The organism is Streptosporangium sp. NPDC006930 (assembly GCF_040635605.1).
GTDB lineage: Bacteria > Actinomycetota > Actinomycetes > Streptosporangiales > Streptosporangiaceae > Streptosporangium.
This window is the reverse complement of the sequence record NZ_JBEYID010000001.1, coordinates 321484-378371: the sequence shown is the minus strand read 5'-3', so window position 1 is coordinate 378371 and position 56888 is coordinate 321484. Positions and strand designations below refer to the sequence as shown.

General features: G+C 69.9%; 51 protein-coding genes, 2 tRNA genes, 1 pseudogene and 1 riboswitch (1 of these 55 running past the window's edge). Of the genes and pseudogenes, 22 read left to right on the top strand and 32 right to left on the bottom strand.

Annotated elements, in window-relative coordinates; genetic code table 11:
• Both ABZ664_RS01770 and ABZ664_RS01765 read right to left on the bottom strand, forming a co-directional pair.
• Positions 1–583 carry the 5' portion of a class II glutamine amidotransferase gene (locus tag ABZ664_RS01770; protein WP_362501623.1) on the bottom strand. The gene continues 284 nt to the left of window position 1, outside the view, so only the first 583 of its 867 coding nucleotides appear in the window; its start codon is at positions 581–583; the stop codon falls past the left edge of the window.
• A 75-nt stretch (positions 584–658) separates the two neighbouring features.
• Entirely contained in the window at positions 659–2077 is a 1419-nt protein-coding gene (locus ABZ664_RS01765) for a glutamate decarboxylase (RefSeq protein ID WP_362501621.1), read from the bottom strand.
• A gap of 309 nt (positions 2078–2386) precedes the next feature.
• Between ABZ664_RS01765 and ABZ664_RS01760 the strand changes: the two genes are divergently transcribed.
• From ABZ664_RS01760 to ABZ664_RS01745, 4 genes are all read left to right on the top strand, one after another.
• Positions 2387–2980, top strand: a complete 594-nt coding sequence (locus ABZ664_RS01760; protein WP_362501619.1) for an RNA polymerase sigma factor — start codon at positions 2387–2389, stop codon at positions 2978–2980.
• Positions 2973–4016 carry a CU044_5270 family protein gene (locus ABZ664_RS01755; RefSeq protein WP_362501617.1) on the top strand — a complete coding sequence of 348 codons (1044 nt, stop codon included), beginning with the start codon at positions 2973–2975 and terminating at the stop codon, positions 4014–4016. The genes ABZ664_RS01760 and ABZ664_RS01755 overlap by 8 nt, the downstream gene beginning before the upstream one ends.
• Positions 4017–4276: 260 nt before the next feature.
• Positions 4277–5905 carry a heparinase II/III family protein gene (locus ABZ664_RS01750; protein ID WP_362501615.1) on the top strand — a complete coding sequence of 543 codons (1629 nt, stop codon included), beginning with the start codon at positions 4277–4279 and terminating at the stop codon, positions 5903–5905.
• 771 nt (positions 5906–6676) lie between these two features.
• Positions 6677–7648, top strand: coding sequence for an NADP-dependent oxidoreductase (locus ABZ664_RS01745; RefSeq protein WP_362501613.1), 972 nt, complete (start codon positions 6677–6679; stop codon positions 7646–7648).
• 168 nt (positions 7649–7816) lie between these two features.
• On the opposite strand, the gene ABZ664_RS01740 is transcribed toward ABZ664_RS01745, so the two are convergent.
• Both ABZ664_RS01740 and ABZ664_RS01735 read right to left on the bottom strand, forming a co-directional pair.
• Complete coding sequence (locus ABZ664_RS01740) at positions 7817–9184, bottom strand: ricin-type beta-trefoil lectin domain protein (protein ID WP_350944404.1); 1368 nt, start codon at positions 9182–9184, stop codon at positions 7817–7819.
• 539 nt (positions 9185–9723) lie between these two features.
• Positions 9724–9797: transfer RNA gene (locus ABZ664_RS01735), tRNA-Ile, on the bottom strand.
• Between the two features lie 161 nt (positions 9798–9958).
• Here ABZ664_RS01735 and galK point away from each other — a divergent pair.
• Entirely contained in the window at positions 9959–11101 is a 1143-nt protein-coding gene (gene galK, locus ABZ664_RS01730) for a galactokinase (protein WP_362501611.1), read from the top strand.
• A 135-nt stretch (positions 11102–11236) separates the two neighbouring features.
• Here galK and ABZ664_RS01725 read toward each other — a convergent pair whose 3' ends face one another.
• A complete protein-coding gene (locus tag ABZ664_RS01725) occupies positions 11237–11881 on the bottom strand; it encodes a MarR family winged helix-turn-helix transcriptional regulator (RefSeq protein ID WP_362501609.1) in 645 nt (214 codons plus the stop codon).
• Between the two features lie 98 nt (positions 11882–11979).
• Between ABZ664_RS01725 and ABZ664_RS01720 the strand changes: the two genes are divergently transcribed.
• Positions 11980–13236 (top strand): MFS transporter, encoded by a 1257-nt coding sequence (locus ABZ664_RS01720; protein ID WP_362501607.1) that lies wholly within the window; start codon positions 11980–11982, stop codon positions 13234–13236.
• Here ABZ664_RS01720 and ABZ664_RS01715 read toward each other — a convergent pair.
• The 6 genes from ABZ664_RS01715 to ABZ664_RS01690 all read right to left on the bottom strand — a co-directional run bounded on the left by ABZ664_RS01715 (position 13182) and on the right by ABZ664_RS01690 (position 21398).
• A complete protein-coding gene (locus ABZ664_RS01715) occupies positions 13182–14963 on the bottom strand; it encodes an ABC transporter ATP-binding protein (protein WP_362501605.1) in 1782 nt (593 codons plus the stop codon). The two genes, ABZ664_RS01720 and ABZ664_RS01715, sit on opposite strands and share 55 nt — an antisense overlap.
• Positions 14960–15829 (bottom strand): ABC transporter permease, encoded by an 870-nt coding sequence (locus tag ABZ664_RS01710; RefSeq protein ID WP_362501603.1) that lies wholly within the window; start codon positions 15827–15829, stop codon positions 14960–14962. Before ABZ664_RS01710 ends, ABZ664_RS01715 begins: the two co-directional genes overlap by 4 nt.
• Before the next feature lie 115 nt (positions 15830–15944).
• Positions 15945–16916, bottom strand: coding sequence for an ABC transporter permease (locus tag ABZ664_RS01705; RefSeq protein ID WP_362501601.1), 972 nt, complete (start codon positions 16914–16916; stop codon positions 15945–15947).
• A complete protein-coding gene (locus tag ABZ664_RS01700; protein ID WP_362501599.1) occupies positions 16913–18712 on the bottom strand; it encodes an ABC transporter substrate-binding protein in 1800 nt (599 codons plus the stop codon). Before ABZ664_RS01700 ends, ABZ664_RS01705 begins: the two co-directional genes overlap by 4 nt.
• Positions 18709–20466 (bottom strand): FAD/NAD(P)-binding protein, encoded by a 1758-nt coding sequence (locus tag ABZ664_RS01695; RefSeq protein WP_362501597.1) that lies wholly within the window; start codon positions 20464–20466, stop codon positions 18709–18711. The genes ABZ664_RS01700 and ABZ664_RS01695 overlap by 4 nt, the downstream gene beginning before the upstream one ends.
• Positions 20463–21398 (bottom strand): glutathione S-transferase C-terminal domain-containing protein, encoded by a 936-nt coding sequence (locus ABZ664_RS01690; RefSeq protein ID WP_362501595.1) that lies wholly within the window; start codon positions 21396–21398, stop codon positions 20463–20465. Before ABZ664_RS01690 ends, ABZ664_RS01695 begins: the two co-directional genes overlap by 4 nt.
• Positions 21399–21437: 39 nt before the next feature.
• Positions 21438–21550, bottom strand: a riboswitch (SAM riboswitch).
• 52 nt (positions 21551–21602) lie between these two features.
• Between ABZ664_RS01690 and ABZ664_RS01685 the strand changes: the two genes are divergently transcribed.
• A complete protein-coding gene (locus ABZ664_RS01685) occupies positions 21603–22124 on the top strand; it encodes a DUF402 domain-containing protein (RefSeq protein ID WP_362501593.1) in 522 nt (173 codons plus the stop codon).
• A gap of 20 nt (positions 22125–22144) precedes the next feature.
• Here ABZ664_RS01685 and ABZ664_RS01680 read toward each other — a convergent pair whose 3' ends face one another.
• The gene (locus ABZ664_RS01680; protein ID WP_350944442.1) at positions 22145–22897 is read right to left on the bottom strand and encodes an ABC transporter permease; all 753 of its coding nucleotides are present in this window, start codon (positions 22895–22897) and stop codon (positions 22145–22147) included.
• Positions 22898–22974: 77 nt separating this feature from the next.
• Positions 22975–23937: an ATP-binding cassette domain-containing protein gene (locus ABZ664_RS01675; RefSeq protein WP_362501590.1), complete on the bottom strand. Its 963-nt coding sequence runs from the start codon at positions 23935–23937 to the stop codon at positions 22975–22977.
• A 100-nt stretch (positions 23938–24037) separates the two neighbouring features.
• Here ABZ664_RS01675 and ABZ664_RS01670 point away from each other — a divergent pair, with 100 nt between their 5' ends.
• Positions 24038–24775: a TetR/AcrR family transcriptional regulator gene (locus ABZ664_RS01670; RefSeq protein WP_362501588.1), complete on the top strand. Its 738-nt coding sequence runs from the start codon at positions 24038–24040 to the stop codon at positions 24773–24775.
• Between the two features lie 168 nt (positions 24776–24943).
• On the opposite strand, the gene ABZ664_RS01665 is transcribed toward ABZ664_RS01670, so the two are convergent.
• The 4 genes from ABZ664_RS01665 to ABZ664_RS01650 form a co-directional block, all read right to left on the bottom strand.
• Entirely contained in the window at positions 24944–25717 is a 774-nt protein-coding gene (locus ABZ664_RS01665) for an enoyl-CoA hydratase-related protein (RefSeq protein ID WP_362501586.1), read from the bottom strand.
• Between the two features lie 346 nt (positions 25718–26063).
• Positions 26064–27248, bottom strand: a complete 1185-nt coding sequence (locus ABZ664_RS01660) for a transposase (RefSeq protein ID WP_362501584.1) — start codon at positions 27246–27248, stop codon at positions 26064–26066.
• A gap of 393 nt (positions 27249–27641) precedes the next feature.
• Positions 27642–28814 carry a nitric oxide synthase oxygenase gene (locus tag ABZ664_RS01655; RefSeq protein ID WP_362501582.1) on the bottom strand — a complete coding sequence of 391 codons (1173 nt, stop codon included), beginning with the start codon at positions 28812–28814 and terminating at the stop codon, positions 27642–27644.
• 344 nt (positions 28815–29158) lie between these two features.
• A tRNA-Asn gene (locus ABZ664_RS01650) sits at positions 29159–29234 on the bottom strand.
• A 170-nt stretch (positions 29235–29404) separates the two neighbouring features.
• Between ABZ664_RS01650 and ABZ664_RS01645 the strand changes: the two genes are divergently transcribed.
• The gene (locus ABZ664_RS01645) at positions 29405–29716 is read left to right on the top strand and encodes a YtxH domain-containing protein (RefSeq protein ID WP_362501580.1); all 312 of its coding nucleotides are present in this window, start codon (positions 29405–29407) and stop codon (positions 29714–29716) included.
• Positions 29717–29935: 219 nt separating this feature from the next.
• On the opposite strand, the gene ABZ664_RS01640 is transcribed toward ABZ664_RS01645, so the two are convergent.
• The 4 genes from ABZ664_RS01640 to dnaG all read right to left on the bottom strand — a co-directional run bounded on the left by ABZ664_RS01640 (position 29936) and on the right by dnaG (position 35191).
• Positions 29936–30397 (bottom strand): hypothetical protein, encoded by a 462-nt coding sequence (locus ABZ664_RS01640; RefSeq protein ID WP_362501578.1) that lies wholly within the window; start codon positions 30395–30397, stop codon positions 29936–29938.
• Positions 30394–31695: a hypothetical protein gene (locus tag ABZ664_RS01635; protein ID WP_362501576.1), complete on the bottom strand. Its 1302-nt coding sequence runs from the start codon at positions 31693–31695 to the stop codon at positions 30394–30396. The genes ABZ664_RS01640 and ABZ664_RS01635 overlap by 4 nt, the downstream gene beginning before the upstream one ends.
• A gap of 342 nt (positions 31696–32037) precedes the next feature.
• Positions 32038–33174, bottom strand: a complete 1137-nt coding sequence (gene rpoD, locus ABZ664_RS01630; protein WP_362502227.1) for an RNA polymerase sigma factor RpoD — start codon at positions 33172–33174, stop codon at positions 32038–32040.
• 166 nt (positions 33175–33340) lie between these two features.
• Positions 33341–35191, bottom strand: coding sequence for a DNA primase (dnaG, locus tag ABZ664_RS01625; RefSeq protein ID WP_362501574.1), 1851 nt, complete (start codon positions 35189–35191; stop codon positions 33341–33343).
• A 201-nt stretch (positions 35192–35392) separates the two neighbouring features.
• Between dnaG and ABZ664_RS01620 the strand changes: the two genes are divergently transcribed.
• A complete protein-coding gene (locus ABZ664_RS01620; protein WP_362502225.1) occupies positions 35393–36277 on the top strand; it encodes a peptidoglycan DD-metalloendopeptidase family protein in 885 nt (294 codons plus the stop codon).
• A 121-nt stretch (positions 36278–36398) separates the two neighbouring features.
• Here the strand turns inward: ABZ664_RS01620 and ABZ664_RS01615 are convergent, their stop codons facing one another.
• The 3 genes from ABZ664_RS01615 to ABZ664_RS01605 form a co-directional block, all read right to left on the bottom strand.
• Positions 36399–37631, bottom strand: coding sequence for a deoxyguanosinetriphosphate triphosphohydrolase (locus tag ABZ664_RS01615; protein ID WP_362501572.1), 1233 nt, complete (start codon positions 37629–37631; stop codon positions 36399–36401).
• Positions 37632–37941: 310 nt separating this feature from the next.
• Entirely contained in the window at positions 37942–40584 is a 2643-nt protein-coding gene (gene ppdK / locus ABZ664_RS01610; RefSeq protein WP_362501570.1) for a pyruvate, phosphate dikinase, read from the bottom strand.
• 246 nt (positions 40585–40830) lie between these two features.
• Complete coding sequence (locus ABZ664_RS01605; RefSeq protein ID WP_362501568.1) at positions 40831–40980, bottom strand: hypothetical protein; 150 nt, start codon at positions 40978–40980, stop codon at positions 40831–40833.
• Positions 40981–41018: 38 nt separating this feature from the next.
• Between ABZ664_RS01605 and tnpA the strand changes: the two are divergent.
• Positions 41019–41267, top strand: a pseudogene (gene tnpA, locus ABZ664_RS01600) (IS200/IS605 family transposase); the annotation flags it as partial.
• Between the two features lie 126 nt (positions 41268–41393).
• Here tnpA and ABZ664_RS01595 read toward each other — a convergent pair.
• From ABZ664_RS01595 to ABZ664_RS01570, 6 genes are all read right to left on the bottom strand, one after another.
• Positions 41394–42065 (bottom strand): response regulator transcription factor, encoded by a 672-nt coding sequence (locus ABZ664_RS01595; RefSeq protein WP_362501566.1) that lies wholly within the window; start codon positions 42063–42065, stop codon positions 41394–41396.
• A gap of 147 nt (positions 42066–42212) precedes the next feature.
• The gene (locus ABZ664_RS01590; protein ID WP_362501564.1) at positions 42213–42608 is read right to left on the bottom strand and encodes a hypothetical protein; all 396 of its coding nucleotides are present in this window, start codon (positions 42606–42608) and stop codon (positions 42213–42215) included.
• Positions 42609–42737 (bottom strand): hypothetical protein, encoded by a 129-nt coding sequence (locus ABZ664_RS01585; protein WP_362501562.1) that lies wholly within the window; start codon positions 42735–42737, stop codon positions 42609–42611. It abuts the gene before it with no gap.
• A gap of 17 nt (positions 42738–42754) precedes the next feature.
• Positions 42755–42928, bottom strand: a complete 174-nt coding sequence (locus ABZ664_RS01580) for a hypothetical protein (protein WP_362501560.1) — start codon at positions 42926–42928, stop codon at positions 42755–42757.
• Between the two features lie 321 nt (positions 42929–43249).
• Positions 43250–44635, bottom strand: coding sequence for a glycine--tRNA ligase (locus ABZ664_RS01575; protein ID WP_362501558.1), 1386 nt, complete (start codon positions 44633–44635; stop codon positions 43250–43252).
• 142 nt (positions 44636–44777) lie between these two features.
• Entirely contained in the window at positions 44778–45056 is a 279-nt protein-coding gene (locus tag ABZ664_RS01570; protein WP_350944492.1) for an antibiotic biosynthesis monooxygenase family protein, read from the bottom strand.
• Positions 45057–45314: 258 nt separating this feature from the next.
• On the opposite strand from ABZ664_RS01570, the gene ABZ664_RS01565 reads away from it, so the two are divergent.
• From ABZ664_RS01565 to ABZ664_RS01540, 6 genes are all read left to right on the top strand, one after another.
• A complete protein-coding gene (locus tag ABZ664_RS01565; protein ID WP_362501556.1) occupies positions 45315–45704 on the top strand; it encodes a DUF6703 family protein in 390 nt (129 codons plus the stop codon).
• A 534-nt stretch (positions 45705–46238) separates the two neighbouring features.
• Positions 46239–47045 carry a metal ABC transporter substrate-binding protein gene (locus tag ABZ664_RS01560; RefSeq protein ID WP_362501554.1) on the top strand — a complete coding sequence of 269 codons (807 nt, stop codon included), beginning with the start codon at positions 46239–46241 and terminating at the stop codon, positions 47043–47045.
• Between the two features lie 36 nt (positions 47046–47081).
• On the top strand, positions 47082–47834 hold the full coding sequence (locus ABZ664_RS01555; protein ID WP_362502223.1) for a metal ABC transporter ATP-binding protein: 753 nt from the start codon (positions 47082–47084) through the stop codon (positions 47832–47834).
• Entirely contained in the window at positions 47831–48664 is an 834-nt protein-coding gene (locus tag ABZ664_RS01550) for a metal ABC transporter permease (protein ID WP_362501552.1), read from the top strand. Before ABZ664_RS01555 ends, ABZ664_RS01550 begins: the two co-directional genes overlap by 4 nt.
• Positions 48661–49068 (top strand): transcriptional repressor, encoded by a 408-nt coding sequence (locus ABZ664_RS01545; protein ID WP_362501550.1) that lies wholly within the window; start codon positions 48661–48663, stop codon positions 49066–49068. Before ABZ664_RS01550 ends, ABZ664_RS01545 begins: the two co-directional genes overlap by 4 nt.
• A gap of 225 nt (positions 49069–49293) precedes the next feature.
• Entirely contained in the window at positions 49294–49842 is a 549-nt protein-coding gene (locus tag ABZ664_RS01540; RefSeq protein WP_362501548.1) for a CGNR zinc finger domain-containing protein, read from the top strand.
• 91 nt (positions 49843–49933) lie between these two features.
• Here the strand turns inward: ABZ664_RS01540 and ABZ664_RS01535 are convergent, their stop codons facing one another.
• A complete protein-coding gene (locus ABZ664_RS01535; protein WP_362501546.1) occupies positions 49934–50725 on the bottom strand; it encodes an isoprenyl transferase in 792 nt (263 codons plus the stop codon).
• Complete coding sequence (recO, locus tag ABZ664_RS01530) at positions 50722–51459, bottom strand: DNA repair protein RecO (RefSeq protein ID WP_350944506.1); 738 nt, start codon at positions 51457–51459, stop codon at positions 50722–50724. The genes ABZ664_RS01535 and recO overlap by 4 nt, the downstream gene beginning before the upstream one ends.
• Positions 51460–51628: 169 nt before the next feature.
• Here recO and ABZ664_RS01525 point away from each other — a divergent pair, with 169 nt between their 5' ends.
• From ABZ664_RS01525 to rocD, 5 genes are all read left to right on the top strand, one after another.
• The gene (locus tag ABZ664_RS01525; protein WP_362501544.1) at positions 51629–53203 is read left to right on the top strand and encodes a CDP-alcohol phosphatidyltransferase family protein; all 1575 of its coding nucleotides are present in this window, start codon (positions 51629–51631) and stop codon (positions 53201–53203) included.
• Positions 53200–53910: a DUF5941 domain-containing protein gene (locus tag ABZ664_RS01520; protein WP_362501542.1), complete on the top strand. Its 711-nt coding sequence runs from the start codon at positions 53200–53202 to the stop codon at positions 53908–53910. The genes ABZ664_RS01525 and ABZ664_RS01520 overlap by 4 nt, the downstream gene beginning before the upstream one ends.
• Before the next feature lie 177 nt (positions 53911–54087).
• Positions 54088–54585 (top strand): Lrp/AsnC family transcriptional regulator, encoded by a 498-nt coding sequence (locus ABZ664_RS01515; protein WP_362501540.1) that lies wholly within the window; start codon positions 54088–54090, stop codon positions 54583–54585.
• A 136-nt stretch (positions 54586–54721) separates the two neighbouring features.
• The gene (ddaH, locus tag ABZ664_RS01510) at positions 54722–55528 is read left to right on the top strand and encodes a dimethylargininase (RefSeq protein WP_362501538.1); all 807 of its coding nucleotides are present in this window, start codon (positions 54722–54724) and stop codon (positions 55526–55528) included.
• Between the two features lie 59 nt (positions 55529–55587).
• Positions 55588–56799 carry an ornithine--oxo-acid transaminase gene (rocD, locus tag ABZ664_RS01505; RefSeq protein ID WP_362502221.1) on the top strand — a complete coding sequence of 404 codons (1212 nt, stop codon included), beginning with the start codon at positions 55588–55590 and terminating at the stop codon, positions 56797–56799.
• Positions 56800–56888: the final 89 nt, after the last annotated feature.

Below are 56888 nucleotides of genomic sequence, written 5' to 3'. Positions count from 1 at the left end.
GGAGCACATACAGCCGGTGGGTGTCGGGATAGCGCAGCGCCCACAGATCCCGCGGGGTGGTGAGCACCAGATTGAGGCCGTAGATGGGCAGGTGCTGGGCGACCCAGCGGGCCGCGGCCTCGATACCGGCGGCGACGTCGCCGCCGTGCGCCCTGGTCTCACGGGTGATCAGCGCGAAGAAGCGCTCGGAGTCGGTCTCCCCCTTGACGAGCTTCCGATCCTCGCCCAGCTCCGCGTCGAGGTCGTCCAGGCCCTCGACCACCCCGTTGTGCGCGAAAAGCCGCCCGTCCTGCAGGAAGGGATGCGTGTTGCGTCTCTCCAGGCCGCCGGTGGAGGCGAAACGTACGTGGGCCACGAAGGTGGTGGACTCCACCTCCTTCGCCTCCTCGGCGAAACACCGGTCCCGATAGGCGGCGATGGGCGCCTTGTGCACCTCCGGGGTGCCGTCGGCGTCGAAGTACCCCAGCCCGGTCCCGTCGGGGTCGCGGTGGCTCTGCTCGCTGAGGCTGTCCGGCGCGTCCAGGAGCCAGAAGGTGGCATGCGTACGCCGAGGCGCGCTGCTCAGGCCGAACAAACGGCACATCTCAATGTCTCCTTCTCACTTGTCCTTCGCCCGCACCGGCCCTCCCCCGGCCGACGCGAGCGCCTGCGCACACCCTCAGCCGTGGTGTCGGTGTCTCTTCCCGGCACCGTGCGCGAAGCCTCCGGCGTCGTCGGCGGTGCGATGCCCGCCTTGCGCCTCCAGGCGGGGCAGGATCCTGCGCAGGTCCTCCATCAACAGATCGGCCAGGTCGTGGCTGAAGCCGTTGCGGACGACGATGCGCAGTACCGCCAGGTCCGTACGGTTCTCCGGAAAGGTGTAGGCGGGCACCAGCCAGCCGCGCTCGCGCAGCGCGGCGGAGACGTCGAAGACCGTGAAGCCGTCGACTCCCTCACGTACCCGAAAGGCGAACACCGGAGCCTCGCCACCGTCGGTGAGCAGCTCGAAGTGGTCCAGCCCGGCGATCTCCCCGGCCAGCCGGGTCGCCACGTCCCGGCAGGTCCGCTGCACCCGGCGGTAGCCGTCGAAGCCCAGCCGCAGGAAGTTGTAGTACTGCGCGACCACCTGGGCGCCCGGCCGGGAGAAGTTCAGCGCGAAGGTCGGCATGTCCCCGCCGAGGTAGTTGACGCGGAAGACCAGATCGTCGGGGAGCGCCTGGGAGTCGCGCCACAGCACCCAGCCCACCCCCGGCATCACCAGCCCGTACTTGTGTCCGGAGGTGTTGATCGACGCCACCCGTGGCACCCGGAAGTCCCAGTGCAGATCCGGATCGAGGAAGGGCGCGATCATCGCGCCGGAGGCGCCGTCCACGTGGATCGGCACGTCGAGTCCGGTGCGGGCCTGCAGGTCGTCCAGGGCCGCGGCGATGTCGGCGACGGGCTCGTAGCTGCCGTCGTAGGTCGAACCCAGGACGGCCACGACCCCGATGGTGTTCTCGTCGCACCGCTCGACGGCGGTCTGCGGGCTCAGGTGGTATCGATCGCCCTCCATCGGCACGTAGCGGGGTTCGATGTCGAAGTAGTCGGCGAACTTGTCCCAGCAGATCTGTACGTTGACGCCCATGACGAGATTGGGCCGGTCGTCTGGGCGGCCCTCCGCACGGCGCCGCTGCCGCCAGCGTCGTTTGAGCGCCAGGCCGCCCAGCATGGCCGCCTCGCTCGACCCGGTCGTCGAGCAGCCCGTCGCGCGGTGAGGGTTCTCGGCGTGCCAGAGCCTGGCGAGGATGTCCACGCACCGCGTCTCCAACTCCGCGGTCTGTGGATACTCGTCCTTGTCGATCATGTTCTTCTCGACGCACTCGGCCATCAGCCTCAGTGCCTGCGGCTCCGCCCAGGTGCTCACGAACGTCGCGAGGTTCAGCCGCGCGTTGCCGTCCAGCATCAGCTCGTCGTGAACCAGCTGGTAGGCCGTCTCCGGCTCCATCTCCCCTGCTGGCATGGCGTGGCGCGGGACCCGCAGGGGCTCCCGGCTGAAGATCGGATTGATCTCCAGATCCCGGCTTCCGCGCCCGGTGTGACCTGGCCGCCTCAGAGGCATCGTCCACGTCCTTCCCCAGCTGATCAAACTGCTGTGAGCTGGGGTTTTCCCCTTGAACGGGGTACCCAGGCCACCGCCGCGCGACACCCTCGCCGCAGTGGCCCCGCCGAGACCTCACCGCCTGACCGGGAAACCGTGACCGTTGACCGGGACCGTTGCCCGTGTCCGTGGGCCGGGACCATACGTCGGGACCGTGGGCCGAGAACGTGGGCCGAGAACGTGAAAGCAGATCGACGGATCGGGTGATGAGGGATGACCGCTGATCGCGTCCGAAGGGTTGCACATGACGGGAAGACCATCGTGACCACGATGTCCTGGACCGATCGTCCAGCGGACGACGCCGAGGTCCTCCGGCTCTCCCTCGTCGAGTCCGAGCGGTTCAGCGCGATCTTCGACCTCCACTTCCACGAGATCCACCGCTACGTCGCGCAGCGACTCGGCGCCGACAGCGCGGAGGACGTCGTGGCGGAGACGTTTCTCACCGCGTTCCGCAAGCGGGCGCTCTACGACCCGTCGCGCGCCGGCGTGCGGGCCTGGTTGTACGGGATCGCGACCAACCTCATCGGCAAACAACGTCGCGTCGAGGTGCGCACGCTACGCGCGCTCGGGCGCCACGGCCCGGACCCCGACTCTCCGGGACACGAGGAACAGGTCGCGGCGCGGGTCAGCGCGGAGAGCCTGCGTCCGAGCCTGGCGACGGCGCTGGCCGGGCTCCACCGGCGAGACCGCGACGTCCTCCTCCTGGTGGCCCTGGCCGGGCTCAGCCACGAGGAGATCTCCGGCGCCCTCGGCATCCCGTACGGGACCGTCGGGTCACGCCTGAACCGGGCGAGGAGAAAACTGCGCACCGCGCTGGGTGGCACCAACCCCATGCTCGAACCCGAGGAGACCGATCGTGGATGAGCTGGAGAAGGTTCGCGAACTGTACGGCGAGCCGCGGCCCGACCCGTTTCTCAAGGCCAGGGTGTTCGGGCGGTTGCAGGCCGAACCCCGGCGCCGCCGGTGGTTGCCGTGGACGGTCGCGCTGACCGGCCTCGCCACCGCCATGACCGTGGTCGTGATCGTGGCCGTGCTCGTTCCGACGACGACCGTGGACCGGGCCCCTGAGATCTCCGGGCGGTCGGTTCTTCTCGCGGCGGCGACCAGGGCGGAGGCGGACCCCGCGACGACGGGAGCGTACTGGCGCGTCAAAAAGTCGCACCGCAGGACACACCCGGAGCCGCTGGGAAAGGGGAAGAACCGCTACCGGGTGGTGGAGTCGTGGCTCACCGAGCAGTGGGCCGCCGAGGACGGCAGGATCTGGGCCGGTTCGCGGACGCTGGGGGCGCGTCCGGGAAGCGCGGCCGACAGCGAGGCGTGGCGCCGCGACGGGTCTCCCAGCGAGTGGGCGGGCGTGGCCCCGTCCTGGAGTCCTTCAGGAGGGGAAACCCTGTCCTCGTCGCCGGGTGAGGGCCTGCTCAAGCCCGTCACCGGCAGGACGGCTTTCAGCGTGGCCGGCCAGGACATGACCTTCGAGCAGATCCGGGAGCTTCCGGCCGACCCCGCCGTGCTGAAGGACCGGATCTCCTCGATGGTGCGAGGTGCGCCGCGCGGTTCGGACAGCGGCGTCCTGGCGGACGCGCTCAGCGGTCTGCTGTGGAGCAAGCCGTCGTCGCCCGAGGTGCGGGCGGCCGCCTATCGTGCCCTGGCGGAGCTGCCGAACGTCCGCTACCTGGGCACGGCGCGGGACGAGCGGGGCAGGAAGGGTGCCGCGTTCTCCTTCACCGTGCGGACCTCCCCGACCGCTCCCGCCCTCGTCCAGCGGACGCTGATCATCGATGTCGCCAGCTCCCGGGTGCTGTCCTCGACCGATGCGGGCGGGCCCGGAGAGGAGGAGGTCGAGGTGGTCCTGGAGGCGGGCTGGACGGACGACAAGCCCGCCCCTCCCTCACTCCCGTAACCCGCCCGACCACCGCCTCCACAGCCCACCGGACGCCCGCGGGGCGGTCACCGTCTCCACATCCCCATAACCAACCGGACGTCCCGGGCCTCGCCCGACCGATCACGTCTCCTTAACCCACCGGCCGTCTTCAGGCTGCGCCGGCCCTCCCACAGCTCACCGGCTCTCTTCGGGCTGCGCGGAAACGGCCCGGCCATCCCGGTGTACGACCGTTCGCGGGCTCGTGAGGACGTCCGCACCTCACCCTTTGGAGCGATCACGTGTTTCAGCGCGCCCGCAGGGCCCTCGGCCTGGTCACGAGGCGTCCCGCCCCGTCATCCCCCGTGCCGGAGGACGGCCCGGTCGTCTATCCTGCCGGGTGGTTCCCAGCGATCAAGGTTGACGAGGTCATGCGGGGCCGGGTCGCGTTCGTCGGCCTGCCCCCCGCCGACCTGGGCTCGGACATCGACTGGCGCGCCGACCCGTACGGCAACCGTTCCTGGGCGCTGAACCTCCACGCGCTGAGATGGATGGGCCGCCTGGTCGGGGAGTACGAGCGGTCGGGCAGGCAGGAGTATCTCACCCGCGCCACGAAGATCGCCGGCGACTGGGTAAGGAAGAACCCTCGCGGCGGGACCCGGGTCAGCCCCTGGGCCTGGGCCGAGCATCCGGTCGCACTGCGCGCACCGGCGCTGGTCTGTCTCAGCGCGTACGTACGCGCCACCTGGCTGTTCGACAGCCTGGCCGAGCACGGCGGGATCCTGTCCGACCCCGCCCTCTATCGTCAGGGCCACAACCACGGTCTGGACCAGGACATCGCGCTGCTCGCGGTCGGCTGCCGTCTCCGGCGGGAACGATGGAGGGACCTGGCCGTCCGGCGGATGACCGAGTCGGCGGAACTCTCCATCGACGCGCAGGGAGCGCTGCACGAGCAGGCCCCGAGATACGGCCTCTACGTTCACCGGCGGCTGGGGGCGGCCCTGGAGGCGATCGGGAGGAGCGGGGTCGCGGTCCCCGCGAGCCTCGCCGTGCGGCGGACGTCGCTGGAGGCGTACGTCAGCCACGCCACCCAGCCCGACGGCCGTCTGGTGCCGATCGGTGACAGCCCCGCCGACACGCGCCCGGAGGGTTTCCCGCACGAGAAGGACACGGTGAAGGTGTTCGACGGCGGCTACGTCTTCGGCAGGACGGCGTGGGGCGACCCGCGATCCGCCTACTACTCGATCAGGTTCGGCCCCGGACGCCGCCTGCACGGCCACGAGGACCATCTGGGCGTCACCTACCACGCCCACGGCCGGGACATCCTGGTGGAGGCGGGCTTCCACTCCTACGAGAGGACGGCCTACCGGGAGTGGACGACCTCCCCCGAGGCGCACAACGTTCCCGTCGTCGTGGGCGCCACCTTTCGCGAGGAGACGGTGACCCATCTCGTGAACTCGTTCGTGGAACGCACCCGCCAGTCCTACACGTTCGCCGACGACGCGTACGGCGTCCGGCGCACACGCTCGGTCCTGGTCTGTCACGGCACCGATCTGATGGCCGTACTGGACACGGTCCCCGCCGGGTCGGCGCTGCGCAACCTGTGGCACCTCGGTCCCTCGCTCAGGGTTGTCTCCAATCGCGACGGCAAGGTGGTGCTGGCCGACGGGAGCCGGCGCGTGACGCTGCTGCAACTCACGATGCCCTCCCTCCAGCCGATCGGCGGCCAGAAGGTGCGCCCCTGCGCGATCTCGACCGGCTATCTCAAAAAGGCCGACACGGTGACGGTGCTCTCTCCCCCCGCCGCCTCCCTGCTGACCTTGATCGTCCCCGGCGCCGAAGATCCGGAGATCAGCCTCTCCGAGGGAAAGGTGACCGTCCGCACCCCCGGCGGCCCCGTCTCCTTCACGCCCTCACTCGACCGTCCCTGACCGGTACCGCCCCCTGTCCGAGACCGACCTCTGGGGAAGTGATCATTATGGCGGCCGAGCCGAATCGCTCCCAACAGGTGCCGACCACACAAAAGATCGGCATACCAATGCCGGATACGCGATCCAGAAGGGCCCGCACACAGAAACGCCTGATGCGAGGCTCTTTTCCATGTAAATCTGATCGCGTGCATCCAATCACAACTCTCCCCGTCGCCATTCCGTCCGGCGAAGTAGCCTCCGAGCCGGCCGTACACCCCCTCATAATCCTCGCAGGCCTCCTGATCATCGGATATCTCATCTCCTGCGCATTTCATCCATACATGAGATGTAAAACCTGCAACAGGTCCAAAGAATCGCATTCCACAACCTTCAAGGGCGCATTTGGTAAATGCCGCGCCTGCGACGGTAAGGGGCATCACATACGGCGAGGCGCGCGATTCCTCGGGCGGAAGGAGTAACTGGATCGCCCGCGCCGTCCTGTCGGCTCATCTCCACGGGCGGGATCCGGCTCCGCCGTACTCCGCGAGCGAGAGGTGGACTCGTGCGCGGTCGGAGCACGCGGGGCCCCGCCGGCGCACGCCGGCCCCGAAGGGCTCCCGCACCGCACGCCGTACGGGTGCGCAGCCCTTCAGGCCGTCGCCGAGTTCGTCGTGGCGACGAGAGGGGTCGGCGGCGATCAACGCCATTTGCTTCGAATTCGAAGCAGCAGTAGCATGCTCCGCAGTTACTTCGAGTTCGAAGCAACTGATCCGGAGTGAAAGCGAGACCCCGATGAAGGCAGTGCGTTTCCACGAGTACGGCACCCCTGACGTCCTGCGCTACGAGGAGGTGGAGCAGCCCGTCCCCGGAGCCGGTGAGGTCCGGATCCGCGTCGCCGGGACGACCTTCAACCCGGTGGACGGCAACATCCGTGGCGGCTTCATGCGCGGCCCCATCCCGGTGGTGCTGCCCCACACTCCCGGCATCGACGTCGCCGGCACGGTCGACGCGGTCGGCGAGGGCACCTACAACACCGACAGCACCGGCGGGATCGGCGGCATCGAGGTCGGTTCCGACGTCGTCGGCTTCCTGCCGATGGACGGCAACGGAGCCTCCGCGGAATACGTCATCGCCCCGGCCGAGGTTCTGACACCGGCGCCCAAGAGCGTCCCGCTGTCCGACGCCGCCGCACTGCCATTGGTGGGCCTCACCGCGTACCAGGCCCTGTTCGACCACGGCAGGCTGCGGGCGGGGCAACGCGTGCTGATCAACGGCGCCGGCGGAGCGGTCGGCGGCTACGCCGTGCAGCTGGCCAAGCGGGCCGATGCCCACGTCATCGCCACAGCCGGCCCGCGCAGCACCGAGGCGGTCAAGTCCGCCGGCGCCGATGAGATCATCGACCACACCACCACCCGCGTGACCACGGCGGTGACCGAGCCGGTCGACATCGCGCTCAACCTCGCACCGGTCGACCCGGCAGAACTGGCCGCGCTGGTCACGCTGGTCCGCCCGGGTGGCGTCGTGGTCAACACGGCGGTGTGGATGCCCGCGCCCGCCGACGAAGCGCGTGGCGTACGCGGTATCGACCTCTTCGTCCGCAGCGACGCCGAACAGCTGGCGAAGCTGGTGGCGCTGATCGACCGCGGCGAGCTGCACGTCGCCGTCGCCGAGCGGGTGCCTCTCGCCGAACTGCCGGCGCTGCACGCCCGCGCCGCCGAGGGCGCGGTGCACGGCAAGGTCGTCGTCGTCCCGTCCGCCGCCTGACGCCGGTCCTCCACCGAAAGGAGAGCCGGCGACGCTGCCCCCTGAGGCCGCCGAGGCCGTGGCGGCACATGATCAGAACAAGGTGTCCGTCCTGCCGGGAAAGCTGAAAGCGCGTCGGGTCCAGGCGAAGTCGCCTGGACCCGACGTCTGTCATCGGCTAGCGGGTGGTCATGCCCTGGTCCACCTCTGGGTGGCCTGGCCGTTGCACGTGGCGACGGTCACGGCGGAGGTGTTGCCGGTGCCGGTGACGTTGAGGCAGAGGTTGTTGGCGCCGCTGGTCACGGTGCCGTTGGAGTTGAAGGTCCACTGCTGGTTGCTGTTGGTGTGACAGTCCCACAGTTGCACGCGGGTGCCGGAGCCGGCGTTCGTGGGGGAGTCCAGGCATTTGCCGAGGGTCTGGAGTCTGCCGGAGTCGTGGCTGAAGAGCTGGTTGGGGTTGGTGTGGCAGTCGTAGATCTGCAACTGGGTGCCGTTGGCGCTGGCGCTGTTGGGCGAGTCGACGCAGCGCCCGGCGCCCTCGTTGCGCAGGCGGAAGCTGGTCGTGGGGGTCGGGGTGGGAGTCGGGGTCACCGTCGGGGTGACGGTCGGGGTGGGCGTCGGGTTGGGCGTGGAGGTGCTCTGGAACTGGGAGACGAACTTCCACACCTCCCCCTTGGTCCAGGTCTGGGCGCCGTTCTCGGTGTAGGTCCCGTCCACCGGGGCGGGCGTGTGACCGTTGTCGTACGCGGCCCAGACGACGGGGTATCCGGCTCGGCACCCCGAGTAGGCGGTGACGACGTGCCCTCGGCTGCCCGAGCCCGGCTCAGGCGGGTTCTGGGCGGTACAGCCGTTGTTGCGGACGAACCTGTCCCGCAGCGCCCGCCCCTGCGAGATGTTGAGGACGCTGTCGGTGATGCCGTGCAGTCCCATGTACGCGATGGGCTGGGAGCCGTCGCTGCATCCGCTGAGCTGCGCGCCGGCGAACACCGCGACCGCGCGGAAGACATTCGCGCGGCTGCAGGCGAGGGAGAAGCTCATGCCGCCGCCGTAGCTGAACCCCATGGCGAAGCGCAGCGAGGGGTCGACACAGAGATCCGCCTCCACCCGCCGCATGATGTCGTCGAAGAGGGTGACGTCCTCGCCGTTGGAGTTGGCCCAGCCGTTGTTGAGGCCCTGCGGCGCGATGAAGATCGCGGTGTTGTTCGACAGCTGCCGCTGCCCGTAGTAGGACCAGGAGGCCCCGCTGCTTCCACCGGAGTCGACGTCGTTCATGGTGCCGTTCAGCCAGTGGATGCCGAAGATCAGGCGATAGGGGTTGTTGTTGTTGTAGTTCGCGGGAATTCGCAGAATGAAGCTGCGATTCTTTCCGCTGGACTGGATGGTGTGCGTTCCGCTGCTCAGCGTCGGGTTCTTTCCACATCCCGCGGTTCCCGCGAATGCGGCGGCGGACGCGGAGCTCCCTGCGCTGCTGCCGCTGCTCATCGCCGCGTGCCCCGTCATCAGGACGACAGCCGCCGCGAGCGCCACGGCCCCGAGGATGGACCTATGCTTCAACATTTGCGCTTCCCTCTGGCTGTAGGGACCGGGCCGACGATAAAGACATGTTCTGTTCCTCTCCATCAGCGGCATCCAATTCCTGGAGTTGTGAAACCGGAATCGAATTGTGAGCGCTAACGTTCACCAGAACTTATCGGTATGCCGCTTGCACGCCGTAGGGGGTGTAGTGCAAGGGAGCAAATACGACCCGATTGCGGATGTCAAGTAACTTGCTTCGCAGCCCCGGACGCCCGGGCCCGCGGGGCGCGCTGGCCAGGGAAGGTTCGCGCCCGCTCCCGGCGCACAGCATGAAACTTTCGTAGTGAAGTAGGTCGATCGCGCGCCAGACGGAGGGCGATGGCCCCAACTATGATCATGGAATGCCACCGTCACACGCATTGCGACCCACCGGGAAGTTTCGGCAGAGTTCCGATAGTTTCGGCGCCCATTCGGCACGATCAACCACCGAAAGCCGACGACCGTTGACAGCCGGACGATCGAAGAGCGCCCGGGACCGCGTAAGAACAGGTCACGGGCGCTCTTGTCACGGCCATGAGGGGTAGGGCGGGCGGGACTCGAACCCGCGACCCAGGGATTATGAGTCCCCTGCTCTAACCGGCTGAGCTACCGCCCCTCGCGCACGCCGTACGCGGCATTCAACCAAACGTGGGGGCTGTTCGCACATCTGCCGGGCGGGACGGGTTCAAGATGTGACCTTCGGCGGGAACGAGCGCGGAACCTGGCTCCGGTGGAATCGATACCCTACGGGTGAGCCGTGTTGAGGAGTGTTGGATCATGCGCGTTGTTGGGGCTTTCAGGGACTCGTACGGCGTGGAGCCGGCCGGGGTGTGGCACGCTCCCGGTCGGGTCAACCTGATCGGGGAGCACACCGACTACAACGACGGGTTCGTCCTGCCGTTCGCGCTGCCGTGGGGGGTGACCGCCGCGATGTCGCCGCGCGAGGACGGGGTGATCAGGCTGCGGTCCCTGCAGGCGGGTGAGCCGGTGACGTTGGCGACGGCCGACGAGGCCGAGGGCTGGGCACGCTACGCGGCCGGGGTGTTCTGGGCGCTCGGCGCAGGGGAACGGGAGCAAAAGCGAGAGCAGGGGCGGCCGGTCGGCGGGGCGGATGTGGTGATCGACGGGGACGTCCCCCAGGGGGCGGGACTGTCGTCGAGCGCGGCGCTGGAAGTGGTGATCGGTACGGCGCTGAACGAGCTGTACGGGCTCGGCCTCACCAAGATGGAGATCGCCCTCGCCGCCCAGAAGGCCGAGAACGACTTCGTGGGCATGCCGTGCGGGATCATGGACCAGGCGGCCTCCGCCCTCGGCGAGGAGGGGAAGGCGCTGTTCCTGGACTGCCGGACCCTGGGGACCAGGAGCATCCCGTTCGACCTGGCGAGTCACGGCATGCAGCTGCTGATCATCAATACCGGGGTGCACCACGAGCTCGCCGACGGGCAGTACGCTCGCCGCCGCAAGGACTGTGAGGACGCCGCCAAGCATCTGGGGGTCGACGCGCTGCGCGATGTCACGGATCTGGCGGGTGCCCTCGCGAAGCTGAGCGGCGACGAGCGCAGGCGCACCCAGCACGTGGTGACCGAGAACCACCGGGTGGAGGCGGTGATCGGGCTGCTGCGCGCCGGGGCGGTACGGGAGATCGGGGCGCTGCTGAACGCCTCTCACCTGTCGCTGCGCGACCAGTTCGAGGTGTCCTGTGCCGAGTTGGACGTGGCCGTGGAGTCGGCGGTCAGGGGCGGGGCGCGAGGGGCTCGGATGACCGGGGGCGGGTTCGGCGGCTCGGCGATCGCGCTGGTCGCCGACGACCGGGTGGAGTCGGTACGGGAGTCGGTGACCGGGGCCTACGCCGAGCGCGGCTGGACCGCACCGGACATCTACCCGGCGACCCCGGCCCAGGGTGCCCGCCGGCTCCTCTGAGCGTTCCTCCTGCGCACGGGACGGCCTGGCGGCCGACTCGCTGTTGGGGCACCAAACCGACGGACCCGATTCCGAGGTCACCTGACCGACCGTCTCGCTCCCGAGGTCACCCGGTCGGCGGACCCGATCCCGGGCTCATCCGATCGACCTCTCAGATCCCGATCCTGTCGCCTCCCTGGAACCCGGCCCCGCCCCGGTGCCCGAAACCGCGCCCGAAGCCGTGCCCGAACCCGTGCCTGGATCCGCTCCCGGAGCCGACGGCCAGTCGGGCATCAGCGGCGGGCCGTCCCGCTCCACGGTCTGGACCATCCGGCGGAGGAGATCGTTGAGGACCTCGCGCTCCCCGGAGTCGAGCGGGCCGAGCAGTGAGCGCTCGAAGAGGTCGCCCTGGTCCATGCGCTCCTGCCAGACGGCGCGTCCGGCGGGGGTCAGCGCGACGAGCAGGCGGCGGCGGTCGCCGGGATCGTGCACGCGATCGACATATCCGGCTCGCTCCAGCCGGTCGAGCCGGCTGGTCAGCGTGGCCGGGTGGGTGTCGAGCCATCCGGCCAGTAGCGAAGGGGGCACCCGGTAGGGCGGCCCGGCCGCAACCAGGTGGTGGAGGACGTCGAACTCCCAGGACTTGAGCCCTCCCTCGGTCAGCCAGACGTCCTTGTTCCGTTTGAGCAGCCGCACGAGAGCCTGCATGCGCGTGACGATCCCCTCGATCTGCGGGTCGAGGTCGGACAGTTCCCGGGACCAGTGCGCGATGTGCCGGTCGACGGAGTCAGGCTCTGGCATGCCCACAGGGTAATGCCGCCTTCCGTCGAGCCGTCGTCGACGCTGGGCCATCATTAATATCGATGCGTAAATTATGATTTCGTACTACTTTTCAGTCCATGCCTTCTTCATCCGGTTCCTGGGCTCCCTTACGAGACCCCCGCTTCCGCCTGCTGTGGGCCGGCCAGACCCTCTCGCACATCGGCGACTCCATCACCGCCGTGGCCCTCGCGCTGGCGATCGTCACCGCGACGGGCTCTGCGACCGACCTCGGAGTGGTCCTGGCCGCCCAGTCGATCGCCATGGTGGCGCTGATGCTGCCCGGCGGCGTGTGGGCCGATCGGCTTCCGCGCCGTCGCGTGATGATGGGCGCGGACGTGGTGCGCGGGCTCGCCCACGCCGCCATGGGCGTCGAGTTGATCACCGGTACGGTCGACATCGTCCACCTGGCGGCGCTGGCCGCCGTCTCGGGAGCCGGTTCGGCGTTCTTCCTGCCCGCCACGACCGGTCTGGTGCCCGCCACCGTGGCGGCGGAGCACCTTCCCAGGGCCAACGCGCTCATAGCGCTCGCCCAGCGCGGGTCCGTGCTTCTCGGCCCGGGCATCGCCACCGCACTCGCCCTGACCGCCGGGCCCGGCTGGGCGCTGCTCCTGGACGCCGTGACGTTCGTGGTCAGCGCGGTGCTGCTGGGCCGACTCCGGCTCGCGCCGATCCCGCCCGCGCCGCACGAGCGGTTCGTCAGGCAGCTGACCGAAGGATGGGCACAGCTGCGCCGCCACCGGTGGTACTGGACGAACCTCGTCGGCCACTCCCTGTGGAACCTCAGCCGTTGCGCCCTGATCACGATCGGGCCCGTGATCGCCGTCACGAGCCTCGGCGGCGAGCTCGCCTGGGGCACGATCGTGCAGGGCGGCACGGTCGGCGCCCTGTGCGGCGCGCTGCTGGCCCTGCGGGTGAGGCCGCGAAAGCCTCTCATCGTGGCCAACATCGCGCTCACCCTCGGCGCGCTGCCCCTGATCCTGCTCGCCGCCGAGGCGCCCGTGCTGATCGTCGCTGCGGCCTACGGGCTGATGACCGGCGGCCTGGCGTTCATGTCCCCCATGTGGGAGACCGCCGTGCAGGAGCACATTCCGGCAGAGGCGATCTCACGGGTGTCCGCGTACGACTGGCTGCTCTCCCTCGGGCTCACCCCTCTCGGCATGGCCCTCGCCGGGCCACTGGCCGAAGCGGTGGGCACGGCGCCCACCCTGTACGGGGCGGCGGCGCTGCTGGCGGTCTCCTGTCTGGGGGTGCTGATCCTGCCCGACGTCCGTGGCCTCCGTCAGGGCTCGGTCGACACCAGCTTGGGCACCGCGCCGAGCAGTTCGCGGGTGTAGTCGTGCCGGGGCAGGAAGAACACCTCATCCACGTGCCCCTCCTCCACGACCTGTCCGCCGCGCATGACCAGCACCCGGTCGGCGACGTGGTGGACCACCCCGAGGTCGTGGGAGATGAAGATGAGCGCGGTCCCGTCGGCGGCCTGGATCTCCGCGAGCAGGTCGAGCACCTGGGCCTGGATCGACACGTCCAGCGCGGAGACCGGCTCGTCGCAGACGAGCACGTCGGGGCGGGTGGCGAGGGCTCTCGCGATGGCCACCCGCTGGCGCTGGCCTCCGGACAGGCGCCGCGGGTGCCGGTCGGCGATGTCCGCCGGGAGGCCGACCCGGTTCAGCAGCTCGGTCACCCGGTCGAAGAGGACCTCTCGCGAGGAGCCGCGCCGGAAAGGAACGCCGCGCGGGGAGCCGTTCTCGGTCGGAACGCCGCGCGGGGAGCCGTTCCGGGAAGTGATACGGCGAGGGAAGCCGTCCCCGGAGGAGACACCGGGCGAGGAACCCCTCCCGGAGGGAGCAGCGCGTGAGGGGCCGCGTTCGAAGAAGGCGCCGCGGAGGGGTTCCGCGACCAGGCGGCCCACCGTGTAGCGGGGGTCGAAGGAGTCGAGCGGGTTCTGGGAGATCACCTGGATACGGGACCTGCGGGAACGCCTCCCGCGCTCGCGGATCCCCGACCAGGGCTCGCCGCCCAGCCGGACCTCCCCCGAGGCGGGTTCGAGCAGTCCGAGGACGAGCCGGGCGACCGTGGTCTTGCCCGACCCCGACTCCCCCACGACGCCGAGCGTCTCACCGGGGTAGACCTCGAAGGAGACGTCGTCGACCACCGTGCGCGAGCCGTACGCGGCCGAGAGCCCCGAAACCTCCAGGATCGGCGCGGCGTGGTCGACGGTCCGCTCCGGCAGCGGGGTGCGCAGCGCGATTCCCCCGGCGGCGATGGCCGACAGGCGGGTGCCGCGCGAGACCGCGGAGGGGACGGCGGCGAGCAGCAGCCTGGTGTAGTCGTGCCGGGGCTCGGACAGCACACGTCCCGTCGGCCCCTCCTCGACGACCACGCCGTCCTTCATCACCAGTACGCGGTCGGCGACGGCGGAGACCACGGCGAGGTCGTGGCTGATCATGAGCAGCGCGGTGCCCTCGGCCTTGCGGGCGGCGAGCAGCCGCAGGATCTGGGCCTGCACGGTGACGTCGAGCGCGGTCGTCGGCTCGTCGGCGATGATCAGTGGCGGGCTCGCGGCGATCGCGGAGGCGATCAGGGCGCGCTGGCGCAGCCCTCCGGACAGCTGGTGGGCGTACTGCCGGGCCCGAACCTCGGGTTCGGGGACCCCTGCCGCATCCAGCAGCTCGATCACCCTCTCCCTCCGGGCGGTGCGGGGGACGACGTCGTGGGTGGTGAGCACCTCGGCGATCTCGTCGCCGACGGTACGGAGCGGGTCGAGCGAGGTGAGCGCGTCCTGGAGCACGAGCCCCGCGAACCGGCCGCGCAGCCGTCGCCAGTCGCGGGCGCCGAAGCGGAGCGCGTCCCCGCCGTTCACGACGAACCGGGAGGCGTTGACCTCGGCGCCGGGTCCGGCCAGCCCGACCAGGGTCCTCGCCGTCACGCTCTTGCCCGAGCCGGACTCCCCGACGATCGCCACGCACTCGCCCGCCTCGATCGAGAGGCTCACCCCCCGTACGGCCTGTACTCCGGCCTTGGGAAAGCCGACCCGCAGGTCCTCGACGTCGATGAGGCTCATCGGTTTCTCCCCTCGAAACGGCGCTGCAGGCGGCGCCCGACGAGCGTCAGGCTGATGACGGTGAGGGTGACGGCGAGGCCGGGGAAGAGCACGCTCCACCAGGCGACGCGCAGGTAGTTGCGGGCCTCCGACAGCATCGAGCCCCATTCCGGGCTGGGCGGCTGCGGGCCCATGCCGAGGAAGCTGAGCCCTGAGGTGGCGATGATGGCGGTGCCCATACCGATCGTGGCGAGCACCGGCAGGGGGCCGAGCACGTTGGGCAGTACGTGGCGGGCGACCAGTATCGGCCTGGCCAGGCCGAAGGTGACCGCCTGCTCGACGTAGCCGGAGCGGCGCACCACGAACGTCTGGGCGCGGATCACGCGGGCGTAGTTGGGGATCTGCGCGATGCCGATCGCGAGGATCACGTTGCCGGTGCCGGGGCCGGTGATCGCGATGACCAGCAGGGCGAGCAGCAGTTCAGGGAAGGTCGCCACGACGTCGAACAGGCGGCTGAGCAGCTCGTCGACGTAGCGGGGGGACAGTCCTGCCAGGACGCCCAGCAGGGTTCCGGCCCCCGCGGCGAGCAGTACGGCGGCTGCGCCGATGCTCAGCGAGTGTCCCGCGCCGTGGACGACGCGCGACAGCACGTCGCGGCCGAGGTGGTCGGTGCCGAACCAGTGTTCGGCGCTCGGCCCGGCGAGCGCGTGCAGTGGGTCGGCGGCGAGCGGGTCGACGCCGGTGAGCAGGCTCGGCGCCACGGCGGCGACGGCGGCGACCGCCAGGAACAGCAGCGGCGCGACCAGCTGCGCGCTGAAGCCGTATCCGCGTCCGGCCGGGGCGGGGGCGGCGGTCGCGACAGCGGGGACCTCCGTGACCGTCGTCATCGGCTCCTCCCCTGCCGGTACGGCGAGGGCGCCTCCTGCGGCGAGACCACCGCCGGCTCCTGCCTCGGCGGAACCATCAGTGGAACCGTCACCGGCTCTTCGCACGGCGGGATCGTCATCGGCTCCTCCTCAGGCGGGGGTCGATCGCGAGGTAGGCGAGGTCGACGATCGTGCTGACCGTCACGTAGGCGAGGGCGGATATCAACACGACCGCCATCACCAGCGGCATGTCCTTGCCGTTCACCGCGCCGACGGTGACCTGGCCGAGCCCGGGGCGGCCGAACACCGCCTCCACGATGATCGCTCCGCCGAGCAGGAAGCCGACGAACCAGCCGGTGAGGGTGACGGCGGGGAGCAGCGCGTGGCGCAGGGCGTGCCGGGCGACGAGCCGCCACTCGGTGATGCCGCGCGAGCGGGCGGTCACCGCGAACGGCTCCTCAAGCGCCCGTTCCAGCCCTTCGCGGAGCACCTGGCCGAGCACCCCCGCGATCGGCAGCCCGAGCGCGAGTCCGGGCAGCACCAGAGAGGCGAGTCCCCTGTCCCCGGAGACGGGGAACCAGCCGAGGGTGAAGGAGAAGACGGCGAGCAGCAGGATGCCGATGAGGAACGGCGGGACCGAGACGGTGACCAGCTCCGACAGCCCGACCAGGCCGCCGAGCCAGGGGCGGCGGCCCGCAGTGGTCAGGGCGAGCAGCAGGGCGAGGACGACCCCGAGGAGCGCGGCGGTGAGCGCGAGCTGGATCGTCGGCCGGACCTGGGAGGCGAGGATGTCGCCGACGCCGCGCTGCAGAATGTAGGAGCGGCCCAGGTCTCCCTGGAGCAGGCGGAGCAGATAGTCGCCGTACTGCTGGAGCGGGGAGCGGTCCAGCCCCCACTCGGCGATGATCTCCGCCCGCCGTTCGGGGGTGTCGAGGCCGTCGCCGACGAGCACGTCGACCGTGTCACCCGGGGCGAGCATCAGGGCGAGGTAGGCCGCGGTGGCGGCGGCCCAGAGCACGGCGACGCCCGCTCCGAGCCGCCGGGCCACCGGGCCGAGCCACCCGGCGGCGGCCAGCCCCCGCCGCCGGGTGAGTGAAAGGGTGCTCACGTCCCTGTCCGGATGTCGTAAGCACTGTTGGGGGTGCCGGAGACCGGCTCGAAGGTGACCCCGGTGACCGAGGCGCCGTAGGCGATCTGGTCGGCGGGAACGTAGAGCGGGAGCAGGAGCGCCTCGTCGGTGATCACGGTCTTCTGCGCCTTCGCGTAGAGCTCCTTGCGCTTGGCGAGGTCGGAGGCGGCCGACGCGTCGGCGAGCAGCTTGTCCAGCTCGGCGCTCCCGAACTTCGTGCGGTTGATCGCGGCGTCCTTCGCCAGGATCAGGTTGAGCGCCGCCCCGGCGTCGGTGTCGCCGCGCGAGTTCTCGAAGATCTCGTACTCGTTGTCCTCGACGGCCTTCTGCGCGGTGCCCTGGTCAACGATCTTGACCTGGAAGTCGATCCCGGCGCTCTGCTTGACGGCCGCCTGGACGGCCTGGGCGAGGACGTCGCGGCGGTCGCGGACGAACGGCGCGGCGTTGACGGTGCGCACGGTGAGCCGCTTGCCGTCCTTGACCCGGAAGCCCTCGGCGTCGCGTTCCTTCCAGCCCGCCTCGTCGAGCAGCCGGTTGGCCCGTTCGGGGTTGTTGCCGAAGGTCTTCTCCAGGGAGGGGTCGTAGAACTGCGGGCTGCCCTGGCCGATGACGCTCCAGGCTCGCTTGGCGGTGCCCTGGTAGACGGAGTTGAGCACGGCGTCCACGTCGACGGCGTCGCGGAAGGCCTCGCGGACCCGCTTGTCGTCGAACGGGGGGCGGGAGACGTTGAAGTAGTAGGAGAACGCGCTTCCCGAGTTGAGGCTGGTCTCCAGCTTCAACTCGGGGTCGCTCTTGATGAGGCCGATCTCGGTGGCGGGTACGCCCTCGATCACCTGTACCTGCCCGGAGGTGAGCGCGCCGACCCGTACCGCCGCCTCGGGCAGGAAGCGGTAGGTGATCTCGGCCAGGTGCGCCGGCCCCTGGTGGGCGGCGCCGGTGGGCGGCCACCTGTAGTCGGGGTTGCGCTTGTAGTGGACCTCCTGGCCGGGGGTGAACCGGTCGAGGATGAACGGCCCGGTGCCGACCACGTCGACGCCGCCCGCCTTGAGGTCCTTCGCGCTCTTCAACGACTTCGGGGAGACCTGGCCCGCGTACGGGGAGGAGAGGAAGTCGAGGAACAGTCCGTCGGGGGCCTTGAGCGTGACCTTCAGGGTGTGGGGCGCGGTCGCCTCGGCCTTCTCGAAGTTGCGCAGCTGGATGGCGCCGAGCGCGGCGTTGTAGCCGGGCGAGACGAGCTGGTCGAGGTTCGCCTTCACCGAGGCGGCGTCGAACTTCTCACCGTCGTGGAAGGTGACGTCGTCGCGGAGTTCGAAGGTGTAGGTCAGGCCGTCCGGTGAGACCTTCCAGGACGTGGCCAGCCACGGCAGGAACTCGCCGTTCCCGCCCCGGGCGATCAGTGCGTCGAACTGGTTGTGGACCAGGAGGCGGGCCTTGTTCTGGCCCCACTGGTGCGGGTTGAAGGTGATCGGCTGTGTCTCCACCGCCCACACGAGCGACCCTCCGTCGCCACCGCCGTCCGCACCGGCCTTCGCGCTCGGGGCCCCGCTCTCGGCTCCGCACGCCGCGAGCGCCAGCACTCCGGCGAGCGTCAGGGCGCCCCATCGCAACTTCACGTTCTTCTCCTTGCGCTTCTGTACGACGTGCTTCTCTGCGACGTGCTTCCGCACGGCGTTCCGTACGGCGTTGTTCTGTACGGCGTTGTTCTGTACGGCGTGTTGTGCGGCGCGTCCGGCCGGCTCGACGACACGCCGGGTACGGCGATCGGGGTGGTTCACGCGACGTGCCGTCTTATCCGGGTTCCGGCGGCCTCGGAGAGCACGATCCGGGCGAGGGCGTCGGCGTGGCGGAAGAGCAGGGCGTTGAGACGGGGCCTGGCGAAGCCGGCGGTGGCCCTGCCTCCCACGACCCAGGGGCCGAGGGCGAACCTGCGGGGGTGCGGGGTGCCCGACCTGTCGAGCAGGCGTCGGTCGGCGGTCCTCACGTTCACCAGACCCGACTCCTCGTCGAGTTCGCCGCGGTCGCGAAGGGCGCTGATGAGCGGGTCGACGGCCCGGCTCACGCTGGGCGCGGGCAGCCGGGCCTCGACGAGTGTGGTGGCCGCGACGCCACCGGGCACGGTGGGGCTCTGTGCCCGCCAGCGCCCTTCGTGGTGGTCGACCTTGAGGTTCGCGCCGAGGAAGGTGACCGTCCCGGCCCTGGCGAGGGCGCGCATCTCCTCCAGCCGGGGTCCCGGCGGGCCGCTCGCGACGTAGCTGAAGAACCCGCCGAACCACGGATCGGAGACGCCCAGCTCGGCGAGGACGCCGTAGACGGAGAGCAGTCCGAGGATCATGGCGTGGTCGGCACTGTGCGCGGGGTCGGAGCGCCGCTCCAGGTCGACGGCGAGATAGCCGTGCATCCACCTCTGCAGGCCGGCCTGGTCACCGAACCGGATGCCGTCCAGCGGCCGGTCGAGCCGGTCGAAGTCGAGCCGGTCCGGATGCCGGGGCACGGCCTGGCGGATCAGCTTGCGCATCCCGAGGCTGCGCCACTCCTCGGCCGCGAAACCCTCCTCGAACTCCTCCCAGCCCAGCTTGACGCGCTTGGGGTGGGCGGTGATGAGCTCGTGGTAGTACGCGAAGGCCAGCTCCTTGGCGACGAGCGGCCACACGTCCCTCCGGAAGTCCCACGGCCCCTCGCCCAGCGCCTCGCGGGTGAGGAAGCGCGGCACCGGCGGGCGGGCGCCCCTGAAGAGGTAACCGGTCTTGGAGTGGTACGGCACCCCGCGCCGCGACCCCACGTGCAGGAAGGGCTCTCGCCCGCTGGGCAGGTAGACGAGCTCCCCGTCGTACTCGCGGACGAACCGGCCGCCCCGGCCCGAGGTGAGCAGCACCATCAGGTCGACGAAGGCGAGCCCCATCCCCCGTACGATCACCGGCTCCCTCGTGGGGATGTTGTCGAGGTCGAGGTCCGCCGCGTAGCCGGTGGGCAGGTAGCGCAGCCCCGCGCGCGTGGCGAGGCGGGCCAGGGTGCCCTCCTCGCTCGTCGGGGTCACGTCGCCGTGTCCCTGGGCGAGGATCACCGCGTCGACCTCGATCGTCCTGCCGTCCGCCAGCCTCACCGCCTGGCCGCCGGGGATGTCGGCGAGGTCGACGGCGCGGGTGGCGTGCACGTGCACCCGAACACCGCGCGGCGCGGTCGCCACCGCGTGGCGGAAGACGTGGGAGAGGTAGCCGCTCTGCGCGGGGCGGGTGGCGAACCCGCCGGGGTCTCCGCCGAGCCATTCGGCCAGCGTGGGTCCCGGGCGGATCGGTCCCTCGCACCGTACCGACTCGTCGGTGAAGAGCGTCACGTCGGCCGCGGTGGAGTTCATCCAGAGCAGGTCCGGCTGGTCGCGCCGCCAGACGCGCCCGCCGCCCGGCGGGTGGGGGTCGATCACGTGGACGTCCAGCGACGGCCAGCCGAGCAGGTCGGCGGCGTTGGCGCAGATCCGCTCCACCAGGCAGGTGCCCGTCGGTCCCGCGCCGACGACGGCGATCGAGGCGCTCATACGGCGGCTCTGCGGTGCGGCTCGTCCCAGTCGGCGTACAGCGGCTCGACCGGGACACGCCAGGTGTCGGTCTCGCCGCGGAAAGGGGAGATGACGGTGAAGTCGGTGTTCTCGCGGAAGGCGGGGTGGGCGTAGAGGTCCCTGGCGTAGGCCCACAGGTTGGTGAAGGAGGTCAGCGGGCGCTCGCTGATCCTGGCCGCCGGGTTGTCGCTCAGGTCGAAGCGGAGCAGGGTCGGCCAGAGCCGCACGTCCGCCTCGGTGATTCCCGAGCCGAACAGGTACCTGCGGTCGGCCAGCCGGTCGTCCAGCTCGGCCAGGAAGGCGATCACTCCTGCGCGCGCCTCGGTGTACGCGGTCTCGGTGGTGGCCGACGCCACGCGGCCCGCCGCCGTGTTGACGATCTCGTAGATCCTCGTGTTGAGCTCGTCGATCTCCGGCCTGAGCTCCTCGGGGTAGAGGTCGGCCTCGGGGTCGCCGCCGAACCGGGTGGCGAGGTCGATCGTGATGTCGGGGAAGTTGTTGCTGACGACGCGGCCGCTCGTCCTGTCCCACAGGACCGGCACGGAGACGTGCCCGTCGAAGCCGGGCTCGGTCGCCTCGTACGCCTGCCGCAGGGTGGTGAAGCCGTTGACCGGGTCGGCCCCGCGCCGCTCGCGGAACGCCCACCCGCGCCCGTCGCGCTCGTCGTCGACGTAGGAGAGCGAGACCACGTCCTGGAGTCCCTTGAGGGAGCGCACGATGGCGGCGCGCTGTGCGTACGGACAGACGGCCGCGACGTAGAGGTGGTAGCGCCCCGGCTCGGCGGGGAAGGCGGTTGTGCCGATCCGCCCCTGGAAGGGGTAGCGCAGGCCGGGCCTGCCACCGGGCCGGTAGTGGCCGTGGGTGTCGAGGTCGACGGGGCTCGCGTGGTTCAGTGTGCTGCTCTTCGGCATCTGACGCTCCCGGACATGTCGTGGTGACCCCTGTGCAGGGGTCCGCGCTTGCGGCACGCCCACCGTGCCGCCTGGTCTCCCCCGGGGGCACCCCGCCGCGGTGCGAGGGTTGCCGGTCAGCCAGCCGGGGCTTCGCACTGACACTCTTAACCTATTTAGAAGGTAGGAAATACATAGATCTCTGTCAAGCCTTAATGTCGAGGAATGTCCTATGAGAGCGTGAACGTGGTCTACCGCAAGTACGACGGGTCACTGCACTGGCACCACCGCGGCCTGCTGCTCGGCGAGGACGAGTACGGGGTGTGGACGGGCTGCGTGGCCAACTCCAGCGGCCACAAGGGCGACGGGCCCGCGATCGCCTGGCCGCATCCGTTCGTGATGCTCTTCCCCCGCGACGCCTGGTGGACGGCCGCGTTCAACACGGCCCCGCACAAGCACGAGATCTACTGCGACATCTCCACGGTGCCCCGGTGGAGCGACGGCCAGGTCACCATGATCGACCTCGACCTCGACGTGATCAGGACCCGCGGGAACCTGCTGAAGGGCCGCCGGAGCCGGGTCTTCCTGGACGACGAGGACGAGTTCGAGGAGCACCGGGTCAGGTACGCCTACCCGCCCGACGTGGTCGAGAACGCCCGCGCCTCGGCCGCCTGGTTGATGGAGGCGGTCACCACCCGCACCGCCCCCTTCGGGGACGCGCCGCACTGGCTCACCCTGGTCGGCTGAGCGCGTCCCCTCCGGCGACCTCAGCGGGCGCGGTCGCGGAACAACCTGCCGGACAGCAGCGCCGAGACCAGCAGGAAACCACCGCACCAGGCCAGCGCCTTCCACGGGTCGCTCCCCACGGGCCTGTCGAGCAGCAGGCCGCGCACGGACTCGATGATCGGCGTGGCCGGCTGGTTCTCCGCGAACCCGTGCAGCCACGTGGGCATGGTGTGGACCGGGACGAAGGCGCTGCTCGGGTAGGGCAGGAACATCACCGCGAAGGTGAAGCCGCCCGCGGCCTCCGGCGTCCTGGCCAGCAGGCCGACCACGGCGGAGACCGCGGAGACGGCCAGGACGAACACCACCAGGATGCCCGCCGCCGCGGCCCAGCCCGCCAGGTCCGCGTCCGCCCGGAAGCCGAGCAGGAACGCGACGACGAACACGATGACGAGCGAGGTGAGGTTGCGCACGGTGCTGGCGGCCACGTGCCCGCCCAGGAACGCCCCTCCGCCGACGTCCATCGACCTGAACCTGTCGACGATCCCCCGGCTCATGTCCTGGCTGACGGCGACCGCGGTCAGGGAGGCGCCGTAGGAGGCGCACATGACGAGGACGCCGGGGACGGCGTAGGTGACGTAGTCGGTGCCGGTCTGGATCGCGCCGCCGAACAGGTAGACGAACATCAGCATGATCATGACGGGCAACAGGAACGAGGTGATCAGCGCGTCGAGGTTGCGCAGCGACAGGCGGACGGCGCGGCCGGTCATGACCGGCCAGGCGACGAGCTCAGACACCGGCCCGCCCTCCGCACTCGACCACGGGACCGGACACTCGCCGCTCCCCGTTCATCGAGACGTCCATCACGGTGAGGTCAGACACCGGCCCGCTCCTTGTCCGTCAGGTTGTCCGTCAGGTTGCCCGTCAGGGCGAGGAACGCGTCGTCGAGCGTGGCGCCTCGCACGGTGAACCTCTCGACCGCCGAACGCCCCGGATCCACCTCGTCCAGCAGGGCTCGGATCTCCGCGGCGCTCCCGTCGGTGGCCGCCTCGACGGTGAGCGTGGCGGGATCGGCGTGCACGGCACGCGCCCCGAGCAGGCGCGTCACCTCGGCGAACGAGCCGGCGTCGGCCAGCACGAGGTTCAGCCGCCAGGCGGCGACCCTCGCCTTGAGCTCGTCGGCGGTGCCCTCCGCCACCACCCGTCCGCCGTCGAGCAGCGCGATCCTGTCGGCGAGGCCGTCGGCCTCCTCCAGGTACTGGGTGGTGAGGAAGACCGTCGTCCCCGAGTCGGCGAGGCGGGTGATCACCTCCCACATCGCCTGCCTGCTCCGCACGTCGAGCCCGGTCGTCGGCTCGTCGAGAAAGATCACCGATGGTGCGCCGACGAGCCCGGCGGCCAGGTCCAGGCGTCGCCACATACCACCCGAGTACGTGCCGACCCGCCGCTTTCCCGCCTCGACCAGGTCGAACCGCTCCAGGAGCTCGGCCGCCCTGCGGCGGGCCCCCGCGCGTGACAGGCCGGACAGGCGGCCCATCATCCGGAGGTTCTCCTCGCCGGTCAGCAACTCGTCGACCGCCGCGTGCTGGCCGGTCAGGCTGATGGCGCGGCGCACCCGGCGGCGGTCGCGGACGACGTCGAACCCGGCGACCGTGGCCCGTCCCCCGTCCGGCCCGACCAGCGTCGCCAGGGTGCGTACGGTCGTCGTCTTGCCCGCCCCGTTGGAACCGAGCAGGGCGTACACGCTCCCCCTGGCGACGCGCAGGTCGACGCCCTTCAGGACGGCGACCCTGCCGTAGGACTTGGTGAGGCCGACCGCCTCTATCGCTGTATCCACTACCCCTCCTGTGTATGGCGTACGCTCTACTGTTTATGGCATACACGATATTGCGTAAGATATACACTCGCAGAAAAGGACGGTCAAGCCCGGGAGCGCGATGGAAGTGCCGGAGAGCGTGGAGATCGCCTGGGGCCTGCGCGAGCGGCCCGGCAAAGGCCCCAAACGCACCTTGAGCCTGGAGCACATCGTGGAGGCCGCCCTGCGGGTGGGCTCCGCGGAAGGGCTCGCCGCGGTCTCGATGAGCAAGATCGGCGCCGAGCTCGACGTCTCCACGATGGCGCTCTACCGCTACGTCTCGTCCAAGGGCGACCTGCTCATGCTCATCACGGACGCGGTGCTCGGCCCGCCTCCCCCGCTCCCCGAGCCGGGCGACGACTGGCGCCAGGGCGTCCACCGGTGGGGCGCCGCCATGCGTGTCGCCCTGCAGCGACACCCCTGGTCGTTGCGCATCCCCATCACGGGGCCGGGGATCATGCCCAACCACGTCGCCTGGCTGGAGACCGGGCTGCGCTGCCTGCGCGGCACCGGACTGGAGCCGGACACGAAGCTCGCGGCGCTGCTGCTGGTCAACGGCTTCGTCAGGACCGAGGTGGCGCTCCTCGCCGACCTCCGGGACGCCCTCGACACCTCCCAGGTCACCGACGAGGAGGCGCTGTCCGGCTACGGCAGGTCACTCGCCAGGCTCACCGACGCCCGGCGCTTCCCCGAGATCCACGAGCTTCTCGAAGCCCGGGTCTTCGACAAGCCGGGCGGTGAGGACGACGAGTTCGCCTTCGGTATGGAACGCATCCTCGACGGCCTCGCGGTGCTCGTCACCGGAAAACCGTCCACCTGATCGTCGGCGACCTCACACCGCCCACGCCGTGACCCGCCACCCTGAGCCCGCCCATCCCCCGACCCCACCCACGCCACGACCCCGTGCACACCGGAAACCGGTGACGTTCCGGCCCGGAGAACGGAATGCCACCGGACACACCACCGGGGCGCCTACGAGGCCGCGGGACTACAGCGGCGGAAAGTCAGGAGCGCGACGCTCGACGAAGCTCGCGACGCCCTCGACGAAGTCCGGCCTGGCGAAGGACTCGGCCATCAGGCGCTTCGCGGCCGACTCCGATGCCTCCAGGCTCTGCTGCCAGTCGCCCCAGACCTGACGCTTGATCACCGCCATCGAGGCCGGGGAGCTGTGCGTCGCGAGCTCGCGAGCGTAGGCCAGCGTCTCCTCCATCAGCCTCTCCCCCGGCACCGACCGGCCGGCCAGGCCCAGCTCGCACGCCTCGGCACCGGTGAAGGTGCGGCCCGACAGCAGCAGGTCCATCGCCCTCGCCTGACCGATCAGGCGGGGCAGGATCCACGACATGCCGTACTCGGCGATCAGACCGCGCCGGGCGAAGGCGGTGGTCCACTTCGCCTCGGCGGCCGTGAAGACCAGGTCGCAGAGCAGGGCGTGGACCATGCCGAGCCCGGCGCAGGCGCCGTTCACGGCGGCGATCACCGGTTTGCGGATCGTGGTCGGGAAGGTGGTGGGACGCGGGTCGGGTTGCCCCGCGTAGGAACCGTCCTGGAGGGCGGTGAGCGTCTGGAAGTCCGCACCGGCGCAGAATCCCCGCCCCGCGCCGGTGACCACGATCACCCGGACCTCGGGGTTCTTCTCGGCCTCGGCCAGCTCGTCGAAGTAGCGGCGGCCCATCTCGTCGGTCCAGGCGTTGAGCCGGTCCGGGCGGTTGAACGTCAGCGTCAGCACGCCCCGCTCGATCGACGACAACACCGGATCGACCATTGCGCATCCCCTCGACAGCCCGCCGGGACTCTCCGCCCGGAGAGTCACAGAATATCGTTCTACACCTTCTCCCTCTCCGGCGTCAGCATGTGCGAGCGGACCAGATCCTCGACCGTCGCGCGCAGGCCGAGGAAGGAGGAGGTGCCCATCGCGACGCCCAGCGGCACCGAGATCAGTACCTCCAGCCCGAAACCGGTTCCGACTCTGCCGACGCTCAGGCGACCTCGCGTTCCCAGTTGGTGGTGGGCAGTTCCGCCTCGCGGCCGAAGGGCCATGGCGAACGGGGTCGGAAGCGGACGGGTGCCAGTGCGTGACTCCTCCGCTCCCTGAAGGGAGCGGCTTCTCGTTAAGCCGCTTGCGCGACGTCGCGAAGGGCAAGCCCTGCCCTGAGGATGTTGGTCGCCGCGTTCACGTCGGCGTGCGCGAAGTGTGCGCACCGCCGGCAGTGAAACTCGGCTTGAGTGACGCGGTTCTCCTTCGCGCAGTGCCCGCATCGGGCACAGGTGCGGGAGGTGTTGGCGGGATTCACCGCGATCAGCTCTCGACCGGCGCTTTCAGCCTTGTGCGACAGGATCATCAGGAACACCCCCCAGCCCGCGTCCAGGATGCTGCGATTGAGACCGGACTTGGCCGCCACGTTGCTGCCCGGTGCTTCGAGCGTGCCGGAGGCCGAGCGGGTCAGGTTCGCGATCCGCAGGTCCTCGTGCACGATCACGTCGTAGTCGCGAACCAGCGCGAGGGCGGCCTTGTGCACGCCGTCCAGGCGTTGACGGCGGACCTTGGCATGCAGGGCGGCGACGCGGGCCACCGCCTTGCGGCGCCGCGTGGAGCCACGTTTTTTGCGGGCGAGGTCGCGCTGGGCGGCGGCGAGGCGGTCGGCGGAGGCGGCCAGGTGGCGCGGGTTGGCCAGGTGCTCACCCTCGCTGGTGGTGACCAGCGAGGAGACACCCAGGTCGACCCCGACGGAGGCGCCGGTGATAGGCAGCGCCTCGGCGGGCACGTCGTCACACGACAAGATCACATACCAGCGCATGCCTTCTCGCCTGACACTGATCGTCTTGACGGTGCCGCGCACCGGCCGGTGCCGGTGGACGCGGACGTGGCCGATGCCCTGGAGGCGGACGTAGGTGGCGGTGGGGTGTTCGGGCTGGGAGTCCCACCGGCAGCCGTCGCCGTCTTTCGGCCATTCGACGGTGTCGAGGCGTCCGTTGCCCTTGAAGCGGGGAAAGCCCGGGGTGCGCCCGGCCTTGACGCGGGCGAAGAACGCCTGAAACGCCTTGTCCAGGCGGCGCAGGGTGGCCTGCTGGGAGGAGAACGACCACCGGCCCTGACCACCGGTGTCGTCGGCACGGATGTGCTTCAACTCGGCGGACTGCTCACCGTAGCGGACGCTCACCTTCGCTTTGGCGTAGGCGGTGCGGCGGTGCTCCAACGCGGCGTTGTACAAAGCGCGGTGATCATCCAGGCACGCGGTCAACGCGACGGCCTGGCGGGCGGTGGGACGCAGCAGGAACTTCAACGACCTGCGCACCACACCCCCTCTCGCTCGAACCTTTGTTCCCACCGTATCGAACACCGGAAAGAGACGACGCGGAATGCGCGAACCCGTCAGGCCACTACACGCTCGAGCCTGGGCGCCCCCTCCCGATCCCCATCCTTAAGACAACAGTCCCCTCGGGAGGCTCCGATGGAGCTCCGATCAGCTCGGAACCCGGCCGGAGGGCAGCCGGGATCGGCCGGCCTCCCGGGCTTTTGTCCCGCCGTGGAACGGCCACACGGCCGCCTGCACCTCTCGGACCAGTCCCGCGCCGACGCCGTACGGCCTCACGGTCGTGACGTCCGGCGTCGGCTGCGGCGGAACCCTAGGTGCGCCCCACCATGAGGTGGGTCACTGCAAGTGCATCGCCGGTACGTTTCCCCCGAATTAACCCTCCGTTGCAGTCCGGTGACCGAGTGCACGCTCCAGGGAGTCCGGATGATGGACGAAGTTCGGTGACAGCAGCCGGTCCTCGTAGTAGCGGTGGAAGACGGGTGTGGCCGAGGCCGAGATGGGGGGCACGATCCAGGTCCAGTCGGCCGGGCAGACCCGCCCTTCCTTCTCCTCACGTTCTAGGTGCATCAGGAAATGTCTGGACTCGGTGTGATGGTCCGTCATCGTCACCCCCGCTCGCTCGAAGGAGTGCAGGACCGCCACGTTCAACTCCACCAGCGCGTAGTCCCGCCAGAGTGAGCGGTCGCTCTCGGTGTCCAGGCCCATGCGCCGGGCGATGACCGGCATCAGGTCGTAGCGGTCGGCGTCGGCCAGGTTGCGGGCGCCGATCTCGGTCCCCATGTACCAGCCGTTGAACGGGGCCGCCCGGTAACAGATCCCGCCGATCTCCAAGCACATGTTCGAGATGACCGGCACCGCGTGCCAGCGCAGTCCCAGCTGCTCGAACCACGGATGGACGGGGTGCGAGAGCGCGACCTCCAGCACGGCGTCGCCGGGGATCGTGGACAGCAGCGGAGGCCCGTCCCCCATCGAGATCGCCAGCGGGAGGACGTCGAAGGGACTTTTTGGGCCGCCGACCCAGCCCAGCTCGCGCAGCATCGCGGTGAAATCGGTGTAGCGGGGATCGCCGACGACCGAACCGTCCTTCATCGCGTATCCGGCGTAGCGGATGAGCTGCTCGTTCCAGATCCGCGGCCCTGGAGCCCCAGGCCGATCGGGAGGGAACACCGTGATCGTCGGACGGATCCTGCGGTTCGGCGCCGCGTCCCGCAGGTGGTTCACGCACTCGACGGCGACCCCCTCCGCCGTGGTGACGTGTCGCCGGTCGCGTACCCGCAGCGAGCGCCAGTACAGGCGCCCGATGCACCTGCCGCTGTTGCGCCAGGCCACCCTGGCGCCGAAGATCAGCTCGTCGGGAGTGTGCGTGTACGTTCCGGTCCTGGCGATCTCCTGCCGGACCTCACGCAGGCGTTCCCGCAGGGTTCCCGCCCCGGGGTTCTCGGCGTGGAAAAGCCTGAGGTAATCCTCGGCCGCCGCCACGTCGACCGGGGGCATCTCGGGAACACTCCCGGGAACACCGTCGGGAACACCGTCGGAAATGCCCACGGGTCCGAGTACACCGGGGACGTCGCGCATCAAATCCGGCGTACTCCGCCGGGACCTTCGCCAGGTCAGCACAGAAAAACCACCCATTGGGGCTCACGGGCACGGCGACCGTTCCGGGCGGCGCGGTGCCCTCGACGCGGCGGCCCTTCCCCGCTGCGATCGCTGTTGTCCGCGGCAGCCGCGCACCGGTCCGCCCGCCAAGATCATGGCGGCGCCGGGCGTGGCGTTCCCTATTTTCTGGGATTCACCGTGGTTTGTCCGGCGAACCGGAACGCGGGAGGTTGTCTGAATCAGGACAGAAGACGGCAAAGGCCCCGGAAGCTGGGCTTCCGGGGCCTTTCAACTGGCTCCCGCGATAGGACTCGAACCTATAACCTGCCGGTTAACAGCCGGCTGCTCTGCCGATTGAGCTACACGGGATTGCGCTTCGCGCTGGTCGGACCGGGTCTTCCCCGTTCCTCGCGGCGCAGGAATAGATTAGCGCACTCCGTGGGTGTGTGTCGCATCGATACTCCGGGGTAGGGGCGAGACGAGGCGATCCGCGAGTGATCACAGGACAGGGTCCGCGGAACATGTTTGTGGAGGTGGACATGCGTTATCGACTGATGCTCGGAGTGGGATTCGCGGTTGGCTACATCCTGGGGAGCCGTGCTGGCCGGGAACGTTACGAGCAGATCAAACGACTGGCCCAGCGCGTCTCCGACAACCCCACCGTGCAGGAGACGGCCGGCCTGATGGGCGCCAAGGTCTCCCAGGCGACGGATGTGGCGAGGACCAAGGTGAGCGACGTGGCCAAGAACCGGCTGCCGTTCCTGCGCTCGACCAACGGCTGGCACGGCGACCAGCACGACGACACGGGCACCGGCTGGCCGGAGAACCAGAAGACCAACGCACCCTACTGATCTTCCTGCCGCCGCTCCGTCGGCAGCCACGGGCCGAGCACGGCCCGCCGGTGCGAAGGGCCCCTACGGGGGCCTTTCGCGTGTCCGGGGACCGATCCCACGCGCTTTCCGGCTCGCGAGATTCGGGAAGGGACTGTTTCACCCGCGCGTCCCGACTCGTACGGGAGCCCGACGCGGCTGAGATCGAGCGGCCTCGCCGACGCGCCCGGTCCAGATATCTCAGACGCCGAAGCTTCGGCGTGTCTCCTCAAGCGCCTGCTCCGCGAGGGCGCGCAGGCCGGGATCGTCAGGGTCGAGGCCGGCGTCGAAGACGAACTCCCAGATCAGCCGGTCGGCGTCGGCCTTCCTCGCCACCAGTCGCACTCCTCCTCGCGCGTCCAGCGGGACGTAGTGGTTGACCACGATCGAGGCGATCACCCGCTCCCGCACGGCCTCGGGAATCCGGCCCGGCTCGGGCAGCAGCACCCGGTGCGAGCGCCCGTCGGTGGTGGTGACCGTCAGCCCCTCCTCGTCCCACACCCCGCGATCCACCTGGAACCAGGGCACGCGCTCGCCGCCCAGGTAGAGGGCCTTGTCCGCGGCGATCACGTAGCCGTCGGGGCCCTCGGCGTAGGCGAGCACCCGGTCGCCGGGGACGGCGGCCGCACGGACCTCGGGGGGCATGCGATTGAAGAGCTTCACCGTTCCACGGTATCCGCCAGCAGGTCGAGGGTGAGCGCCGCCGACCAGGAGAAGTCCCGGCTGCCCCGCCCGCTGCCGTCGAAGGGATCGAAGCACTCGCGAAAACCCGCCTGCCGTACGAGGCGCAGGGTGCCCGAGCCGAGCACCCGCACCAGCCCTTCCAGGCCGTGCACGGCCGCCGCCCGGCGCAGCAGCCAGTTGGTGTTCACCCAGGACGGCCCGCGCCAGTAGCAGGACCGGTCGAACTGCGGTGCGCGGATCTCACAGCTCGGCACCGGATATCCGGCGGCCCCCATGAAACGGGCCGACTCCAGCACACTCACCAGATCCGCGACCCGCTCGCCGGGCATCCCCTCGTCGAGCATCGGCCCGAAGCCGCCGACCGTGCACACGGGGCTGAGCCGTCCGCCGCGCAGGTCGCGGGCGCGGAAGACGCCGTCGTCCCAGAGGCGTTCCAGCAGCGCCGCGCGGATCCGCTCCGCCGCCTCCCTGTGCGGTCCCGCGTCCGCGCCCGCCACCGGGGCCAGCTCGGCGAGAGCCTGGCAGGAGGCGAGCCAGATCCCGTTGAACATCGGGTCCTCGACCGCGAACGGGTGCTCGTCCCGCAGATAGGCCGGGTCGTAGCCGGAGTCCCGGCAGCTCAGGGCGAGCGCCATGTAGCGGTCCTGACGGCTGCCGGTACGCCACTCGGAGGGCTCCTCGCGCCGCTGGTAGGCGGGACGGACCGGGGGCATGGCCTCCAGGGGCGCGTCCCAGGCGGGGCTGTCGTCCATCCCCGACTCCCACGGGTGCACGATCGCGGCGAGCCCTCCCCCGCCGAGGTCCCTGCGGGTGGCGAGGTAGTCGTGCTGGGCGACCAGCATCGGATAGAGCCGCCGCACCAGGGCCACGGCCGTGTCGCGGTCGGCCGCGTGCCGCCATATCCACCACAGGGCGAGCGCGTGCAGCGGCGGCTGCGTCAGCCCTGAGGTGCGCACGGCGCGGGGGGAGGCCGGGTGGTCCCGAGATCGCCAGACCGAGGGGCCCGGGAAGTATCCGTCCGCGTGGACGGGATGGAAGACGATGTGCGGCACCATTCCGGTCGCCCACTGCCCGGCCAGCAGGCTGATCAGCTCGGTCCCAGCCCTGCGGGTGTCCCAGCGGGCCAGGCCGATCGCGACGAAGGTGGAGTCCCAGTTCCACTGGTGGGGGTAGAGACCCGGCGCGGGGACGGTCGCGGACCCCGTCCAGTTCGCGTCGAGCACGGACCACGCCTCGCGCCCGAGCGCGGCGTCGTCGACCGCCGCTCGCGACTCCATCCGCCCAGTCTGCGCCTGTATCGCCCAGGAGAACAGCCCGGCCCCCCGAATGCGCCGAACGGGAACGCCGTACGCCCCGGAAAACCGGGGCTTTCGAAGTGATCACCACGACAGGACTCCCCGGTGATCGGCGCCGGACCGCCGCCCGCACGAACCGGGGACCCTCGGATGATCGACGCCGGACCGCCGCAAGGGTACTCGGCAGGGAAGCGAGGACTCCGGGTGATCGGCGAGAGTGACACGGGCCCGGAGAGGGGGATTCCCGGCGGCCGCAGCGGTGAGGGCGCCGAACGGCGCGGGCCCCGGGAACGGAGGTTCCCGGGGCCCGCGCCGTGTGGCTCCTCAGTCGAGGTAGTCGCGAAGCGTCTGCGCCCTCGTCGGGTGCCTGAGCTTGGCGAGGGTCTTCGACTCGATCTGCCGGATGCGCTCGCGCGTCACGCCGAACTCCCTGCCGACCTCCTCCAGGGTCCGGGGATGTCCGTCCGCGAGCCCGAAGCGCAGCTGGATGATGCGCTGCTCACGATCGGAGAGGGTCGCGAGGATGTCGTCGAGCTGGTCCTGCAGCATGATGAAGGCCGCGGCCTCCATCGGCACGACCGCGTCGGCGTCCTCGATGAAGTCTCCGAGGTCGGAGTCCTCCTCGCCGATCGGCGACTGGAGCGAGACCGGCTCCTGGGCGATCCGCTGGATCTCGATCACCCGGTCGATCGGCAGGTCCATCTCCAGGGCGATCTCCTCCGGCGCGGGCTCACGGCCGAGATCCTGGTGAAGCTGGCGCTGGACCCGCACCAGCTTGTTGATCGTCTCGACCATGTGCACCGGAATCCGAATGGTGCGCGCCTGGTCCGCGATGGCCCTGGTGATCGCCTGGCGAATCCACCAGGTGGCGTATGTGGAGAACTTGTAGCCCTTGGTGTAGTCGAATTTCTCGACCGCCCGGATGAGCCCGAGGTTGCCCTCCTGGATGAGATCCAGGAACAGCATCCCGCGTCCCACATATCTTTTGGCGATTGACACGACCAGCCGCAGATTGGCCTCGATCAGCCGCTGCTTGGCCCGCGTGCCCTGCCAGGCGAGCTCCTTGAACTCCGGGAAGACCATACGTGAGACGGCGCTGGTCAGTTTGTCCTCGGCGAACAGGCCCGCCTCGATGGACTTGGCGAGCTCCACCTCCTCCTCTGCCGTGAGCAGGGGGACGCGACCGATCTCCCGCAGGTATATACGGACAAGATCGCTGGTCGGGGCTCTTTTTCCGACATCCTCCTCATCGGCCCGGGCGGGTTCCTCATCGCCCTGGGGCTCAAGAACCTCCACTCCGTTCTCGGCGAGCATCCGGACGACGCGTTCGAGCGCGTCGGACGGCAACTCGGATTTGTCGAGAGCGGCGGCCACGTCATCGACCGTGACGCTTCCGCGCTCTCTTCCCTTCGTGACGAGGTCGGCCACCTGGTCTACCGATGGCGGCCCACTTGGCAGCACCGATGCACCCACGGGAGACAGTCTGCTGTATTGGGTCCCCTAAATGGCAGACCTATTTTTGTCACCGAAGGTAAGGCGGCGATCATTATCGGATCGAGACCTTATTCGGGTTTGGTGTAATCGGCGTGCGGATATTAATGCCATTTATGCCGTCAGCTCCCGGCCGTCAGCTCCCGGCCGCGCGCTCCCTGAGCACGCGCCGCTGGTGCTCCAGCGCGACCAGCTCTCCGAACAACCGGTTGTACTCCTGCTGCTCGTCGACCGGGTTCGTCCGCTCCATCCTCGACTTGAGCCGCTCGATGGCCCGCGTCACCGAGACGAGTTCCAGGGCCGCCAGCATCGCCGAGGCGTAGCGCTCCTCGCTCGCCAGGTCGGCCCGCAGCTCCTCGACGGCGAACCGGGTGACGACCCCGCGCAGGGAGTCTTCGGCCCCGCGCAGCAGCAGGTCGACCCACTCGCGTCCGCCCTGCCCCGCCACGGCGGTGCCGCCGGAGTCGACGATCAGCCGGTAGAGGGCCGTGTGCTCGGCGAGCGTGAACGCCTCCGCCCCCAGCGCCTCGAAGCCGGGGCCGAGCAGCGCGGGACGCTGCACGGCCAGCCGCAGCACCTCCGCCTCGGTCCTGACGCCGGGGTCGGTGAGGTCGGCGACCTTGCGGGGTCCCGCGGGGCGCTGGGCGCGCGGCTGGGCCGCCGCGGAGACCTCGGTGATCCGGTCGAGGACGAACTGTTCGTTGTTGAAGCCCAGCCACCGGTCGAGGTCGACGGCGTACAGCCGGCGCAGGGACCTGTCCTTGATGCCGGCCACGATCGGGGCGGCGGCGTCGAGGGCGGAGAGCCGCCCCTCGTTGGTGCTCCCGTCGTAGCGCGAGATCACGCTGCGGATGGCGAAGGCGAACAGCGGCTCGCGCCCGGCGATCAGGTCGCGCACGGCCGCGTCGCCCTGCCTGACTCGCAGGTCGCAGGGGTCGAGGCCGTCGGCCTGCACGGCGACGAAGGTCTGGGTGACGAACTTCTGCTCGTCGGCGAAGGCGCGCAGGGCCGCCTTCTGGCCGGCCGCGTCACCGTCGAAAGTGAAGATCACCTCACCGCGCGACCCCGACTGGTCGAGCAGCAGCCGCCGGAGCACCTTGATGTGCTCCTCGCCGAACGCGGTGCCGCAGGTGGCCACCGCCGTCGGCACGCCCGACAGGTGACAGGCCATCACGTCGGTGTAGCCCTCGACGATCACGGCCTGGGAGCGCTTGGAGATCTCGCGCTTGGCCAGGTCGACCCCGTAGAGGACCTCGCTTTTCTTGTAGAGCGGGCTTTCCGGGGTGTTCAGGTATTTCGGCCCGTCTTCGGCATCGTTCAGTTTCCGTGCGCCGAAACCGATGACGTCTCCGGTTATGTCGCGGATGGGCCAGACCAGCCGTCCCCTGAAGCGGTCGATCGGGCCGCGCCGCCCCTCCTTCGCCAGCCCGCCCTTGATCAGCTCCGCGGTGGTGAAGCCCTTCGCCATCAGGTGCCGTGAGAGGGCCTCCCATTCGGCGGGGGCGTATCCGACGCCGAAACGCTCGGCGTCGACTCGCTCGAACCCGCGCTCCGACAGGAACCTGCGCCCGATCGCGGCATCGGGGGCCGAGAGCTTCGAGACGTAGAACTCGGCCGCCGCCCGGTGCGCCTCGATCAGGCGGATGCGCTCCCCCTGCTCGCGTCCGGGGACGTAGCCGCCCTGCTCGTAGCGGAGCTGGACGCCCGCCCGGTTGGCAAGCCGCTCGACCGCCTCGCCGAACGACAGGTGCTCCAGGCGCCGGACGAAGGTGATGACGTCACCGCCCTCGGCGCAACCGAAGCAGTACCAGTAACCCCGGGTGGGGGTCACGTTGAAGGACGGGCTCTTCTCCTCGTGAAAGGGACAGAGCCCCTTCAGGTTGCCGCCGCCGGCGTTGCGGAGCTGGATGTGCTCACCCACGATGTCGGCGATCGGCGAGCGCTCCCGTACGAGCGCGATGTCCTCATCACTGATCCGGCTTGCCACGCCGCGAGTCTAGTCCGGCCTCCCGACAGATCGGGGCGAGGAGCCGGGCCCGCTCCCGCTCCGATCTTCCGGCAGGCCAGGGGTACCACCGAGACGGGAGGGACAGGAGGAACGATGACTTTCCCGAATTGGTCCTGACCAACCAGGACGTCGGTTACAAAGGTAAAGGCGGATTCTCGATAATGTACGCGGGTGGAGATCATGCGATCGGGGCATATAGCGCGATTGGCCGCCGTGACCGGCGCGGCGCTCGTCACCGCGGCCTGTGCGCCGCCAGGCGGGGTGGCAGGTATCGGTACGGCGGCCCCGACCCCCGGAGCGGAGTCCGCGGCCGGGGCGCCGGCCTCGTCGGTCACCGCGACCATGCCCCAGGCGACTCCCACCTCCGCTCCTCCTCCCACGGCCGTCGACCGCCCCAAGGCCGACTCCCCGGTGCAGGTCCCGCCGCCGAAGGTTTCCGACCACACCTACGTCTTCCCGGTGAAGGGCTGCTCGGTCACCTACGAGAGCAGGCTGCTGGTTCTGCCCAAGACCACGATCTGGGCGGGCAAGGGCTGCTCGTTCGTCTCCCCGGTGAACGGCGTGGTCGACGAGGTCAACACCAAGAACCGGTGGAAACCCTCCACCGATCGCGGCGCCGACCGTGAGGGCCGGTTCGTCACGGTGATCGGCGACGACGGCGTCCGCTACCTCGGCGGCCACCTGGACAAGATCGCCCAGGAGGTGAGGCCGGGACTGCGCGTCAGAGCCGGTCAGGTCCTGGGCCAGGTCGGCAACTCGGGCAACGCCCGCTCGACCGCGAGCAACCTCTACTTCGCGATCTCCTGGAAGACCTCGTCCTCGATGTGGTGGGTACGCCGGGGCATGGTCAAGCCCTGGGACTACCTGGACGCCTGGCTGAAGGGCAATCCCACGCTCTCCCCCAGGGAGGAGATGCTCGCCGTGATGAACCAGACCGGGGCGGCTCCCCGCTGCTTCACCCTGTGCGCGTCGAAACCGCGGCCCACGCCGACGAAGAAGCCCGCCAAGAAGAGGTCGGAGCCGTCGCAGGAGCCGGTGCAGATCCCGTTGAACGGCGGCACCTGACGCCGGGAACGCGACAAGGCGGGCTCGCCCACCCACCGCGGCCGGCACCTGACCCGGCACCTGACAAAGGGCCGTCGTCCCCGTCGCCGGAAGGTGCGCGCCGGGAACGTCCAGGGCCCGGTCAGCGGCCGGCGAGGGCGCGGTGCCAGGCGACCGCGGAGGTGTCGGTGAGCGAGGCGATCTGGTCGACGACCACGCGAAGCCGTCCGGCGTCACCGGTGGCCCTGGTGAAGGCGGGCCTGAAGGCGGGCTCCAGGGTCCCCGGGGCGCCCAGCATGATGTGGTGGGCCAGGTCGTGGATCAGCTCGCGCTGCCTGACCTGGTTGGCGCTGTGCGCGTCGCTGCTCATCACGTAGTGGGCGGTGACCCCTTTGAGCAGCGCGCACTCCAGACGGGTGGCCCTGGGCACGATCAGGTCGGCGCTGTAGCGTCCGGCCGCCGGTCCGTACGCCTCGCGGGTGGCGACCTCGGCGGACCTGCAGAAGCGGCCGATGAGCGAGCTGGTGAGCCCCTTGATCGCGGCGAGGTCGGCGAACGAGCTGTCGAAGTGACGGGGCCAGAGCGGCTGGGTGATGAGACGGTGGAAGAGGTCCTCCAGCTCGCCTGGCTCGGCGTCGGGGGCGTACCACTCGCGGGTGGTCGCGCAGACCTCGCGGCGCTCCGCCGGATCGCGCATCGCCTCCAGCACCACGCCGCCGGAGTGAAGGGCGTCCTCCAGGTCGTGCACGGAGTAGGCGACGTCGTCGGCCCAGTCCATGATCTGCGCCTCGAAACTCACCCGCCCCTCCGGAGCACCCTCCCTGATCCACTCGAAGACCGGCATGTCGTCTTCGTAGGCGCAGTACTTGGCGCTTTTCTCGCGGGTCCACGGGTATTTGACGGCGGCGTCCAGGGAGGCCCTGGTGAGGTTGAGCCCGGCGCTGCGGCCATCCTCGGTGACGACCTTCGCCTCCAGCCGGGTCAGCAGGCGAAGGCTCTGCGCGTTGCCCTCGAAGCCGCCGCACCCGGCGGCGAGGTCGTTGAGCGCCGTCTCCCCGTTGTGGCCGAACGGCGGGTGGCCGAGGTCGTGGGCGAGGCACGCGGTCTCCACCAGGTCCGGGTCGCGGCCGAGGGTCTCCCCCATCTCACGGCCGATCTGCGCGCACTCCAGGGAGTGGGTAAGCCGGGTGCGGGGGATGTGCTGGCCGCTGCCGAAGGTCTCTCCCGGACCGACGACCTGGGTCTTGGCGGCCAGCCGCCGGAGCCCGGCGCTGTGCAGCACCCGCGCCCGATCGCGCTCGAACGGGCTTCTTTCCGGGTTGCCGGGTGGTTCCGGCACCCACCTGACCTGATCGTGCTCGTCATAACCATGCATAAGTGCACTGATTTTATCCGCGAAAGGCCCCTGCTATGCAGAACGGCGAGAAAACACCAGGTTATCGGGTATGCGCCGCCGTTCCCCGCCCGTTCGCACGCTCCTTCAGGAGCGCTCCCGAAGGAGCGCGACCCGCGTACCGGCACGCGGCCACCGTTCCCGCCCGCCGGGAGCGCGGGCGTGAGGTGTACCGGTCCCCGCGGCCGCCCCGGGTGAGGGTGGGACGGGCCGCGGGGACCGGCTCCGCGGAGAGTCGCCCCGGCGGCGCCGGAGGCGACTTCCCGCGAAGTCAGGGTGCCGACCGCGAGGGTCAGCGGGTGTCGGAGCCCTCGCACACCAGGGTGGCGCGGGCGGCCTCCAGGCGGGCGACCGGGATGCGGAACGGCGAGCAGGACACGTAGTCGAGACCGGCCTGGTGGCAGAAGTGGATCGAGTCCGGGTCGCCGCCGTGCTCGCCGCAGATGCCCAGCTTCAGGTCGGGACGGGTCGCGCGGCCCTGCTCGACGGCGATCTCCACGAGCCTGCCGACGCCGTCGCAGTCCAGGGTCTCGAACGGGGAGACCCCGAAGACGCCCAGCTCCAGATACTTGGAGAAGAAGGCCGCCTCGACGTCGTCCCGGGAGAAGCCCCAGGTCATCTGGGTCAGGTCGTTGGTGCCGAAGGAGAAGAACTCGGCGGCCTCGGCGATCTGCCCGGCGGTGAGCGCCGCGCGGGGCACCTCGATCATCGTGCCGATCAGCGCCTCGACCCCGGCCTCCGCGAGGATCCGCCGCGCCTCGTCCCTCACGTGCTCCAGCTCCTGAACGGCGGCCACCAGCGGGATCATGATCTCCGGGCGGCTGCCCGGCACGGCCTTGGCCGCCGCCGCGATCGCCCGGACCTGCATGGCGAACACGCCGGGGATGACCAGGCCGAGCCGCACGCCGCGCAGGCCCAGCATCGGGTTCTCCTCGTGGAGCCGCTTGAGCGCGGCGAGGAGCTTGCGGTCCTTCTCCTCCACCGCGTCACCGGCGAGGGCGACCCGCACCGACAGTTCGGTGTAGTCGGGCAGGAACTCGTGCAGCGGCGGGTCGATCAGGCGGATCGTGACGGGCATGCCCTCCATCGCCTGGAAGATCTCCGTGAAGTCCGCCCTCTGCAGCGGCTCCAGCGCGGCCAGCGCCCGCTCGCGCTCCTCGTCGGAGACGGCCAGCACCAGGTCCTCGACCAGGGCGCGACGGTCGCCGAGGAACATGTGCTCGGTGCGGCAGAGGCCGATGCCCTGGGCACCGAACCTGCGCGCTCTCGCGGAGTCCTCGCCGGTGTCGGCGTTGGCGCGTACGGCCATCCTGCGTACCTCGTCGGCGTGGGACATGATCCGGTGCACGGCGCGGACGAGCTCGTCGTCCTGGTCACCCGAGCCCTCGAAGTACTCCACGACCGGGGAGGGGACCACGGGCACCTCGCCGAGGTAGACGGCCCCGCTGGTGCCGTCAATGGAGATCACCTCTCCCTCGGAGACCACGAGGCCGGAGGCCGTGGTGAACGCGCGGTCCCTGGCGGAGACCTCCAGCTCCTCGGCGCCGCAGACGCAGGTCCTGCCCATGCCCCTCGCGACCACGGCGGCGTGCGAGGTCTTGCCCCCGCGGCTCGTCAGCACGCCCTGGGCGGCGATCATCCCGGCGAGGTCGTCGGGGTTGGTCTCGCGGCGGACCAGGATGACGGCCTCTCCGCGCCCGGCGAGCTCGACGGCCCTGGCCGTGGAGAAGACGGCCTTGCCGACCGCCGCGCCCGGCGAGGCGTTCATCCCCCTCGCGATCATCTTGGTGCCGGCGTCGTCGGCGAAGCGGGGGAACATGAGCTGGGCGAGCTGCTCGCCGGTCACGCGGGTCACGGCCTCGTCCAGGTCGATGACGCCCTGGTCGACGAGCTGGACGGCGATGCGGAACGCGGCGCCCGGGGTCCGCTTGCCCACGCGGGTCTGGAGCATCCACAGCTTGCCGCGCTCGACCGTGAACTCGATGTCGCACAGGTCGCGGTAGTGGTTCTCCAGCGTCTCCATCGTCCGCATGAGCTCGTCGTAGACGGGCTTGTCGAGGCTCTCCAGCTCCTGCAGCCGCATGGTGTTGCGGATGCCCGCGACCACGTCCTCGCCCTGGGCGTTCTGCAGGTAGTCGCCGTACACGCCCTGCTGGCCGCTGCCGGGGTCGCGGGTGAAGGCCACCCCGGTGCCCGAGTCCATGCCGCAGTTGCCGAAGACCATCGAGCAGACGCTGACCGCCGTTCCCAGGTCGGCGGGGATGCGTTCCTGGCGGCGGTACAGGACCGCGCGGGGGGCGTTCCACGACGCGAACACGGCCTCCACCGCCATGCGCATCTGCAGGTGGGGGTCGGCGGGGAAGTCCTCACCGGTCTTGGCGTAGACGATCTCCTTGTACGTCGCGACCAGGCGCCTGAAGTCGGCCGCCTCCAGCTCCAGGTCGTCGCGGCCGTCCTTGAGCTCTTCCAGGGCGCTGTCGAAGAGTTCGCCGTCGATGCCCTGGACGGTCTTGCCGAACATCTGGATGAGGCGCCGGTAGGAGTCCCAGGCGAAGCGCTCGTTGCCGCCCGCCTGCTTGACCAGTCCGTGAACCGAGTCGTCGTTGAGCCCGATGTTGAGAACGGTCTCCATCATGCCAGGCATGGAGAAGGCGGCCCCCGAACGCACGCTCACCAGGAGCGGGTCGTCGGCCTGGCCGAGGCGGCGGCCCATCGCGGCCTCCAGGGCGGCCAGGTGCGCGGAGACCTCCTCCTGCATCCCTTCGGGAAGGGTCCCGTTCGCGAGGAAGCTCCGGCACGCCTCGGTGGTGATGGTGAAGCCGGGGGGAACCGGCAGCCCGAGGTTGGTCATCTCGGCGAGGTTCGCTCCCTTACCGCCGAGTAGATCCCTGAGATCTTTGTTGCCCTCGGTGAAGTCGTAAACGTACTTCGGCACGGTTGCTCCTTCTGCGACTTCAGAACGATGTCTGGTTCCGCCTCCATCCGGACTCTACCGACGAACAAGGCAACGAAACGGCACCCACCATGTGAAACAGCATTATCGCAGCTCAGAGCACGTGCACCGGTCTAATCCAATTCAAATCACGGCCAAATACGTAAGGATATCGATCACTCGGAGAATTGGTTTATACCAATTGGTATAAACCAATTTTTCCGGCATTCAACCCCGTTCACGATCGGTTCAGCGACCCGTCAGGCCCACTTCCGCGAGAGGGTTCAGGTCGGGGACATCGCCTTCCGCGGGGCCCTCTCCCGACGGGAGCCACAGCACGAACACGCTCCCCTCGCCCAGCCGGGAGAACAGCCGCACGTGCCCGCCGTGCGACTCCACGATCTGGCGGACGATCGCCAGGCCCAGCCCGCTGTAAGGAGTTCAACGGCGGGGGCGATCACGTGCACCTCCTGGTGCACTACCTGCCCAAGGTGCAGCTGTCGAAGCTGGTCAGCAGCCTCAAGGGCGTCTCGGCCCGACTCCTGCGCAAGGAGTACGAGGCGCACGTCCGCCGATACCTGTGGGGCGGATGCTTCTGGTCTGGCTCCTGCTTCGCCGGGTCAGTGGGCGACGCACCGATCAGCGTCCTGCACCATTACATCGAACAGCAGAACCGTCCGGCTTAGAGCACGCTCGGGCCTTGGAAGCCCTCCCGCGCGGGCCTTCACCCCAGGCCTGAAGGCCGGAGCACTGGCCCGCATTTCGGTGGAGCACGGTGAGCCGGAAGCGGATCGTCTGCACGAAGGAGAACCTCACGTGTCCTCCCTCAGCCGGTAGCCCTTGCTGACCACGGTCTCGATCACGGCGTCGGCTCCGAGCTTGCGCCGCAGGTTTCCCACCGTCACCCGTACGGTGTTGGTGAACGGGTCGATGTGCTCGTCCCAGACATGTTCCAAGAGCTCCTCGGCGGAGACGACGTGCCCGGGACGGGTCATCAGATAGTGCAAGACGCCGAACTCCTTGGGGGTGAGTCCCAGCTCGCGTCCGGCCGAGTGAGCCTCCACCCGGGAGGTGTCCAGCCGCAGGGAGCCCACCTGCAGGATCGCCGTCCCGCCGCCGGGCTCCCCGCGCAGCAGCGCGCGGACCCGGGCCAGGAGTTCGGGGAAGGCGAACGGCTTGACCAGGTAGTCGTCGGCGCCCTCGCCCAGCCCCCTGCCCCGGTCGTCCAGCCGGTCCCGCGCGGTCACCATGATGATCCGCACGGCCTGGCCCTGGTCGGTGCCGCGCAGCGCCCTGCACACCTCAAAACCGTCCCCTCCGGGCAGGTTGAGGTCGAGAAGGACCAGGTCGTACGAGTTGACCTGGAGCTTCTCCCGCGCCTGGGCCACGTCGCAGGCGACGTCGACCGCGTATCCGGCCCGGACGAGCCCCACCCGCAGGGCGTCGACCAGATCTTCCTCATCTTCGACAACGAGCAGTCGCATGGTACGAACCTAGGTCGTGCGCGGCCGGAAACGCGGATGCCACCGCCATACCGCGCTTCTCTTCCCTCGCATTTCCTTCCTTCCGCTTTCGTCCACCTTTGCTCACCCCGTCACCCCCGGATGATCCGCTCGGCGACCGGTGCAGCATCAGGCCGCCTCTCCCTGCCCGGGGGCGATCCTGGGCATCGGGATCGCCATGACCACCCGGTCCACGATCCGGCGCGGGGGGACGTCGTCGGCCAGCGCGTCGAACGACGGCACCAGCCGATGCGCGATCACGTCGCCGGCCAGGCCCGCGACGTCCTCGGGCAGGACGTAGTCACGCCCGCGCAGCAGCGCCAGCGCGCGGGCCGCGGCCACCAGGCCGAGCGTCGCCCGAGGGCTCGCGCCGTAGGCCAGCAGCGGTGCGACGTCCGCCAGCCCGAACCGCGCTGGCTCCCGGGTCGCGTACACCAGCCGGACCGCGTACTCGGCGAGGGCGTGGTGGACGAAGACGTCGTCCACGGCCTTCTGGAGCTCAAGCAGCCGCTCTGAATCGAGCACCTACCGGGAGACCGGCCGGCCGATGCTCACCTGGCGCTCGGCCATCACCTCGAGCAACGCCCGTCCGAGCACGGTGCTCTCCGACGCCCTGTCCGCTCCGCCGTCCATACCGGACGGGATCTCCCTCACGTGCTCCGCGTACCCGGTCACGGGGCGGTCGCGGAGGTCGAGGCGGGGCAGTCGTCGACGAGCAGCCGCAACTCGACCGCGTCGTGTGTGGGCCGCGGGTCGGCGTGAGCGGCACTTCCCGTGAGCAGGAAGACGACCCCGGCGAGGGCCACGACCCCGGGAACGGCTTTCCAGGGTGATACGTGCGCCATCGTTCTCCCCTTCATTGAACGAACGATCACCCTGATGTCATCAAAAGGACCCGAAAACCGCCGTAAGCCCGCTTTTTATCTCGTCTTTCGCCCGGCTCACCCTGGGGGAAAGTTCTGCCGGGAGCCACCGGGGGCGGAGGCGAGCGGGGCGGAGGCGAGCGGGGCGGGGTCGGGCCGTTCGGAGACGAGTGGGAGGAGAAGGGCAGCCGGAGAGCCCTACCGGGAAGCCGCGCGGGGAAAACCGCCCCGCGTGGGAACGACAACGGCCGGCGACCCCGCGGTAGGGGTCGCCGGCCGTGACCGGTCGGGCAGGGCGGACCCTTAGTCGTTGAGGTGCTGACGGAGGTAGGAGTCGACCTGGTCGAGAGCCACGCGCTCCTGGGCCATCGAGTCGCGCTCGCGGATGGTCACCGCCTGGTCGTCGAGGGTGTCGAAGTCGACGGTGATACAGAACGGCGTGCCGATCTCGTCCTGGCGGCGGTAACGGCGGCCGATCGCGCCCGCGTCGTCGAACTCGACGTTCCACCGGCGGCGGAGCTGGGCCGCCAGGTCCTTGGCCTTGGGCGACAGGTCGGCGTTGCGTGACAGCGGAAGCACCGCGACCTTGACCGGCGCGAGCCGGTGGTCGAGGCGCATGACCGTGCGCTTCTCCATGACGCCCTTGGCGTTGGGCGCCTCGTCCTCGGTGTAGGCGTCGATCAGGAAGGTGAGCGTGGCGCGGTCGACACCGGCGGCCGGCTCGATCACGTACGGGACGTAGCGCTCACCGGTGTCCTGCTCGAAGAAGCTCAGGTCGGTGCCGGAGGCCTTGCTGTGCGCGGTCAGGTCGAAGTCGGTGCGGTTGGCGACGCCCTCGAGCTCACCCCACTCGGTGCCGGTGAAGTTGAAGCGATACTCGATGTCGACGGTCCGCTTGGAGTAGTGGGAGAGCTTCTCCTGCGGGTGCTCGTAGATGCGCAGGTTGTCCTTGTTGATACCCAGATCGGTGTACCAGCGGAAGCGCTCGTCGATCCAGTACTGGTGCCACTCCTCGTCGCTGCCCGGCTTGACGAAGAACTCCATCTCCATCTGCTCGAACTCGCGGGTGCGGAAGATGAAGTTGCCCGGGGTGATCTCGTTGCGGAACGACTTGCCGATCTGGCCGATGCCGAACGGGATCTTCCTGCGCGCCGACTGCTGCACGTTGAGGTAGTTGATGAAGATGCCCTGGGCGGTCTCGGGACGCAGGTAGGCGAGGCCCGACTCGTCCTCGACCGCGCCGAGGTAGGTCTTCAGCAGGCCGCTGAACTGCTTCGGCGAGGTGAAGGCGCCCTTGGTACCGCAGTTGGGGCAGGCGATGTCGGCCAGGCCGCCTGCCGGCTGCTTACCGTGCTTCTCGGTGTACGCCTCTTCGAGGTGGTCGGCCCGATAGCGCTTGTGACACGACTGGCACTCGGTCAACGGATCCGTGAAGGTCTCCACGTGACCACTGGCCTGCCACACCTCTCGGGCGAGGATCACCGAGGAGTCGAGGCCGACCACGTCGTCACGCCCCTGCACCACGGTCTTCCACCACTGCCGCTTCACGTTGTTCTTGAGCTCCACGCCCAGCGGACCGTAGTCCCACGACGCGCGCAGGCCGCCGTAGATCTCGCTGGAGGGATACACAAGACCACGTCGTTTGGCGAGGCTGACGATGGTGTCCATGATGTCGGTGCGGCGTGCCATAAGGGAAAATCTCCATCCGGCTGGAGGTCGGCGAGGAATTGATTGAGCCTCCAGCTTAGGGGAGACGGGCTAGCGGGACGTGCGGATAAACCACGCCGCCCGCTTCGAGGCGGCAAAGCCCCCCTGGACGCCGGGCGAAAGGTCAGGGACGCTCGACGTCCTCGAACGCGCTCGGCTCGTTGATCATGAGTGTCATCAGCGGATACATCGCCATCCGCGCCGCACCCAGCGCCCTGCGGTAGAAGCCCGCGCCCTCCCACTCGCTGACCAGCGCCCACAGCTCCGGCTCGTCCACCGACCTCGACACCCGGCCGCTCACGTAGCCCGGCTGCCCGGCCAGGGTGTCGACGATCTCGTGGGCCCGGAGCGTGAACTCCTCGGTCTGGCCAGGCGGCACCGAGTAGCGGATGAGAGCAAGCATCCGCCCAGCATGCCAGAGCCGGTCTCCGGCACGACGGACGCTTCCGGGGGCCGACACGACGAACGGCTCCGAAATCCGAGGTCCGGAGACGGTGGGCGGGTCCGGGGGCCGGGGCGGCCTCGCCGTACTTCCGGTGATCGGGTCCGGGGTCCCGGCATGGCGAGCGGGTCCGGGGTCCGGGCATGCCGGGCGGCTCCGAGGGTTGGGATCCGGGATCCGGGCATGTCGTGGCGGACGTGGTGGCGTTAGGCTCGGCTCGTGGCAGAAAAGCGTGAGGAACGCCCCGCACACCCGCTGGCACAGCCTCGCCCCAGGCAGGGCAGGCGCCCGCTGCCCCCGGGTGAGCAGTTCTTCACGCCGGGGGCGACCGGGCTACGACGGGAGGTCGAGCGGCACAGCGCGGCCCCGCTCGTCTTCCTGTTCCAGCTCCCCCGGTGGATCGTCCCCGTGGTCCTGGTGGCCCTTCTCCTGGCCGGTTTCGCGGTGCCGTCCTTCTGGGGCGGCCTCGCCGTGCTTCCGGTGATCGGGTTCGTCGGCTGGCTCGCCTACATGTCGTGGCCGTCCCTGGGGGCCGGGGGGCGTCTCCTGCGCGTCGCGCTGCTCACCTTCCTGATCCTGCTCGCCGCCGACCGCTTCGGCGTCTTCTGACACCGCCTTCGCTCTTCCAAGGCCCCTGCACGGTTTTCGCCCCCAAGGTCTTTTCAGAGGCTCCGGCAGAACGCGTTCAGGAGAGCCTGGCCGGCACCTCATCGAGATCGTCGCATCCCCAACACGCATCCTCCCCGGCCCGCCGCCCGATTACGGCCGGTCGACGTCCGGCATCGCCACCCGGGTCATCCGGTGCCGGACACGCGGGTCGCCAGGATCGGAAACGGGTTGGGCGACGGAGTCCTCCCCGCCGGCGGCGCCCTACTCGGCGACCGCGCCCCCGAAGCACGTATCGGCGCCCTCTGCGGACTCTTTGGCACTCGATTTTGACAATCGTTTTCATTTGCGCGCATACTAGATGGCATGATGTCCGAGTCCTCCCGACGTATCCGCATACGTAATGTCAGCCTGGCTGCCTCCGCCGCCCTCCTCGCCGCCACCGCCGCCTGCGGCACGGAAGCCGGTCCGGCCAGCGGCTCACCCGGGGGGGCCTCAAGTGATTCCGCGGACGGGAAGCCCACCGTCACCGCGGCCATGTATCCCCTGCAGTGGCTCGCCGAGCGGGTGGGCGGCCCCGACGCGACCGTCACGGGCCTGACCAAACCCGGCGTCGAGCCGCACGACCTGGAGCTGTCCCCGGTGCAGGTGGGCGGGCTGGAGAAGACGGGACTCGTCGTCTACATCAAGGGGATCCAGCCCGCGGTGGACGAGGCCGTCGAACAGCACGCCGCCGACCGGGCCTTCGACGCGGCCACCGCGGTCACCCCCCTTCCCGCGGTCGCGGAGGAGGAACACCACGACGAGGAGGGACACGAGCACGGGGATGTCGACCACGACCCCCATCTCTGGCTCGACCCGGCCCGCTTCGCGACGGTCGCCACCAAGCTCGGCGAGAGACTGGCCGCCGCCGATCCCGCGCACGCGCAGGGCTACCGGGATCGCGCCGCCGCCACCGTCACCGAACTCACCGCCCTGGACCAGGAGCTGGCCAAGGGCCTGGCCACCTGTTCCTCGGACGCGATCGTCACCTCTCACGCCGCATTCAGCTATCTCGCCGACCGCTACAAGCTGCACCAGATCGGTATCAGCGGCCTCGATCCCGACGCCGAGCCCTCTCCCGCCCGCCTCGCCGAAGTGGCAAAAGTGGCCAAGCAGGAGAAAATAACTACGATTTTCACCGAAACCCTCGTCAGCCCGAAGGTCGCGGAGATTCTCGCCCAGGAGGTCGGTGCGAAGACCGCGGTCCTCGACCCGGTGGAAAGCCAGCCGTCGAACGGCGACTACCTGTCCGCCATGCGCCAGAACCTCTCCGTCCTCCAGGAAGCACTCAGCTGCTCGTAAAGGTCACACGTGACATCCAGCAAAACGGTCTTCACCATGAACGGCGGCCAGGTCAACCTGGACCGCCGTCCGGTGCTTCGCGGCATCGACCTGTCCGTCGAGCCCGGTGAGGCGGTGGCGGTGCTCGGTGCGAACGGATCGGGGAAGTCCACCCTCATCCGCGCCCTGCTCGGCCTCGTCCCCCTGTCCGGCGGCGAGACTTTCCTGTACGACAAAGCCCCCGCCCGGTTTCGCGATTGGTGGCGGATCGGCTACGTGCCCCAGCGGCTCTCGGTGGGCGGGGGCGTGCCGACCACGATCCGCGAGGTCGTCGCCTCCGGCAGGATCGCGAGGCAGCGACGCCTGCGTCCGACCGGTGCGGCCGACCGCGAGGCGACCGGCAGGGCCCTGGCGGCCGTCGGAATGGCACACCGCGCCTCCGACCCGGTGCAGGCGCTGTCCGGCGGGCAGCAGCAGCGGGTGCTGATCGCCCGTGCCCTCGCCGGGGAGCCCGACACCTTCGTCATGGACGAGCCCACCGCGGGTGTCGACGCCGAGAGCCAGCAGCTCCTCGCGGAGACCCTGTCCACGCTCGTCGACCAGGGCAAGACGGTCCTGCTGGTCGCGCACGAGCTGGGCCCGCTGGAACCCCTGATCACCCGCGCGGTGGTCCTCAGGGACGGGTACGTGTGCCACGACGGCCCGCCGCCTCGGGCGGTCGGCACGCACGCGCTGCCCGGCCACGACCACGTGCACCCGCACGGCGAGGAGGAGCCCGTGAGCCCGCTCGACTGGAGGCCGATCCCGTGATCGAGCTTCTGCGGTTCGACTTCATGCAGCGGGCACTGATCGCCGCTCTCCTGGTCGGCCTGGCCGCCCCCGCCATCGGCACGTTCATGGTGCAGCGCCGCCTCGCCCTGCTGGGTGACGGCATCGGGCACGTCGCGCTGACCGGTGTGGCCCTGGGCTTCCTGACGGGAACCGCCCCGGTGCTGACGGCCGTGGTGGTCTCGATACTGGGCGCCGTGGCGATCGAGCTGGTTCGCGCGCGCGGCAGGACCAGCGGGGACGTGGCGCTCGCGCTGCTGTTCTACGGCGGTATCGCCGGAGGCGTGCTGCTCATCTCACTGGCTCCCGGTGGCAGCAACGCCACGCTGATGTCCTACCTGTTCGGCTCGATCAGCAGCGTCACCGTCGAGGACGTGTGGGTGATCGGCCTGCTGGCGGTGGCGGTGCTCGGTGTGGTGACCGTCTTCGGGCGGGAGCTCTACGTGCTGTGCCAGGACGAGGAGGTGGCCAAGGCCGGCGGCCTGCCGGTCCGCTTCCTCAGCCTGCTGATCGCCGTGACCGCCGCGCTCACCGTGGTCATCGCCATGCGCGTCGTAGGATTGCTTCTGGTGAGCGCGTTGATGGTGGTGCCGGTGGCGACCAGTCAGCAGCTCACCCGGGGGTTCGTGAGCACGATGCTTCTCTCCATGCTGTTCGGAATGATCTCCACGGTCGGTGGCCTGACCTCCTCCTTCTACGTCGAGGTCCCGCCGGGCGCGATCATCGTCGTCGTCGCTCTCGTGGGGTTCGTCCTCGCCCTCGGGCTCGGTAGATTCGTACGTCGAAGCCGACCTCAGGAGTCCAGCCCATGAGCAACAGGCGTGATGCCGTCCACGCGATCCTCCGGCAGAGCGAGGGTTTCCGCAGCGCGCAGGACGTCTACGCGGAGATGCGCGCGGAAGGCGCAAAGATCGGACTGACCACCGTCTACCGGGCGCTCCAGGCGCTCTCCGACACCGGCCACGTCGACGTGCTGAGAACCGACGACGGCGAGTCGGTGTACCGGGCGTGCGCCAGCGGGGACCACCACCACCACCTGGTCTGCCGCAGGTGCGGCCGTACGGTGGAGGTGGCCGGGCCCGCGGTGGAGCGGTGGGCCGAGGCCATCGGCTCCGAGTACGGTTTCACCGAGATCACCCACACGGTGGAGGTCTTCGGGACCTGCGCCTCCTGCTCCACCGCCGCCAAACCGCTGCGCACGCCGAGCCGCGCCTGAGCGGACGTCCCGGGAGGCCGCGCGTGCGAGAAAAGCGATTCTTAACCTAGCGGACATATCATGCAATAGCAGGACATAGTTGCATACAAAGCCTTATAGTGCGGGGCACGCCACCGCGACGGCCGCGCACGAGAAGGCACCGGAGGTTCACCGGAGAGATACGCTTCCGACACGGCGAGCCGCCGTACGCGCCCTCACGCTGCAATCGCTTATACGGGAGTCAACATGCCATTCGGACATGACATGGTGCACTCACTCGCCACCGCGGTCGACCTGGTCAACACCTCCCCCTCCACCGGAGGCGAAGACACCCTGACCGACCTGCGGAAACTCGGTGACTTCGTGGCACGCTGGGAGGTCAGCGGGATCGGCGAGCTGAACACCGCCGACCTGGCCCAGGTGCGCGCGCTGCGCGAGTCCTTCCACAAGGTCTTCACCGCCCCCGACCAGCCCACCGCGGTCATCCGGCTGAACACCCTGCTGAGCGGGACCCGCATCACCCCGCGCCTGACCGAGCACGACGGCCACCCTCTGCACGTCCACTACTTCGCGCCGGACGCCTCGCTCCACGACCACCTCGCGGCCGACATCGGCGTCGCACTCGCCCACCTGCTCGTCGAGGACGAGTGGGAGCGCCTGCGCACCTGCTCGGCCCCCGACTGCGACCACGTCTTCGTGGACGAGTCACGCAACCGCTCGCGGGTCTACTGCGACAGCCGCACCTGCGGAAACCGGATGCACGTCGCCGCCTACCGCGCACGACGCCGGGCCTGACGGCCGGGGTGCCGGCCCCGCGAGGTCCGGGGCCCGGCCGGGCAGCCCCTGAGCCGGTCCGGCCGGTGCCGCCTCGTCCTGCGGCGCCGCCCTAGGCGTCCCGTGCGGGCGCGACCACGTTCGGCACCGCTCCCCCGTATCTCCTGTCGCGCTTGGCGTACGTCTCGCAGGCCTCCCACAGATCGCGGCGGTCGAAGTCGGGCCAGAGGCGGTTGAGGAAGACCATCTCGGCGTACGCCGTCTGCCAGATCAGGAAGTTGGAGATGCGCTGCTCCCCCGAGGACCGTACGAACAGATCGACGTCGGGAATCTGCGGCTCGTCCAGATAGCGGGCGAAGGTCTCCTCCTTCACCCGGCCCGGCTTGACCCGCCCGTCGGCGATGTCCTGCGCGAGACGCAGGGCGGCGTCCACGATCTCGGCCCGGCCTCCGTAGTTGACGCAGAACTGCAGGGTCAGCGTGGAGTTGTCCTTGGTCATCTCCTCGGCGTCGCGCAACTCCTGGATGACGCTCCTCCACAGCCGTCCGGGACGACCGGCCCAGCGGACCCGCACCCCCATCGCGTGGAGCTGGTCCCTGCGGCGGCGGATGACGTCGCGGTTGAAACCCATCAGGAAGCGGACCTCGTCGGGGGAGCGCTTCCAGTTCTCCGTGGAGAAGGCGTAGGCCGACAGGTAGGGGACGCCGAGCTCGATCGCGCCCTCGATCACGTCGAAGAGCGACGCCTCGCCCGCCTTGTGACCCTCGGTGCGGGGCAGGCCGCGCTGTTTGGCCCACCGTCCGTTGCCGTCCATCACGATCGCCACGTGCCGGGGCACGAGGTCGCGCGGGATCGGGGGCGGGGTGGCACCGGAGGGATGCGGGACGGGTGGGCGGACGTTCACGTGGCGTGCTCCCTTTCTACGTGTCGAAGAGAGCGTATGCCGTGTTCGAGGTGCCACTGGAGGTATGCGGCGACCAGGCCGCTGCACTCGGCGCGGTGCCGGGCGACGGAGGCGTCCGCGGTGGACCAGTCGCCCTTGAGCAGCGCCACCATCAGGGCGAGCGTCTCTCCCTCGGGCACCGCCGCTCCCGCGGGGCGGCAGGCACCGCACACGACGCCGCCCGCCACGATGGCGAAGGCCCGCACCGAGACGGCCTTGCACCGGGCGCAGGCCTCCAGGGCGGGGGCGTAACCGGCCACCGCGAGGGAGCGCAGGAAGTAGGCGTCCAGGACGAGCCTGGCCTCGTGATCACCTGAGCCGAGCGTGCGCAGACCACCGACGAGCAGCAGGAACTGGCGCAGCGCCGGCTCCTTCTCCCCCATGACCAGGCGGTCTGCGGTCTCCAGCATCGCGGTGCCCGCCGTGTAGCGCGGGTAGTCGGAGACGAGCGACTCGCCGTAGGGCCTGATGGTCTCGGCCTGGGTGATCATGTCGAGTGTGCGGCCGGTGTGGAGCTGGAGATCGACGTGGGTGAACGGTTCGAGCCGTCCGCCAAATCGTGATGTTGTCCGCCGGACCCCCTTGGCGACGCCCCGGATCTTGCCCATCCGGCGGGTCAGGACGGTGACGATACGGTCGGCCTCTCCCAGCTTGTGGGTGCGCAGCACGATGCCGTCGTCACGGTACAGACTCACCCGCACAGTGTAGTGGGACGGTCCACTTGGCAGAGGTGGAACCATGATCAAACGACACGGATAGATCACTGGTGCGTGTTGTTCACCTAAAACTCACTAAACTTTGGCCCCTGGCGAAATGCCGCCCCCGGTTACACCGCCTCACACCGTCTCCGCACGAAAGGGTGCCATGCCCCGCGTGGTCCTGCTGGGCTCATCGCCCGGCCCCGATGCCGCTCCCGGCCAGGTGACGCCCGCCGCGTTGCCCCTGCCCGCGCTTCCCGGCTGCCCCACGGTGATCGGCAAGCTGCACGGCCAGCTCGCCTCACTCGACTCCGAGCCGGTGACCATCGTCCGCTCGGGCGACGCCGCCGCCCACCGGGGCTTCCCCGGCAGCCTCGTCGAGACCTCCGACCTCGCCGGTGACCTGCGCGCCGTGGCCGACGCGGTCGAGGACGCCACCGAGAACCTGCTTCTCCTTCCGGCCAACTCGCTGATCCACGACGAGCTGATCTACCAGATCACCAAGTCGAAGCGCGGAGCCCTCGCGCTGATCGTCAAGGAGCCGCGCGAGGAGGACGAGAACGGCGACGTCATCGTGCCCGACGTCCCGATCGAGGAGGCGCTGCCGGAGATCGGCGAGCGGACGCTGGAGGGCCTGCCCGTCAGGGTGCGCGCCCGCAGGTCCCGGGTCATCTCGGTGGGCTCGGCCTTCCACGGGGTGACCAGGCCCAACTCGGTCCTGCTCGGCCCGCTGCACCTGCACCACAAGCACGCGCCCGTCCTCGCGGAGGCCGCCCGCGAGCTGGCCGAGATGGCCCACCTGCTGGGGCCCGAGGACGACCTGGTCCAGCTGCTGGTGCTGGGCCTGGTGCGCAAGGGCGTCTCCGTCGGCATCCGCGGCCGCCGGGACCTGTTCTTCCGCCGGGTGTCCACTCCCGAGCAGGCCGCGGAGGCGCTGGCCGAGATGTCCACGTACAACGAGGACAGGGCACGGCTGGACAACGCGGTGAAGGGCGCCGACGGCTTCTTCACCACGTACTTCGTCAGCACCTACTCCCGGTTCATCGCCCGATGGGCGGCGAGGCGGGGGCTCACCCCCAACCAGGTCACGTTGATCTCCATCGCGCTGGGCGTGGCGGCGGCGCTGTGCTTCGCCACCGGTGAGCGGGCCGGGATGGTCGCGGGCGGCGTGCTGATCTACTTCGCGTTCGTGTTCGACTGCGTGGACGGCCAGGTCGCACGATACGCCCGTAAGTTCGGCGTGCTCGGGGCGTGGCTGGACGCCACGTTCGACCGGTTCAAGGAATATGTGGTCTTCGCGGGCCTGGCGGTCGGCGCTGCGGTCTCCGGGGTGGGCGACGTCTGGACGCTCGCGCTGATCGCACTCGGCATACAGTCCATCAGGCACCTCCTCGACTTCTCCTACGGCGCGGCGAACCGGCGCAAGCCCCCGTCGCCGCTGCCCTCGGTCCCGCTCACGGTGAGCGCCGACACCGGGCTGCGCCAGGCGCTGGAGGAGCGCAAGAACGCGGTGACCGGCGGGATCCGCAGCCTGCTGAAGATGTGGGGCAGGGCCGGCAGATACCGCGCCGTGCACTGGGCCCGCAAGATGATCGTGTTCCCCATCGGCGAGCGCTTCGCCGCCATCGCGATCGTCAGCGCCCTGTTCGACGCCAGGATCACCTTCCTCACCCTGATCATCTGGGGCGGCATCGGCGCCGCCTACTCGCTCACCGGACGCCTGATGAGGTCTCTCGCATGATCACCCAGCCGCAGACCACCCCCGTTCCGGATCCATACGAGGAGCGGCTGCGCGTGCAGACCGCGCGGCTGCTCGCCTACCGCGACGACGGCCCGCTGGTGACGCTGCTCCGCGACAAGGTGGGGCCGGGACTGCCCCCGGTGCCCGCCGCGCTCGCCGCGCTGCTGGCGATCATCGCGATGGCGGTGACCGGGCTGCCGGCGGAGGGGCCGATCCTGCTCGTCCCGGCACTGGTCATGATCGTCCTGGTGCTGCCCACCGCGGCCCGCGACCACCTCGGCAAGCTCGACTGGCTCGCGCCGCCGCTGATCCGGGGGACCGAGTTCCTCACGATCATTCTCGTCGGCCTCGCGGTCGACGCGCCCAAGTGGCTGCTCTACGTGCTGATCTACGTGATCGGCTACCACACCTACGACACGGTGTACCGGACGCGGCAGAGCATCTGGCCCGCCCCCTGGGTGTTCAGGGCCGGGCTCGGCTGGGAGCTCCGGTTGCTGCTCGTCGGCGTCGGCGCCGCGCTGGGCGTGCTGACGTGGGTGCTGGCCGCGCTCACGCTCTACCTCGGCGTGTTGTTCGCGGTGGAGAGCGTGACGAGCTGGGTCGGCCTGGACAAGCAGACGGCGAACGCCGCGCAGGCGAGCGACGACCTGGAGACCTCCCCCGAGGAGGCCCAGGAGCAGGCCACCGGCGAGGCCGACCAGACCTGAGCGGCTCCGACCTGGTCCGACCGGACTTGATCAAGATTGATCAGGGCCGGCCGGGGCTTCACGAACGGCGAACGCCGCCGGACGGATCATCCGTCCGGCGGCGTTCGTGTCTCCGGGGAGCGGGCCACCGGCGCCCGTCGCGAGCCCGCGCCCGTCCGAAGCGGTATACAGGTCTGCGTGGAACTGGACAGGCTGGATCGCGACATCATCGGGGCGCTCGTCGAGGACGCCCGCGCCACGTACGCGGAGATCGGACAGCGGGTCGGCCTGTCGGCGTCGGCGGTGAAACGCCGGGTGGACCGGCTGCGCGAGACCGGCGCCATCACCGGGTTCACCGCCCGGGTGGAGCCCGCGGCGCTCGGTTGGACCACCGAGGCCTACGTGGAGTTGTTCTGCGCGGGCAAGACCTCGCCGTCGGAGATCGGGGTGGCCATCGGCCGCCATCCCGAGGTGGTCTCGGCGTGCACCATCACCGGTGAGGCCGACGCGCTGTTGCACATCAGGGCCACCGACGTGCGGCATGTGGAGAGGGTGATCGAGCGGATCGCCTCCGAGCCGTTCGTGGTGCGGACCAAGAGCTCCATCGTGCTCTCCCGGCTGATCGAGGCACCCCTCGTGACCTCGCGCAGCGAGCCCTTCATCGCCCCGCACAACGAATCGACGTTTCTGCCCTGAACCACGCGGGAAACCCGCGCCAGCGCGCAAAAGCAGGCTCTTGGCCTGCGAGAACGCGCTTCTTAGGCTGATGACGCCGCCATCGGGACCGTGATGGGCGGCTGTCACCACGACCTTTCACACGCGGGGGTTATCCATGACCAGGCACTACCTCATGTGTCGGCCCGACCACTTCGCGGTCGAGTACGCGATCAACCCGTGGATGCACCCCGAGGCCGGGGCCGACCGCGAGGTGGCGATCCGGCAGTGGGAGGCGCTCAAGAGCGCCTACGAGGAGCTCGGGCACCGCGTCAGCCTCATCGACCCGGTGGAGGGTTTGCCGGACATGGTCTTCGCCGCCAACGGCGCGCTGGTCGTGGACGGCCGTGTGTACGGCGCGCGGTTCACCCACCCGCAGCGCGCGGCCGAGGGGCCCGCGTACCTGCGCTGGTTCGTCGACAACGGCTACGAGCGGGTCCGCGAGGCGGCCTTCACCAACGAGGGCGAGGGGGACTTCCTCACGCTCGACCACCTGGTGCTGGCCGGGACCGGGTTCCGTACCGACATCACCGCGCACAAGGAGGCCCAGGAGTTCCTCGGCCGCCCGGTGGTGACGTTGCAGCTGGTGGACCCCCGGTTCTACCATCTGGACACCGCACTCTTCCCACTTAACGGACATAACGTGGCATACTTCCCGGAGGCTTTCTCTCCCGGAAGCCAGGAAGTGCTCCGCACCCTCTTCCCCGAGGCCGTCATCGCGAACGAGGACGACGCGGCCGTGCTGGGCCTCAACGCCGTCAGCGACGGCGTCAACGTGGTGATCAACACCGAGGCCTCCGACCTGCAGCTCGAACTCAAGCGTCGGGGTTTCGAGGTCATCGCGGTGGACCTGTCGGAGCTCCGCAAGGCGGGTGGCGGCCCCAAGTGCTGCACGTTGGAGATCCGGGGAGAGCGCGGGGCATGACAACCACAGACCAGACGTACCGGGTGGACCGGGCATATCGGGGAGGGGCGGATCATCGGATGACCGGCACCGACGACTTCATCGAGCTGAGCGAGCGCCGCAGCGCGCACAACTACCACCCCCTGCCCATCGTGATCCACGAGGCGCGGGGCGCCTGGGTCGTCGACGTGGAGGGCAGGCGGTTCCTCGACTGCCTGTCCGGCTACTCCTCCCTGAACTTCGGACACGGCAACCCGAAGATCATCGCAGCGGCGCAGGAGCAGCTGTCACGGCTCACCCTGACCAGCCGCGCCTTCTTCCACGACCAGTTCGCCTCCTTCGCCGCCGGGCTGGGCGACCTCACCGGCAAGGACATGGTCCTGCCGATGAACACCGGCGCCGAGGCCGTGGAGACCGCGATCAAGGTAGCCCGCAAGTGGGGCTACGAGGTCAAGGGCGTGGCCGCCGAGCAGGCGAACATCATCGTGATGGAGGACAACTTCCACGGCCGGACCACCACGATCGTCGGTTTCTCCACCGACCCCGACGCCCGGGGCGGCTTCGGCCCGTACACCCCCGGCTTCAGGATCGTGAAATACGGCTCCGTCGAGGCCATCCACGAGGCCGTCGACGCCAACACGGTCGCGGTGCTGCTTGAGCCCATCCAGGGCGAGGCCGGGGTGCTGGTACCGCCGGACGGCTACCTCACCCAGGTCCGCGAGCTGTGCACCGCGGAGAACATCCTGATGATCGCCGACGAGATCCAGTCGGGTCTCGGCCGTACCGGCGAGACCTTCGCCTGTGACCACGAGGGCGTCGTCCCCGACATCTACGTGCTGGGCAAGGCCCTGGGCGGCGGCGTCGTCCCGGTCTCGGCGATCACCGCGAACGAGGACGTGCTCGGTGTGATCAGGCCGGGACAGCACGGTTCCACCTTCGGCGGCAACCCGCTCGCCTGCGCGGTCGCGAACGCGGTCGTCGAGATGCTCGGCACCGGCGAGTACCAGGCGCGGGCCAGGGAACTCGGCGAGGTCATGCACGAGAGGCTGCGCGGGCTGATCGGCCACGGTGTGGTCACCGTGCGCGGGCGCGGCCTGTGGGCGGGGGTCGACATCGACCCGTCGCTGGCGAGCGGGCGTGAGGTCTCCAAGGCGCTCATGGCCCACGGTGTGCTGGCCAAGGACACCCACGGCTCGACCATCCGTCTCGCCCCGCCGATCGTCGTCTCCGAGGAGGACCTCCTCTGGGCGGTCGACCAGCTCGGCGCGGCCCTCGCCGAACTGGCGAAGTGAACCACTCCGGCCGAGCCCTCGCATGAAGGAGCCGGTGCGGCGGAAATGCGGGGAAGTGGGGGGGGTGGCGCCCCCGGCCCCGACCGGGG

Coding starts and splice junctions, on each gene's coding strand:
- ABZ664_RS01765 (WP_362501621.1), bottom strand. CDS start 2,077: ATGCCTCTGAGGCGGCCAGGTCACACCGGGCGCGGAAGCCGGGATCTG.
- ABZ664_RS01760 (WP_362501619.1), top strand. CDS start 2,387: ATGTCCTGGACCGATCGTCCAGCGGACGACGCCGAGGTCCTCCGGCTC.
- ABZ664_RS01745 (WP_362501613.1), top strand. CDS start 6,677: ATGAAGGCAGTGCGTTTCCACGAGTACGGCACCCCTGACGTCCTGCGC.
- ABZ664_RS01740 (WP_350944404.1), bottom strand. CDS start 9,184: ATGTTGAAGCATAGGTCCATCCTCGGGGCCGTGGCGCTCGCGGCGGCT.
- galK (WP_362501611.1), top strand. CDS start 9,959: ATGCGCGTTGTTGGGGCTTTCAGGGACTCGTACGGCGTGGAGCCGGCC.
- ABZ664_RS01725 (WP_362501609.1), bottom strand. CDS start 11,881: ATGCCAGAGCCTGACTCCGTCGACCGGCACATCGCGCACTGGTCCCGG.
- ABZ664_RS01720 (WP_362501607.1), top strand. CDS start 11,980: ATGCCTTCTTCATCCGGTTCCTGGGCTCCCTTACGAGACCCCCGCTTC.
- ABZ664_RS01715 (WP_362501605.1), bottom strand. CDS start 14,963: ATGAGCCTCATCGACGTCGAGGACCTGCGGGTCGGCTTTCCCAAGGCC.
- ABZ664_RS01710 (WP_362501603.1), bottom strand. CDS start 15,829: ATGACGACGGTCACGGAGGTCCCCGCTGTCGCGACCGCCGCCCCCGCC.
- ABZ664_RS01695 (WP_362501597.1), bottom strand. CDS start 20,466: ATGAGCGCCTCGATCGCCGTCGTCGGCGCGGGACCGACGGGCACCTGC.
- ABZ664_RS01690 (WP_362501595.1), bottom strand. CDS start 21,398: ATGCCGAAGAGCAGCACACTGAACCACGCGAGCCCCGTCGACCTCGAC.
- ABZ664_RS01685 (WP_362501593.1), top strand. CDS start 21,603: ATGTCCTATGAGAGCGTGAACGTGGTCTACCGCAAGTACGACGGGTCA.
- ABZ664_RS01670 (WP_362501588.1), top strand. CDS start 24,038: ATGGAAGTGCCGGAGAGCGTGGAGATCGCCTGGGGCCTGCGCGAGCGG.
- ABZ664_RS01665 (WP_362501586.1), bottom strand. CDS start 25,717: ATGGTCGATCCGGTGTTGTCGTCGATCGAGCGGGGCGTGCTGACGCTG.
- ABZ664_RS01645 (WP_362501580.1), top strand. CDS start 29,405: ATGCGTTATCGACTGATGCTCGGAGTGGGATTCGCGGTTGGCTACATC.
- ABZ664_RS01635 (WP_362501576.1), bottom strand. CDS start 31,695: ATGGAGTCGCGAGCGGCGGTCGACGACGCCGCGCTCGGGCGCGAGGCG.
- ABZ664_RS01620 (WP_362502225.1), top strand. CDS start 35,393: ATGCGATCGGGGCATATAGCGCGATTGGCCGCCGTGACCGGCGCGGCG.
- ABZ664_RS01615 (WP_362501572.1), bottom strand. CDS start 37,631: ATGCATGGTTATGACGAGCACGATCAGGTCAGGTGGGTGCCGGAACCA.
- ABZ664_RS01595 (WP_362501566.1), bottom strand. CDS start 42,065: ATGCGACTGCTCGTTGTCGAAGATGAGGAAGATCTGGTCGACGCCCTG.
- ABZ664_RS01580 (WP_362501560.1), bottom strand. CDS start 42,928: ATGGCGCACGTATCACCCTGGAAAGCCGTTCCCGGGGTCGTGGCCCTC.
- ABZ664_RS01575 (WP_362501558.1), bottom strand. CDS start 44,635: ATGGCACGCCGCACCGACATCATGGACACCATCGTCAGCCTCGCCAAA.
- ABZ664_RS01570 (WP_350944492.1), bottom strand. CDS start 45,056: ATGCTTGCTCTCATCCGCTACTCGGTGCCGCCTGGCCAGACCGAGGAG.
- ABZ664_RS01560 (WP_362501554.1), top strand. CDS start 46,239: ATGTATCCCCTGCAGTGGCTCGCCGAGCGGGTGGGCGGCCCCGACGCG.
- ABZ664_RS01555 (WP_362502223.1), top strand. CDS start 47,082: ATGAACGGCGGCCAGGTCAACCTGGACCGCCGTCCGGTGCTTCGCGGC.
- ABZ664_RS01545 (WP_362501550.1), top strand. CDS start 48,661: ATGAGCAACAGGCGTGATGCCGTCCACGCGATCCTCCGGCAGAGCGAG.
- ABZ664_RS01540 (WP_362501548.1), top strand. CDS start 49,294: ATGCCATTCGGACATGACATGGTGCACTCACTCGCCACCGCGGTCGAC.
- ABZ664_RS01525 (WP_362501544.1), top strand. CDS start 51,629: ATGCCCCGCGTGGTCCTGCTGGGCTCATCGCCCGGCCCCGATGCCGCT.
- ABZ664_RS01520 (WP_362501542.1), top strand. CDS start 53,200: ATGATCACCCAGCCGCAGACCACCCCCGTTCCGGATCCATACGAGGAG.
- ddaH (WP_362501538.1), top strand. CDS start 54,722: ATGACCAGGCACTACCTCATGTGTCGGCCCGACCACTTCGCGGTCGAG.
- rocD (WP_362502221.1), top strand. CDS start 55,588: ATGACCGGCACCGACGACTTCATCGAGCTGAGCGAGCGCCGCAGCGCG.